Origin of the sequence: Pseudonocardia oceanicola (assembly GCF_047200735.1) — a bacterium.
Lineage (GTDB): Bacteria > Actinomycetota > Actinomycetes > Mycobacteriales > Pseudonocardiaceae > Pseudonocardia.
In genome coordinates, this window is sequence record NZ_JBJZON010000002.1 from 393,276 (window position 1) to 450,732 (window position 57,457).

Sequence of the window (57,457 nt, forward strand, 5' to 3'; positions counted from 1 at the left end):
TCCGGATCGAGTGCCTCGCGGGCGCCCTGTCGCGCGAGGAGCCGTGGGGCGTGTGGGGCGGCGAGATCTTCGAACGAGGAGTCGTCGTGCCGCGCAAGCGCCCGAGGGGCCGGCCCAGCAAGGCCGACCTCGCCCGTGACCAGGCGTGGGCCGAGGCCCACCAGAAGGCACAGGAGCGGGCCCGCCAGATGACCTGCGCGTCCGCCCGGACCTGCGCCTGATCGACCGAGACCCTGCCGACCGAGACCCTGCCGACCGAGACCCTGCCGACCAGAGCCACCCGACCGACGCCCGGTCCCCGTCCCCGGGGCGGCGTCGCACCGCGAAGGAGACGACTCCGATGACCGATCTCGTGATCCGCACCGACCGCCCGGCCCGCGGCGGGCGCCTGCGCCTCGACGCCCACGGCACCGCGCTGTTGGTGATGAACGAAGCCCTGGCCCGATCGCGACGGCGAGAAGCGGAGGAGGCCGCGCGCGAGCACCGGCTCGCGCGCCGGCTCACCGCGGGCCGGCGCTGGGACCGGTTGGCGGCCTACGCCGCCGGCCGGGCCGTGCGCGCCCGCGCCACCCTCGGCTGAGTCGCGTGAGGGCACCGCGGTGCGCGTCTCCGGGCCGGTCGCAGTCGCCGACCGGCCCGGCGACGGGTGACGCTTCGCCGCCCTCGCTCACCACGACGGCCGCCGCGCCACCCACCGCGGTCCCGTGACGCCCGTCCCGGGAGCTCCCTTCCGGGGCGGGCGTCGTCGCGTCCGGCGCCGACGGGAGGCGGGCCGCGTCAGCTCGCCGCGAACAGCTCGGGCTGCCAGCGCCCGACGATGCCCCGCAACGGGACCTCGGCCTCGAGCTGGCACAGCACGCCGAGGGTGCCGAGGGTGACCCGGTGCACCAGCAGGTACTGCGGTGGCAGGTTGAGCGCGCGCCCGGTGTCGAACTCCGGTCGTCGCAGGTCACCCACCCGCTCGGCCTGCTTCTGCAACCACGCCCGCGTGAACCGGAAGGTCTCCGTGTGCAGGGGCTCGGTGAAGGGCGCCAGGTAGGTCAGCGCCTCCTCCGCGGTGAGCTCCGTGCCCGGACGGACGAAGCCCTCGTCGCGCAGCAGCTGGAGCAGGTCCGCGGGCCGGTTCTCCAGGGCGTACTTCGTCATGACGGTCAGCGGTGGGGGCAGACCCTCGGGAAGCCGGGCGACCGCCCCGAAATCGACGACGAGCAGCCGGCCGTCGTCGAGGACGTGGAAGTTGCCGGGGTGCGGGTCGGAGTGCAGCAGATGCAGCCGGTAGGGCGCCGAGTAGTGGAACCCGGCCAGCCGCGCACCCGCGTGGTCCCGCTCCTCGGTCGTGCCCGAGCGGATCACGTCGGACAGCCGCCGCCCGCTGACCCACTCGCTCACCATCGCCCGCGGCGCCGACGCCACCACCTTGGGCACCCGGATCTCGGGGTCGCCGTCGTACTCGGCGGCGAAGGCCCGCTGGTTCTCGGCCTCGTCCCGGTAGTCGAGCTCCTCGACCATCCGTTCCTGCAGCTCGGCGATCAGCGGTTTCACGTCCATGCCCGGGGCCAGCGGCTGCAGCAGCCGGCTCATCCGGGAGAGCTGGCGCAGGTCGGAGCGCAGCGCCTCCTCCGCGCCCGGGTACTGGACCTTGACCGCGACCTCCCGCCCGTCGCGCCAGACACCGCGGTGCACCTGACCGATGCTCGCCGCCGCGGCGGGCTCCTCGTCGAAGTCCCGGAACCGCGACCGCCAGTTGCGGCCGAGCTGCTCGGCCAGCATCCGGTGCACGTCGGACGGCGGCATCGGCGGGGCCGCGCTCTGCAGCTTGGTCAGGGCCTCGCGATAGGGCCCCGCCAGCTCCTCGGGCACGGCGGCCTCGAAGATGCTCAGCGCCTGGCCGAACTTCATCGCGCCGCCCTTGAGCTCACCCAGGACCGCGAAGAGCTGCTCGGCGCTCTTGGCCATCATCTGCGCGGAGATCTGCTCCCGGTCGCCTCCCGCGAGCCGCCGGCCCCACCCGGCCGCGGCGCGGCCGGCGACACCGAGCGGCAGGCTGGCCAGCTTGACCGTGCGGGAGGCGGTCCGGCGGGGGATGTCGCTCACCTCATGATTGTCTCCCGTCGTGCGGCCGGCACGCACGTCGCGGTGCTCTCTCCGGCGGATCCGGGGGAGGGCTGCGTCACACCGACCCCCGGACCGGTCGCCGCGCCGGCGCCCGTACCCGAGGCCCGACGCCCACCCGTGCCCGCCGCCGGCACCATCCGCGGCCCCGCCCCGCACCGGCAGGCGGGGTGCGCCCGCCAGGGGCGCCGCCGCAGGCCCCCGCCGTGCACGTCGAGCTCGAGGGCGGCGCCGAGGGTCGGCGGCGGGCGCTCGCCGTCGAGCGCCAGCAGCGCCTGCGCGGCGCCGAGGGCGGCCGTGGCGGCGACGACCTCGGGTTCCGCGCCCCCGCTGCGCCCGGTCAGCTGCGCCGCGACCACCGGCCACGCCGGATCGAGGTCGCTCCGGGCGAGGTCGACGCACCGCAGGCACGGCGAGCGCCCGACCAGGACGAGCGGACCCACCACCCCGGCGCCCTCGCGGACCAGCACCGGAAGATGGTCGGTCCCGGCCGCGGCGAGCTCGGTGAGCACCTCCGGTTCGGGGACCACCGCGTCGGTGAGCACCACGAGGTCGGGTGTGCGGCCCGGCGGCAGGGTGCCGGTCGCGGTCCCGGCGCGGGCCTGCCGGACGGCCGCGGCGGCCGCGTCCGCACGGGGCCGGCCCACCGACTCCTCGCCGTACCCGCAGCCGACGTCGCCGCTCTCGACGTGCCCCCGGGCGACGACCTGCACCGCGCCGACCCCCGCCCGGGCGAGCGCCACCGCCACCCCGACCGCCAGCGGTCCGTCCCCCCGCACCTGCACCGCGCTCGTCGCGCGGCGCTCGGCACGCCGCTCGCTCGCGGCCGGGTCGACCAGGGCGCCCCGCTCGACGAGCCCCTGCAGCAGCGCCCGGGCGAACTCGACCCCGATCCCGCGGGCCGCCGCCTCGGCCACCCAGTCGAGGGCGACCGCCGGGGCCCGCAGCCGCTCGAGCAGGGGCAGTACTGCGGCCGGCAGGCCTCCCACCACGACGCTGCCCCGCGGAGCGAGCCCGATCTGGCGCGCTCGGGCCCCCCGGGCGAGCAGCGGCCGGTGCGGGGCGAGGACCAGCCGGCGGGGGACGGAGGCGAGAGCGCGGTTCACGGGATCGAGGATGACCCGCCGGCCGCGACGGCGCGAACGGCTGTCCACAGGCGGGCCGATCCGTGGACAACTGCGGGGCCGCGCGGTCCTCCGCTGCCGCCCGTCGGCGCGGGGCCTAGGGTGGAGGAATGGCGAGCCCCGCGGTCGTCGAGGTGAGACGGAGTCAACGGCGGCGCCGGATGGTCAGCGCGCGGCGCGAGGGGGACACGGTCATCGTGTTCATCCCGGGCTGGATGAGCGAGGCCGAGGAACGGCGCTGGGTGGACGAGATGGTCACCCGGCTCGAGAAGAGCGAGGCCAAACGCCGCTCACCCGGCCGGCACGGCGACGGGGCCCTGCTCGACCGCTGCCTCGAGCTGTCGAAGCGGTACCTGGGCGGGCGGGCCACGCCGGCGTCCGTGCGGTGGGTGCCGCCGATGCGCACCCGCTGGGCCTCGTGCACGCCGCAGGACCGCACCATCCGGATCAGCGAACGGCTGCGCGAGGCGCCCGGCTGGGTGGTCGACTACGTGCTGGTGCACGAGCTGGCGCACCTGCTCGCGCCGGGGCACGACGACCACTTCTGGTCGCTGGTGCGCCACTACCCGCGCACCGAGCGCGCCATCGGCTACCTGGAGGGGCTGTCCGCGGCCGCGGGCCTGGGCTTGGTCGGCACGGACGGCGAGGACCTGCCGGACGCGGAGGACGAGGGCGCCACGGACCCGGACGAGGCGGCCGCCAGCATCGGCTGACCGCGTGCATGATCACCGGATGCGGTGGGTCCCGGCCACCAGTGGCCGTCGGCCACCGCAACCGGTGATCACGATCTCCGGTGCGGCAGGATCAGGCCTTCGGGCCCGACCCGCCTTCGTCCCCCTTGCCGGACCCGTCGTCCGGACCGTCGGTGGCCTCGGGGGTGTCGGCGGCGCCGGGGGTCTCCGGCTCCTCCGGCTTCTCCTGCTCCGCGGCCTCCGCGGCCTCGGCGGCCTCCGCGGCGAACTGCTTCTCGAGCTCGGCGATCGGGTCGGCGGTGTCGCGGTGCTGCACGAAGCCGGCCGGGTCGTCGAGGTCGTCCGAGTCCGGCAGCAGGTCCGGGTGGGCCCACACCGCGTCCCGGCCCTCGATGCCGCGCTCCTCGCCGAGCAGCTTCCACAGCTCGGCGGCGGCCCGCAGCTTCCGCGGCCGCAGCTCGAGCCCGACGATGGAGGCGAAGGCCTGCTCCGCCGGACCGCCGGAGGCTCGGCGGCGGCGCAGCGTCTCGCGCATCGCGCCCGCGCCGGGCAGCCGCTCGCCGACGCCCTCGGCGACGACGGTGTCCACCCAGCCCTCGATCAGGGCGAGCAGCGTCTCGAGCCGGGCCAGCGCCGCCTTCTGCTCGGGGGTGGTCTGCGGCTCGAACATGCCGGACTGCATGGCCTCCTGGATCGACGCCGGGTTCGACGGGTCGATCTGGCGGGCCATGTCCTCGATGCGGGAGGTGTCGACGGTGATGCCGCGGGCGTAGTCCTCGACCGCGCCGAGCAGCCGCTCCCGTAGCCACGGCACGTGCGCGAACAGGCGGTGGTGTGCCGCCTCGCGCGCGGCGAGGAAGATCATGACCTCACTGGCCGGGCGGTCGAGACCCTCGGTGAACTTCTCGATCGCCTCGGGCAGCAGGGCCGCCGTGCGCTCGGGCCCGACCGGGAAGCCGACCTCGGTGCCCGTGAGCACCTCGGCCGCGAGCTGGCCGAGGCCGCTGCCGAGCTGGCTGCCGAAGGCGAGCCCGCCCATCTGCCCGATCATCGCGAGCATCGGGCCGGCGGCGCTGCGGATCTCCTCGGGCAGGCCCTCCACCCACGCCCCGGAGACGCGCTGGGCCACGGGGTCGCACAGCCGCTTCCAGGTGGGCATGCTCGCCTTCACCCAGTCCGTCGGCGTCCAGGCGACGGTCTCGGCGGCGCCGGCCGGGAACTCGGTGGCCGGGTCGAGCCACAGCTCCGCGAGCTTGAGGGCGTCGGCCACGGCGGTGCGCTGGGCCGCCGTGAGCGACGAGGTCGTCTGGGCGAGCTGCTGGGTGGCCATCTGCGCGGCCAGGTCGTAGTTGACGGGGCCCTCACCGCCGCCGGTCTGGCTCGCGCTGGACAGCATCTGCCCGAGCTGGCTGAGCATCTGGCCGAGCTGACCGACGTCGAACCCCCCGGGGCCGCCGCCGGGCATGCCGGGCATCCCGGGCATCCCGGGCATCCCCGGGATGCCGGGGAACTGGCGGCCGCCGGGCAGGTTGCCGAAGCCGAAGGGGTCCTTGGGGCCCTCGTTGCCGCCCTCGCCGCCCTCGTCCCGCCCGCGGTCGCGGTCCGGGTCACGGTCGGAAGGGCCGAAGCCGAACGGGACGTCACTCATACCGACCACGGTACGCGGCTCCGGGAGCCCGCGGCGTAGGTTCGCTCTCCGTGAGCCGCCGGACGTCGACGCTGGTCGCCGCCGTGCTCCTGGTGATCGTGGTGGTGGGCGTCGGAACCGTCGTCCGCGTGCCCTTCGTCGCGCTGGGGCCGGGACCGACCTTCGACACGCTGGGCACCGTGGACGGGACGCAGGTCGTCGCCGTCGACGGAGCGCCGACCTACCCCACCTCGGGGCACCTCAACATGACCACGGTCTCCGTCAGCGACGGCGTGACCGGCCTGCAGGCCCTCGGTTTCTGGCTGGCCCCGGACCGCCGCCTGGTGCCGCGCGACACCGTGTTCCCGCCCGGGCGGTCGACCGCGGAGGTCGACCGGGAGAACGCGGAGCAGTTCACCGCGTCGGAGACGAACGCCGAGCTCGCGGCGCTCTCCGAACTGCAGCTGCCGACCCGGGCCACGGTGGCCGACGTCCTGCCGGGATCGCCGGCCGAGGGCGTGCTGCAGCCCGGGGACACGATCGTGGCGGTGCGCGGGATCCCGGTCGCGACCCCGCAGGCGGTGGCCGACGCGCTCGACGGCACGCACCCGGGCGAACCCGTCGTCGTCACCTACCGCCGCGGCGACGCACAGCAGGAGGCCACCGTCACGCTCGGTTCCAGCCCCGACCGGGAGCAGGGCGTGCTCGGCGTGCGGCCCGGTGTCCAGCCGGCGACGGGGGAGATCACGATCAGCCTCGGCGACATCGGCGGGCCCTCGGCCGGCCTGATGTTCGCGCTCGCCGTCGTCGACAAGCTGACGCCCGGCGAGCTCAACGGCGGGCAGTTCGTCGCGGGCACGGGCACCATCACCGCGGACGGGACGGTCGGGCCGATCGGCGGCATCCCGTTCAAGATGCGGGCGGCGCGCGAGGCGGGCGCCGTCACCTTCCTCGTGCCGAGCGACAACTGTGCCGAGGCCGCACAGAACGCCCCGGACGGGCTGCGCCTGGTCCGGGTGACGACGCTCGACTCGGCCGTGGACGCGCTGGATGCGCTCGACCGCGGCGGCGAGGTCCCCTCCTGTACGGCCTGAGCCCTCGCCGAGCTGGGCGGATCCGCACCGTCAGGAGAACGCGGTACCGTCGCCACCAGCGGACGCGGAAGGGACGAACCGTACGAACGGTGCGTGCACGCGGGACACACGGGAACTCCACACGCCGTCCGTAGAGTTGACGCACCTGAACCGACCCTCGAGGAGTTGCCGTGGCCATGCGGCCCCCGGCGGGCACACCGTCGTTGTCCCGCCGTACGCGGATACTGCTGATCGCGGCCGCGGTCCTGGTGGTGGTGCTGCTGGGCGGGTCCCGGCTGATCGACCTCTACGTCGACTGGCTCTGGTACGGCGAGACGGGCTACCGCGGCGTGCTGGGCACGGTGATCGGCACGCGGGTCGTCCAGTTCGTGATCGGCGGGCTGCTGCTCGGCGGCGCGGTCTGGCTCACGCTGTGGCTCGCCTACCGCTTCCGCCCGGTCTTCGTGCCGGTCAACGGGCCGGAGGACCCGATCGCCCGGTACCGCACGGTGATCATCTCCCGGCTGCGGCTGTTCGGGATCGGCATCCCGGTGCTCGTCGGCATCATCGCCGGGCTGGCCGCCCAGGGCGAGTGGCAGACCACGCAGATGTTCCTGAACGGCACGCCGTTCGGGCAGACCGATCCCGAGTTCGGCAACGACATCGGCTTCTACGCCTTCACGCTGCCGTTCATCCGGATGCTGCTCAACTGGCTGTTCGTCACCGTCGCGATCAGCTTCGTGGTGGCCCTGATCGCGCACTACGTCTTCGGCGGGATCCGGCTGGCGGGCCGCTCGGGCCAGGTGTCCGCGGCCGCGCGCGCGCAACTGGCGATCCTCGCCGGCCTGTTCGTGCTGCTCAAGGCGGTCGCCTACTACCTCGACCGGTACGAGCTGCTCTACTCCGACCGCAACCAGAACTTCTTCGGCGCCACCTACACGGACCTCAACGCCGTGATGCCGGCGAAGATCATCCTGCTGGTCATCTCGATCATCTGCGCCGCGGCCTTCTTCGCGGCGGTGTTCCGGCGGAACCTGCAGCTGCCGGCGATCGCGGTGGTGCTGCTGGTGCTGTCGAGCGTGCTGGTCGGTGCCGCGTGGCCCGCGGTGCTGCAGCAGTTCGTCGTCGCGCCCAACGCGAACGAGCGTGAGGCACCCTCCATCGAGCGCAACATCGCCGCCACCCGGCAGGCCTTCGGGCTCACGGACGACAAGGTCACCATCGAGCCCTACTCGGGCACGTCCACCGCCACGTCGGCCCAGGTCCGGGCGGACACGGACACGATCCCGAACATCCGCCTGCTCGACCCGGCGAAGCTCAACAAGACCTTCACCCAGCTCCAGCAGCGGCGGAACTTCTACGGGTTCCCCGACAAGCTGGACATCGACCGGTACACGATCAACGGGCAGAAGCAGGACTACGTGGTCGCCGCCCGCGAGCTCGACTCGAGCGCGCTCGTCGGCAACCAGCAGGACTGGATCAACCGGCACCTCGTCTACACCCACGGCAACGGGTTCGTCGCGGCACCGGCCAACCAGGTCAACGCCGCGCTGGAGGACACCGGCGGCCAGGGCGGCCTGCCGAAGTTCACCGTCAGCGACACGACGACCGAGGGGCAGATCCCGGTCGCCGAGCCGCGGATCTACTACGGCGAGCTGATCACCGACTACTCGATCGTCGGCGCCGAGGAGGGTGCCGCGCCGCGGGAGTACGACACCGACACGGCGCAGTACACCTACCGGGGCAGGGGCGGCGTCGACCTCGGCAACCTGTTCAACCGGCTGGTCTTCTCGCTCTACTACGGCGAGCGGAACATCCTGTTCAACAGTTCCATCAACGACAACTCCAAGATCATGTACGACCGTGACCCGCGGGAGCGGGTCGAGAAGGTCGCGCCTTGGCTGACCGTCGACAACGACCCGTACCCGGCGGTGGTCGACGGCCGCATCCAGTGGATCGTCGACGGCTACACCACGCTGCGGAACTACCCGTACGCGGAGCAGGTGCCGCTGGGCGACACGACCCAGGACAGCCAGCTCGGTCTGCAGGGCCAGCGGCTGCCCAACGAGACCGTCAGCTACCTGCGCAACTCGGTCAAGGCGACCGTCGACGCCTACGACGGCACCGTCACGCTGTACGCCTTCGACGAGCAGGACCCGGTCCTCACGACGTGGATGAAGACGTTCCCGGGCACCGTCAAGCCGGCGGCGGACATCAGCGACGCGCTGCGCGAGCACTTCCGGTACCCGGAGGACCAGTTCAAGGTCCAGCGTGAGCTGCTGACGCGCTACCACGTCGACAACCCGGGTGAGTTCTTCTCCACGGTGTCGTTCTGGGACGTCCCGTCGGACCCGACGGTGCAGGGCAACACCGGCGCGTCGCAGGACGCGCAGCCGCCGTACTACCTGCTCACCGGGCTGCCCGGGGAGGACGGCGCGAGCTTCCAGCTCACCAGCGCGCTGGTGAGCCTGCGACGGCAGTTCATGGCGTCGTACATGTCGGCGAGCTCGGAACCGGAGGACTACGGCAAGATCACCGTGCTCCAGTTGCCGGCCGACACGCAGACGCTCGGCCCGCAGCAGGTCCAGGCGCAGTTCCTCGGTTCGCCGAACGTGTCGTCGGAGCTGAACCTGCTGAGACAGAACCAGACCACGATCGACTACGGGAACCTGCTGACGCTGCCCGTGGCCGGTGGGCTGTTGTACGTGGAGCCGGTGTACATCGAGCGGGCGGGGCAGGACTCCTCCTACCCGCAGCTCGCTCGCGTGCTCGTGAGCTTCGGCGGGCGGGTCGGCTACGACGCGAACCTGGCCACCGCGCTGGACCAGGTGTTCGGGGCGGGCGCCGGTGCCGGTGCCGCCGCCACGACACCGTCCCAGGGCTCGACCCCGCAGGCGCCGTCGACGGCGACGCCGGGTGCCGGGGCCAGCCCCGAGTTGGCGTCCGCGGCCAGCGAGATCTCCTCGGCCCTGGCGCAGCTCAAGGCCGCGCAGCAGTCCGGTGACTTCGCCGCCCAGGGCGAGGCGCTCTCGGCCCTCGACGCGGCCGTGCAGAAGTTCCAGGCGGCGCAGAGTGCGGCGCCGGCGGCCTCACCCACCCCGGCCCCGTCGCCGGGCGGCTGAGCCGCGTTCGTTCCGCAGGCGGGCGGTCCCGGTTCCCGGGGCCGCCCGTCGGCGTTCTCGGTGCTGCGGACCGTGGCGCCAGGTGTGAGCAGGCCCACCGGATCGGACGAACGACGCGCTGACCGGCGCAAACGCGGCACGGCTGCCGAGGGCTCGGCGTCGTCGCTGGTCAGGGCGCCGGACCCCGAACCGACCCCCCGTGCACGCGCCGTTGGCGGGCGTGTAATGTTCTGGGCACAACAGCAAGACAGCAGTGCGAAGCCCGGAAGGGCAGACCACAGCGACGCGGGGTGGAGCAGCTCGGTAGCTCGCTGGGCTCATAACCCAGAGGTCGCAGGTTCGAATCCTGCCCCCGCTACCACCGCGAAAGGCCCTCAGGACGGCGTCCTGGGGGCCTTTCGCATGGTGCTCTCGCCGGCCGGGCCCTCGACCCGGGAACCGCGGTCACTCCGCGATCGCGCGGCCCGTCGAGCGGGGTGGCACCGGCTCGCGACCCCGGCACAGGCGCCACCACAGCGACGGGGGCGGCCGGTCGAACGGCGGCACGAGGTGGACCTCCGCCCAGTCGTCGTCCGAGAAGTAGGGCGAGCGGCGTCGCCGCCACTCGTCGGCGAGCCCGCCCAGTACGTCGAGGGGCAGCGTCGATCCCCGTAGGAGGCGCTCGGTGGTGGTGAACCAGGGCAGCAGTTCGTGGCAGATCGGCTCCGGGGCGTCGGCGTAGGTGCACTCCAGCCGGAGCGCCGCGGCGTCGCACCCGATGCGGTACGCCAGCTCGGCCTGGTCGGCCTCCGGGTGCCGGGGCCGGTGAGCCGCGGTCCGCACGGTCCTCACGACGACCCCGCCCGGTGCGGGCGCGGGACGAGGGCCTCCACCTGCGGGCGCGCCCCCTCGTTGGCCCGCCGCACGAGGTCCTCGACCACCCCGTGGTCGGGCGAGAGGTGGCAGACGGGGTCGGTGCGGGCGGCGTCGCCGGTGAGCTGGAACGCCTGGCAGCGGCAGCCACCGAAATCGATCTCGCGCCGGTCGCAGCTCCGGCAGGGATCCGGCATCCAGTCGGTGCCGCGGAAGCGCCGGAAGAGCGGCGAGTCGGTCCAGATCCACTCCAGTGACTCCTCCCGCACGTTCACGCGGGGGAGCGGGAGCGTCTGCGCGGCGAGGCACGGCAGGGCGTCGCCGTGGGGAGCCACGGTCAGCTGCCGCGAGCCCCAACCGCCCATGCAGGGCTTCGGGTAGCGCTCGTAGTGGTCCGGCAGCACGTAGACGACGTCCATCCGGCCGGCGAGCCGCCTCGCCGTCGCGCGGACGACCTCCTCGGCCCGGTCGAGCTGCTCCGCGCTCGGCAGCAGCGCGGCGCGGTTGCGCAGCGCCCAGCCGTAGTACTGCGTGTTGGCCAGCTCGACGCGGTCGGCGCGCAGCTCCTCGGCCAGCCCGACGATGGCGGCGAGCGCGTCGATGTTCTGCCGGTGCAGGACGACGTTGACCGTCAGCGGCCAGCCCAGCTCCTTCACGATCCGGGCGGCGTCGATCTTGCGCGCGAACGACGGGGTGCCGGCGATGCGGTCCGACGCGCCGGGCTCGTCGGCCTGGATGCTGATCTGCACGTGGTCGAGGCCGGCGGCGTGCAGGTCCTCCGCGCGGCGCCGGGTCAGCCCGACGGCGCTCGTCACGAGGTTGGTGTAGAGGCCGAGCTCGGTCGCGCGCCGCACGAGCTCCACCAGGTCCCGCCGCAGGAGCGGCTCGCCCCCGGACAGATGGCACTGCAGCACACCCAGGTCCCGGGCCTCCTCGAGCACCCGCAGCCACTCGGCGGTGCCCAGCTCGTCCCGGTAGGCGGCGAGGTCGAGGGGGTTGGAGCAGTACGGACAGGCGAGCGGGCAGCGGTAGGTGAGCTCGGCCAGCAGGCCGAAGGGCCTATCCATCGCCGCCCCCTGCCGCGATCCCGGCGTCGGTGCCGGGGGCGATCTGCACGCACCGGCGGTCGACGAGGCCGGCCAGGAAGCGCTGCACGTCGGCCTCCGCCACGCGCTCGTACCGCCTCCGCAGGTCCGCGACGATCTCGGCCACGGTCCGCCGGCCGTCGCACAGGCCGAGGATGTCCGCCCCGGTGCCGTTGAGGACGACCACGGCCTCGGGGCGCAGCAGTACGTGCCGCTCCCGCGAGGGATCGAAGGTCAGCCGGACGTGCCGGGCCAGCCGGGGCCGTGCGGTGGGGGACACCGCGCCGCTCACCACTGCGGGTTCGGAGGAACTCATCGCCGCGTCACTCCGGGTGGGCCCGGTCGATCGCGTCCATCATGGCCCACAGCACGTCGCACTTGAAGGTCAGCGCGGCCACGGCCCGCTCCTGTTCCTCGGGGGTGCGGCAGTGGGTGGTGACCACCTCCAGGGCGTGCTCGGAGTCCCGGGGCGCCTGGTGCAGTCGGTTCCGGAAGTAGGTCAGGCCCTCCCGGTCGATCCACGGGTAGTACCGCTCGAACGCGGCGAGCCGCTCGGCCATCAGGTCCGGGGCGAAGAGCTCGGTCAGCGACGACGCCACGGCCTCCACCCAGGGCCGCGTGCGCGCGAACGTCACGTAGGCGTCGACGGCGAACCGCACGCCGGGGACCAGGTGCCGACGGTCCTGGAGTTCCTCGCGCGGCAGCCCCGCGGCCTCGCCCAGCCGCAGCCACGCCTCGATGCCACCCTCGTCGCCGGCCGTCCCGTCGTGGTCGACGATGCGGCGGATCCACCGCCGCCGGACCCCCAGGTCGGGACAGTTGGCGAGGATGGCCGCGTCCTTGCGGGGGATGTTCTCCTGGTAGTAGAAGCGGTTGGCCACCCAGCCACGGATCTGCCGGGGGCTCAGCAGGCCGGCGTTCATCCGCACGTGGAACGGGTGCCGGTCGTGGTACTGCCGTGACCGCGCCCGCAGCGCGTCGACGAACTCCTCCGTCCCCGCGCTCGTCCCGATCGTTCCGGCCGTCATGGCACCCCCTAGACCTCCACCTCGAGGCCGTCCGTGGCGATCTCCATCCCGCGCCGTTCGACCGCCCGGCGTTCCGGCGAGTCGTCCAGCAGCACGGGATTGGTGTTGTTCAGGTGGACGTAGACCGTGCGGCCGACGTCCAGGCCCGCGACCTGCTCGAGGCTCCCGCCGGGGCCGTCCATCGGCAGGTGGCCCATGTCGCGGGAGGTCTTCGACGCGAGGCCGAGCCGGGCCATCTCGTCGTCGGTCCAGCAGGTGCCGTCGAGGAGCAGGCAGGCGCACCCCTGCAGTTCCGAGCGGACCGCCGGGGTGAGTTCCTGCACCCCGGGCAGGTACACCGCGGCCCGACCGGTGCGGGTGTCCGTCAACCGGTACCCGACGACGCGGCCCTCCGACCGGCCGGCCCCGAAGCGCTGCTTCTTGCTCGTGGGGACGTCGAAGGCGCGGTAGGACAGCCCCGCACCCAGGTCCACCTCGGCGGTGGGGACGACCGGGTGCCAGTCGACCGCGCAGTAGCGCTCCAGGGTCCTGAGCAGCGCGGTCCCCTCGCACAGGGTCTCGCGCACCGCCTCCGTGGCGTGCAGCGCGAGCGGCCCGCCCTCGCGCAGCAGCAGGAGCCCGAGCGTGTGGTCGAGCTCGGCGTCGGTGAGCAGCACCGCCCGCACCGGCGTCGCCCGGCCCGCGCGCGGGTGCAGGGCCGGGAAGGCCTCGATCTGCAGCCGGACGTCCGGCGAGGCGTTGAGCAGGAACCAGCTGCGCCGGTCGGCGCTCACCGCGACCGAAGACTGGGTGCGCGGGGTGCAGGGCCGGGTCCCGTCACGGACCGCCCGGCAGCCCGGGCAGTCGCAGTTCCACTGGGGAAACCCGCCACCGGCGGCCGATCCGAGCACCCGCAGCCACATCCGCACAGCTCCCCCCGGAGCGGGGAGGGCGCCGGACCCGGGGCCCGGCGCACCTCCCACCTCCTCCTGCTTCAGTCCTCCCACCGGGCGACGTACATCGTCACCTCGGGGGCGACCCCGATCTCGTCGAACTCCGGTGGCTCCCACACGGCGAGCTGGGACTCCATGGACTCACCTCCCCTCTGCGCGAACTGCGGGGACCCGTCCGGCTCCGGTCAGGTCCGGACTACGGGTTCGGGACGGCGTCCTCCGGCAGGGCGAAGACCATGAGGGCGCTGCCGTGACCGGCGCCGAGCATGCCGGGCAGGAAGCCCTCGGCCCAGCCGCCCCAGCCGACCGGCACGACGACGTACTGCCGGCCGTCCACCATGTAGGTGCTCGGGCTGCTGTGGTGGCCGCTGCCGCACTGGAACTTCCACAGCTCGTCGCCGGTGCGGGCGTCGAGCGCGTAGAACTCCCCGGAGGGCGTTCCGGCGAAGACCAGGTCGCCGCCCGTGGCCAGGACCGACGCGCACATCGGGAGGTCGTTGCGCCAGCGCCACTTCTCCTCGCCGTTCGCGTCGAAGGCGCTGACGTAGCCGGTCATGTCCTCGATGTCGACCTGCACGCCCGCACCCCAGTAGGGGATGCTCTCCTTGAACTCGCGGCGACGCCGGGTGGCGGTGGCGCCGACGTCCTGGATCGGCACGTAGAACAGTTCGGTGCGGGGGCTGTAGGCCGCGTGCGTCCACTCCTTCGCACCCGCCGGGCCCGGGTAGAAGTGGACCGGTTCACCCTCCTTGTCGGGGTACCTCGCGGGCGTCACCTTGCCGTCGCGGGTGATGTTGCCCCAGTCGATCCGGTCCACGAAGGGGGTGATCTGCACGAGCTCGCCGTTGGTGCGGTCGACGACGAAGAAGTACCCGTTCTTGTCGAAGTGCCCGAGCAGCTTGCGCCCGTCCGAGTCGAACAGGATGCACTCGGCGATGCTGTCGTAGTCCCACACGTCGTGTGGCGTGCACTGGTAGTGCCACCGGATCTGCCCGCTGTCCGCGTCGATCGCGACGATGCTGTCCGTGAAGAGGTTGTCGCCCTCGCGGACCTCGCCGTCGAAGTCCGGTGCGGGGTTGCCGGTCCCCCAGTACAGCAGGTTCGTCTCGGGGTCGAAGGTGCCGGTCAGCCAGCAGTTCGCGCCGCCGCGCGCCCAGGCCTGCCCGTCCGACGGCCAGGTCTCGGAACCCGGTTCCCCGGGCTTCGGCACGGTGTAGCAGCGCCACACGTGCTCCCCGGTGTCGAGCTCGAAGGCGTCCAGGTGGCCCCGCACGCCGAACTCGCCGCCGGAGCTGCCCACGATGACCATGTTCTTGACGACCAGCGGGGCGCACGTCGCGCTCTCGCCGGCCCGCACGTCGCCGTAGGTCTTGTCCCAGACCTTCTTGCCGGTGGTGGCGTCGAGCGCGATCACGTGGGCGTTCGGGGTGACCGCGAAGACCTTCCCCTTGGCCACGGCGACCCCGCGGTTGACGTTGCCGCAGCACAGCGACACGTCGAACGGGGTCGCGTGCTTGTACCGCCAGATCTCGGTGCCCGTCTTCGCATCGAGGGCCCACACCCAGCCGTCCCAGCCGGAGACGAACATGACCCCGTCCACGACGAGCGGGCAGGCCTCGAAGGCGTAGGTGGACGCGCCGGCGATCATGCCGCTCGTCCCGGACTGGAACACCCAGGCGGGACCGATCCGCTTGACGTTCTCCGTGGTGATCTGGTCCAGCGGGCTGAACCGCTGGCCGTCGTAGGCGCCGTAGTAGGTGAGCCAGTTCTGCGGCTCGGACCGGGCCTCCAGGATGCGCTCGTAGGTGACGCCCTCGACGACCGGCGGCGCTGTGCCGTGCTTGCCGCTCAGTTCGCCCTGGTCGATGGCCTCGCCGGCGTCGACGTACTCGACGGTCATGGTCTGCTCCTTCCTACGGCCGGGGCTGCTCGGGCCGGTCCAGGCGGGCTTCGGGCGGGACGTCGCCGAGTACCACGATGGCGCCGGTCAGCCCCCGGCCCTCGTCGTTGCCGGTGGGCGAGCTGAACCAGTAGTAGCCGGGCCCGTCGAGATTGAGGGTGGCCCGCCCGCGTGAATGGTTCACCAACCAGATGAACTTCCGGTCGCCATTGCTGGGGAACAGTGCGCAGTGCGTGTTGAGGTCGTCGTTGAAGATTTCGATTTCGAGATCGCCGCCGTGCGGCATGACGATGACCGAGGGGTCCCAGCAGAGCTCGTCGGGATTGATCCGGAGCCGGGTGTGCATGGTGCCGTCCTCGCGCTCCTTGGCCTGCTCGACGTTGCCGGTCGCGATGACACGGCCGATGGGCCCCTTGTTCTGATGGTCCAACCCCAGCTTGTGCAGCAGTTCGGCCCGTTCCTGGGCGGTGCTGGTCGTCATCGGCCTCGCCTCCTGATCCGCGACTCACGCGTGTTGATCCGGCCGCACCCCCGGCCACCCGCGCCTCGGACCCGGCGGCCCGTGCCTCGTCCCGGGTACGACGACGAGCCCGGTGGTCACGGGCAGCGGTCGCTGTCGGTCGTCTCGAAAGCCGTTCGGAGAAGTGCACGACGAACGGTGGGGTACAGCGGCCGCCGACGTGGTCGGGCGCCGCCCCTATCCGTTCTCCGGAGGAGGAGAAGACTACGCTCGGCAAAAAGCGTGAGCAAGGTCACGGTCGATTCTTCGGGGCGGGTTCGCCGTTCGTTCGGCGGAAGCTACCGTTCCCCCGCGGTCCGGTGCCGCCGGGAGATCGTTCCGGTTGCCCGTGCTCAGATTCCCAGCGCCCGCCGCACGGCCGAGGCATTGCGCCGGGAAACCGGTACGCGATCGCTCGTCCGGTTGTCCAGGACGAGCGACAGCTCGCCCTTGCAGCCCCGGTCGACCTCCCGGACGCGCTCGAGGTTGACCAGGTAGCGGCGGTGCACCCGCAGGAACCCCGCGTCCGCCAGTTCGTCGTCGAGCCGGTCCAGGCCCGTCGAGGCGGCGCGCAGCCGCCCCTCGTCCGTCGACAGCCACACCTCGTTGCCGTCCGCCTCGGCGAGGTGGACCTCCGACGGGCGCAGGAGTACCAGCCGGTCCCCGCGCTGCGCGACGAGCCGGCGTGGGGTCCTCCGCGACCGGACGGGCGCCTCGGCCTCGGCGAGCGGTTCCCCGTCGGCGGTGCCGAAGGCGAGCAGGCTCCCGACCATCCGCCCCGAGACGAAGACCGGGTGGACGCTGACCGGTGTCGGCTCCTGCACCAGGTGGGTGAAGACTCGGGTGGAACCGACCCACTCCCGGTTGTGCTCCGCCTGCCGGTTGGCGTACCGGGCGATCCCGATCAGGTCGGGCAGCCCGGGGTTCCATCGCACCGTCGGGTCGATCGCCGGGGTGGCCGCCGGGACGCCCATGAGCACGCTCGCCGTCTCGTCGGCGATCACCACCTTGCCCGCGGTGTCCATCGCGGCGAGCGCCGCGCCGGGGCGGGAGCGGGCCTGGGTGTAGGCGGCGACCAGCGCGGTCCCGCTGTCGCGGGCGCGGCTGCGCAACGTGCGCCGGGTCGTGGCGACGGCGTGCGAGAGCCACCCGCCCGTGGACTCCGGGAGTGCGGTGCGCCAACAGGAGATGTTCAGGACCGCGATCGGGTCCCGGGTCACCACGTCCCGCACCGCGATGCCGGCGCACACCCAGTTGTGGAAGGCCTGGCACCAGTGTTCGGCGCCGCGGACCAGGACCGGCCCGTGGGCCTCCAGCGCCGTGCCCATGCCGTTCGTGCCCGCCGCGTACTCCGACCAGCAGTACCACGGGGCCAGGTTGGAGCCCGACGCCCTGGCCCGCGTGGTGTGGTCGCCCCAGGCGGCGAGGATCCGGCCGGTGGCGTCGGTGACGGTCACGATCCCGCTGAGGTTCTCGACGTCCTGGGCGACGGACGCGGCCAGGCCCCCCAGCTCGGCGAAGACGACGTCGTGCTCGAGGGTGTGGTCGATCTGCTCGACGGCGACCGGGGCGGCGCGCAGGAGCGGGTCCACGCGGTACTGCTCCCGGCAGCGCTGCCAGGACACCACCACCTCGGGGCGCACCCCGGGGACGCTGTCCTCGCCCTGCACGAACCGTTCCCACGCCGCGAACACCGTGTCCCGGTACGGGGTCGCGGCCGTGGGCCCGAGCCGATGTACGTCGTTCATGAGAGACCACTCGTCGTTGAGCGCTGCCAGGCGAGACCCACTGTAGGGACCGGCGGCCCCGCGTGGCAGCCGACGAAAGGGCCCCCGGGACGCGCGCGGCGTCCCGGGGGCCCTGCGGTGGTGGTGCCCGGGCCGGCCGGCCCGCGCAGTGGGGGTGGAGCGGGATCAGACCAGGTCGTACCGGTCCGCGTCCATGACCTTGGCCCAGGCGGCGACGAAGTCGCGGACGAACTTCTCCTTCGCGTCGTCGCTCGCATAGACCTCGGCGACCGCCCGCAGCTCCGAGTTCGAGCCGAACACCAGGTCGGCGCGGGTGCCGGTCCACCTGACGTCCCCGCCCGAGCGCGGGCGCGCCTCGAACAGGTCGTCGTCCCCGGCCACCGACGTCCACTCGACGTCCATGTCGAGCAGGTTGGTGAAGAAGTCGTTGGTCAGCGTGCCGACCTCGTCGGTCAGCACGCCGGCCTTCGAGCCGCCGGTGTTCGCGCCGAGCACCCGCAGGCCGCCGACCAGCACCGTCATCTCCGGCGCGGACAGGCCGAGCAGGTTCGCCCGGTCGACGAGCAGGTACTCGGCCGGCAGGCGCTGCCCCTTGCCGCGGTGGTTGCGGAAGCCGTCGTGGGTGGGCTCCAGGTGGGCGAAGGACTCGACGTCCGTCTGCTCCTGGGTCGCGTCCGTCCGGCCCGGGGTGAAGGGCACCTCGACCGGCGTGCCGGCGTCCTTCGCGGCCTTCTCCACCGCGGCGACCCCGCCGAGCACCACGAGGTCGGCGAAGGAGACGGTGCCGCCGAACGCGGACCGCACGCTCTCCAGCGCGCGGATGACCTGGGCGAGCTCCTCCGGGTCGTTGACCTCCCAGCCGCGCTGCGGCTCGAGGCGGATGCGGCCGCCGTTGGCGCCGCCCCGCTTGTCGCTGCTCCGGAACGAGGACGCGGCGGCCCAGGCCGCGGCGACCAGCTGCGGGACCGACAGCCCCGTCCCCAGGATCCGGGCCTTGAGGTCGGCCACGTCCGCGTCCGACAGGGTGTAGTCGCCGCGGGCCGGGATCGGGTCCTGCCAGAGCAGCTCCTCCTGCGGCACCAGCGGGCCGAGGTAGCGCTGGATCGGGCCCATGTCGCGGTGGGTCAGCTTGTACCAGGCGCGGGCGAAGGCGTCGGCGAACTCGTCGGGGTTCTCGTGGAACCGGCGCGAGATCGGCTCGTAGATCGGGTCGAACCGCAGCGAGAGGTCCGTGGTCAGCATGGTCGGCCTGCGGGCCGGCTCGTTCGTCTCCGGGTCCGGGATGACGTTCCCGGCGTCCTTCGCCACCCACTGCCAGGCACCGGCGGGGCTCTTCTCGAGCTCCCACACGTAGCCGAAGAGGTTGTCGAAGAACCCGTTGCTCCACTGCGTCGGGGTGGAGGTCCAGGTGACCTCGAGGCCGGAGGTGATGGTGTCGCGGCCCTTGCCCGTGCCGAAGCCCTGCTTCCAGCCCAGGCCCTGCTCCTCGATCGGGGCGCCCTCCGGCTCGGGGCCGACGTTGTCGTCCACGTCCGGGTTCGCGGCGCCGTGGGTCTTGCCGAAGGTGTGGCCACCGGCGATGAGGGCGACGGTCTCCTCGTCGTTCATCGCCATCCGGCCGAAGGTCTCGCGGATGTCGCGGGCCGCGGCGACCGGGTCCGGTTGGGCGTTCGGCCCCTCCGGGTTGACGTAGATCAGGCCCATCTGGACGGCGCCGAGCGGTCGCTCGAGCTCGCGGTCGCCGGTGTAGCGCTCGTCGCCGAGCCAGGTCCGCTCCGGTCCCCAGTAGACGTCCTCGTCCGGCTCCCAGACGTCCGCGCGGCCGCCGGCGAAGCCGAAGGTCGCAAGCCCCATGGTATCCAGGGCACGGTTGCCCGTGAAGATCATGAGGTCGGCCCAGGAGACCTTCCTGCCCCACTTCTTCTTGACCGGCCACAGCAGGCGGCGGGCCTTGTCCAGGTTGCCGTTGTCCGGCCAGCTGTTCAGCGGCGCGAACCGCTGCATGCCGGCGCCCGCGCCGCCGCGGCCGTCCTCGACCCGGTAGGTGCCGGCGCTGTGCCACGCCATGCGGATCATGAACGGGCCGTAGTGACCGAAGTCCGCCGGCCACCAGTCCTTCGAGTCGGTCAGGACGGCGTCGACGTCCCGGGCCAGCTCGTCCAGGTCGACCGTCGCGAACTCCGCGGCGTAGTCGAAGTCCGGACCCATCGGATCGGCGGCGGGCGCGTGCTTGCGGAGGATCTTCAGGTTGAGCTGCTGCGGCCACCAGTCGGTGTTGCCGGCGCCCTCGGTCGGGTGCCCGAGGCGACCGGCGTGCACCGGACAGCCGGCGGCCTCCTCCGTCTGCATCTGCTTCTCGACCGTGGTGTGGTCGTCGGACAGCGACACTGCGATCCTCCTGCGCTCGGGGGCGTGCGTGGTGGGCGTGCGGCGGGCCGGGACCCGGGGGCAGCGGGGCTGCAGGACCGGCACCACGTGGCGGTGGCGTCGCCGGCCCGGGCCCCCGCCCGGCACGCCGCGGAGTCTGGTGCAGTTTCTGGAACCGATCAAGAATGTGTCGCAGTCTGAGACCGCGCGACCCGTTCCGCGAGAGCTCCCAGGGCGGCGAAGCCGCGGGCCATGCCCTCGGTCATCACCTCCAGGTCGTCGACCGCGGCGTCGGCGTTCACCGAGACCGCCACCTCGCCCGTGTAGGACAGCGCCGCGACCGACAACGCCACCCCGGGACTCAGCGGTGCGATCGGGGCCGCGCTGAGCAGCCGGGCACCGGCCAGCCACAGCGGTGCCGAGGGCCCGCTCACGTCGGTGACGGCAAGGGTCACCCGCCGGCTGCCGACGCGCCGCGCCCGGCGCAGCACCCACCGCGCGAGGGGGAGGGGCAGGCGGAGGTCGGCGACGTCCTCGGCGCCGGCGCGCAGCCGGGCCTTGCCCGCGGAGGTGGCCCCGTGGATCAGCGCGAGCCGGCGTGCCGGGTCCGGCTCCCCGACGGGCAGGCCGACGACGAGCATCCGCCCCACCTGCCGGTCGGCCCGGCCGAGGGTGGCCGGGACCATCGCCCGCAGGACCAGCCCGGAGGGGTCCTCGCCCCGCGCGGTCAGCAGCTCGTGCAGACCTGCCGTGACGGCGGCGAGGACCAGGTCGTTCACCGTGGCTCCGAGCCCGTGTCCGCAGCGTCGCAGTTCCGGCAGGGATTCGCGGACGATCCGCAGCCTGCGGCCCGGCCCGACGTGCCGGGGCAGCGAGGTGACCGGCTCCGGCCCGGCGAAGTCCGCCGCGGCGGCCCGCACCTGCCGCAGGCCGTGCAGGCCGGTGGGCCGCGGTCCGGCCGAGCGCCGCCGGGCCCTCCGCAGGGCCGCGGCGGCCTCGCGCCGCCGCTCGTGCCGGAGCTGCCGGTGCGACGGGAGCGGCGGCGCCGCCGGTGGGGCGGCGGGGACCACCGTCTCGGGACGGGGGTCGAACAGGGTGCCGGCCAGCGCCACGCCGGCCGCTCCGTCGACGAGGACGTGTGACATCACCAGGAGCACCGCCGGCTGTCCCCCGGGGAGCCCGCCGACGATCTCGGCGCGCCACAAGGGCCGGTCCGGGTCCAGCGGCCGCGCCGCCCGGGTCGCCGCCCAGCTCGGCAGGTCGGTCCCGGCCGGCAGGCTCGTCACCCCGACATGGTCGAGCGGGGCGAACGCCGGGTCCTCGGCCCAGAAAGGCCGGCCCTCGCCGGGCCGGGTCCGCACGACCCGGCGCCGCAGCGTCGTGACCCTCCCGGCCCGCGCGGCCAGTTCCGTCCGGACCCGCTCCAGGTCGACCGGGCCATCGGCCCGCCGGAACGGCCCGGCCTCGAGGACGGCGAGCAGCCCGATCTGCATCGGGGCGTCGCCGCCGAACCACGTGTACATCAGCTCGTCGAGCCGGAGCCTCGTCACCACGGCCCGCAGCCTCGTGCACGCGACCGGCCCCGGACAGGGGCCAAGGCCACGGTGCGCGAGGGTCGAGCGGCGGGCAGGTCGGCCGGGGTCAGGAGCTCTCGTGGACGGTGATCGCCCCCGTGGGGCAGACGTCGGCGGCCTCGCGCACCGCGGGGTGCACGGCGGTGTCGGGCTCGGCCTCCAGCAACACGACGATCCCGTCGTCCTCGCGCTGGTCGAACACGTCCGGTGCGAGCATCACGCACTGCCCGGCGCCGCAGCAGCGGTCCCCGTCGACGCTCACCTTCATGCTCGTTCTCCTTCCGTGGGGGCGGACGCCGAGACCGGGGCGAGCCAGAGGCCGACGATCGCGTCGACCAGGCCCGTGGCGGTCGCGTCCCAGGTGGTCCGGGGGGTGGGGGCACCCTCGGCGAGGGCGCGCTCGCGCTCGGCGCACACGTGCACCATGAGCAACCGCGTCATGTCGCCGCGCTCGAGGCGGACCTCCGCGGGCAGGTCGGGCAGGCAGCGGTTGAGTCCCTCGACCGTCGCGACCAGCGCGGGGGAGCCCAGTGACTCCGCCGTGACGATCTCGCGGTAGCCGGGCTCGGTCGTGAGCTGCGCGTGGAACCGCGCGAACCAGGTGGGGGCGCCGAGGGCATCGAGGTACCCGGTCAGCGGCCGGACCAGGCAGTCGACCCAGGCCCGGACGTCCGGCGAGCCCTCGGTGGCGGCGAGGGCCTCGGCGCGCAGGCCCTCGACCCGGGAGGTGTGCCGGCGCACCACCGCGCGGACCAGGTCCTCCTTGGCCCCGAAGTGGTAGCCGACGACGGCCGTGTTGCCCTGCCCGGCCGCCTCGCCGATCTGCCGGTTCGACACCGCCGCCACGCCGCGCTCGGCGAACAACCGCTCGGCCGCGTCGAGGATCAGGGTCCGCGTGAGCTCGGCGCGGCCGGTCCGGGGCGAGGTCACCACCGCACCGGGAGCTCGCGGAGCCCGCCGACGGCCAGGCCCTCGACCCGCTGCAGCTCCTCGACCGGGACGGCGAGCTCCAGGCCGGGCAGCCGGCGGAGCAACACCTCGAGGGTGACCTGCAGCTCGGTGCGGGCCAGCGCCTGGCCGAGGCAGGAGTGGGGGCCGGAGCCGAAGCTCAGGTGCGGGTTGGGCGAGCGGGTCAGGTCCATCTCCTCCGCGCCGTCGAACGCGCCGGCGTCGCGGTTCGCGGCGCCCATGCTGCACATGACCGTGGTGCCGGCGGGCAGTGCGCCGCTCGCGAGCTCGGCGTCCTCGGCGATGTAGCGGGGCATGCCGATGCCCGGGTTGGCGTCGAAGCGCAGCGCCTCCTCGACGGCGGTGCGCACCAGCGACGGGTCGGCCAGCAGCTGCTCCCAGCGGCCGCGGTCCGCGAGCAGCATCGCGACCATCTTGCCGATCATGTTCGTGGTGGTCTCGTGCCCGGCGACGAGCAGGCCCTGCCCGGTGCCGACGAGCTGGGCGTCGGTGAGCAGGGTGCCGTCCGCCATGGGCTCGGTGGTCAGCTCGCTGAGCAGGTCGTCGCCGGGCCGCTCGCGCGTAACGCGGACGTGGGCCTGCATGTAGCCGAGGAACTCGGTCTGCGCCGCGACGATCTCCTCCCGGGTGTATCGGGTGAGGTTGAGCAGTGTGTCCGACCAGTAGGAGAACTTGTCGCGGTCGGAGTCCGGCACGCCGAGCATGGTGCAGATGACCCAGACCGGCAGCGGGAAGCCGAGCGCCGCCTTGAGGTCCGCCGGCTGCCCGTGGGCCTGCATGTCGTCGATCAGCGAGTCGGCCATGCCCTCGATGCGGGGCCGGAGGGCGGTCATCCGCCTGGCCGTGAACCAGCGCATGACGAGGCGCCGCCACTGCTGGTGCGGCGGGCCGGTCTGCGGCAGCACGCTCGCCATGTCGCTGTCGAACACGCCGCCCGACTCGGAGATCCGCGCGCCCTGCCCGCCGCCGACACGGGGGAAGCGGGGATCGGAGAGCACCTGCTTGACGTCGTCGTAACGGGTGAGCAGCTGCGCGTGGTCGCCGCTGGGCAGGGTCACCGTGGCGACCGGACAGCGCTCGCGCAGCGCGGCCCACTCCTTCGGCGGCTCGAGCGGGTCCGGTGCGGGCAGTGGGTAGTGCAGCTCGTCGGTGTCGGGAACGGTCACGGAGCGGTCCTTCCGGTGGTGGGCGGTCGGTGCGACCCAGCCTAAATCAACCGCTTGATTGAGTCACGACGTGGAAGGTCACGCGCGCGGCGGGAACTCCGGCGCCCTGCCGCACGCCGCGTCCCGGCGGCCGTCAGTCGAACAGGTCCGGATCGGTCCGGACGACGTCGTCCCACAGCGGCTGGAAGGCGAACCAGCCGGCGTAGTGCCCGCCGGTCTGCTCGCGCGTGAAGCGCGCGTTGGCCGGGTCGACGAGCGTCGGCGTGCCGGCGGCCTCGGCCAGCAGTTGCGCCTGGCAGTTCCGCTCCGTGCTGATGAACCACCACGCCGCCTCGGCGACCGTCCGCCCCACGGTGAAGATCCCGTGGTTGCGGTGGAAGCACATGCTGTTGTCGCCGAGACCCGCGGCGAGCAGCCGCGCCGCCTCCTCGTCGACGACGACCGCGCCCGCGCCCTCGGTGACCACCGAGTGGTTCTCGTACAGTGCGCAGGCGTCCTGGGTGATCGGGTCGAGCAGCCGGCCGAGCGAGGACCAGGCCTTGCCGTGGACCGAGTGCGCGTGGCAGGCGGCGACGACGTCGGGCCGGGCCCGGTGGATGGCCGAGTGGATCACGAAACCGGCGCGGTTCACCGGCTTGTTCCCGTACCGGACGACGCCGGTGTGGTCGACCAGGATCAGGTCCGAGACGCGGATGTGCCGGAAGGACATGCCGAAGGGGTTGACCCAGAACATGTCCGGGTGCTCGGGGTCGCGCACCGTGATGTGCCCGGCGACACCCTCGCCGAAGCCGAACCGGCCGAAGACCCGGAACGCGCCGGCGAGCTGCTGTGTCCGGTGGAGCCGCTCCTCCTCGACGGTCGCGAACTCGGGTGGCCGCGGCAGGGCGATGCCCTCCTGGGTGGGCTCGAAGGCGGGCATGTCCCCGGCAGTGCCGGATGCCGCGGGGTCGGGGGCGCCGATGGGTGCGGGCGTCGTCGGTGCGGCCATCCTCCGACGGTGCGCCTCGCCACACCGGCCGTCAACGGGTGGGTTACGGGCGTGGTGCCCGCCCGTCCGGGGCGACGTCGGAGAGCCGCGCACGACCTTCGCCACCGGCCGGTCGGCGGCGGTCTCGAGCTCGACGGCCGGATGGAAACGCGGCGGGCGCGCCGCGCGGTCCCGCCCCGGCAGCACCGGACGAGCGGGCACCCGGGCCGCCGCACCTCCGGTGGAACGTTCCCGGTGCGAAGATCACGGCATGGCACCCGCGCCGATCCAGGACGTCCCGATCGCGACCGAGCCGATCCGGCTCGGGCAGTTCCTCAAGCTCTCCGGGCTCGCCGAAGACGGCGTGCACGCCCGCGAGCTGGTCGAGGCCGGTGAGGTCATGGTCGACGGCCGGACGGAGACCCGCCGCGGCGCGCAGCTGTACCGCGGGCAGGTCGTCGCGGTGCACGGGCGGCGGGCGCGGCCGGTGGGGTGAGCGTGGTGCGGACGACGGCTACCAGGCCAGCGCCTGGTGCAGCCGCTCCTCCATGACCGGGGACAGCGAGTTCATGTACGTGGCCGACACGTGGTTGAAGTCCATGTACACGAGCACGTTCCCGATCTCCGCCGGGCACAGCGCCTCGAGGCACAGGTGGTCCGAGAAGTCGAGGAAGGTGACGTTCGGCGGCACGTCCGGGGCCAGCTCGTAGGGCGGGATCGGCCCGTAGACGTCGGCACGCGGCAGGCCGCACTCCGGCGCCCCGCGGCCGCGCTGCTGCAGGCAGTCCGGCGGGCTGAAGCCGGGCTCGAAGCGCGGGTTGTCCCGCACGGCGATCACCGGGATGCCGAGCTCGTCCAACCGCTGCCAGGCCGCGACGAAACCGGGCGGGGTGACCTCGGTGAGTCCGGCTCGGACGTCCCGGCTGGCGAGGGTGAACACGGCGTCGGGACGCAGGTCGGCGATCTCCTCCAGCACCGCGGCGTTCCAGTCGACGCAGTCCTGGCTGCCCGGGTCCACCTCGGACGCGGTCGAGAAGGGACAGGCCCCCTTCAGCATGTCGATCAGCTCCCAGTTGTTCCGCTGCGCGACCGGGGCGAGCGCGGCGGTGTACTGCTGGGAGTGCGAGTCGCCGACGACGACGATCCGCCTGTCCGGCGGCACCGCCGGTTCCGGCCGGGGCGAGGTGCAGGCCTCCGTGGAGGGGTGACGGGGCATCGGGCCGCAGGCCCAGCCGGTGAACTGGTAGAAGTCGTCCGGGGCCGCGACCATCGGTGGGACGAGCCCGACCGACGGGTCGACGTCGTCGACCGAGCCCGTGTGCAGCGCCATGGCGCCGGGGTGCTGGGGGTCGCCGACGAGCGCGGTCTCGCGTGCCCGGCTTGCGGCCTCGAACTGCCAGATCCCGCCGGCGAGCAGGACCAGCGCGAGCCCGGCGGCCGCACCCCGCCAGCGGGCGCGGTCCGTGAGCGGCGCGCGCCGGATCGGTTCCTCGACGAGGTGGTGCGTGAGCGCCGCGAGCACCAGCGACACGGCCACGACGGCCAGCCCGGCGCGCAACCCGACGGCCTCCTGGTCGCGCACGACCAGGTAGAGGATCAGCACGGGCCAGTGCCAGAGGTAGAGCGAGTAGCTCAGGTCGCCGAGGTACTTCGCCGGCCGGGACGCCAGGAGCCGGTCCGCCCCCACCCGGCTGCCGGTCATGCCGGCGATCAGCACCAGGCACGCGGCCCCGGTCGGCCACAGGGCCGCGACGCCGGGGAAGACGGCGTCGACCCGCAGCAGCGCGCCGCACGCGACCAGCCCGACGACGCCGAGCCAGCCGAGCCCGATCCGCCAGCGGCGCGGCAGGACGATCGTGTCGATCGTCAGCGCCAGCAGGCCGCCGAGGGCGAACTCCCACACCCGGGTCAGTGAGTGGAAGTAGGCGAGGGGCTGGTCGGTGATCGTGAGGGCGATCGAGAAGGTCAGCGAGGCGGCGAACAGCCCGCCGAGGGTGAGCAGCAGGTACGTGCGCAGCCGCTCCCGGGCCTGCCCGGCGGCCAGCGCCACCACCGCGATCAGCAGTGGCCAGACGACGTAGAACTGGACCTGGATGGACAGCGACCAGAAGTGCTGGACGATGCTCTGGGTGTTGTGCTGGGCCGCGTAGTCCACCGAGTCCGCGGCCAACCGCCAGTTCTCCACGAACACCGCCGAGGCGAAGAGCTCGTGCAGCGTCTGCTGCCAGCGGGCCTCCGGCAGCAGCAGGGCTCCGGCGACCGCGCAGGAGATCAGGACGGTGAACGCCGCCGGCAGCAGCCGCGCGGCCTGACGCGCCCACATCGGCCGGAAGCGGAGCCGGCCGCGGGAGGCGCCGCGGAACAGCTGTCCGGTGATCAGGAAACCGGAGATCACGAAGAAGACGTCGACGCCGCCGGAGACGCGTCCGAACCAGGCGTGGTAGGCGACGACGAGGAGGACCGCGAGCGCCCGCAGCCCCTGCAGCTCGGGGCGGAACCGGCGGGCTCGCTCCGTGGTCGGAGTGGCCGGGGTGGGCGGGGTGGTCGGGACCTGCGGGAGGGGCTCGGAGGCGGGATCGGCGGGCTCGGGCCGCATCGCTGTCATCCGGTCCCTCCGCTGCCGTCTCCTCCGGCCCACGCCGTGCACCCGTCCGGTCCCGACGGGTGGGCCCGTGCGGGCCCCGCGTCGGGGTGCGGGGCATGGGGAGGCGTGGCCGGTTCGTCACCTCTCGTGACGATACGGGTCGTTCGTACTCTAAGCCGCAGGGCCGGGCCACGCGCGGCGGCCCCGGCCGGGCCGTCCTGCTGCTGTCGTGCTCGTGGGGAGCCGGCTGCGGGCTCAGTATCCGATGTAGCCGCCCGAGCCGTTGCTGCGCCCGCCCGCCTCGAGCGTGTCGATGCCGTAGTTGGCGACCATGTAGCGGACGCCGGCGGTGATGTTCGCGATCGGGTCGGTGATCGGGCGGTCGGCCAGGCTCGGGTGGACGTAGGCCCGGAAGGTCGAGGGGATCACCTGCATCAGACCCTGCGATGGGCGGCCGGCGCGGGCGTTGGAGTCCCACAGGTTGATCGCCCGGGGATTGCCGCCGGACTCCGCCATGATGACCTTCTTGACCCCCGGTGCCAGGTCCTGCGGCAGGTCGCAGATCTCCAGGGCCTGGGCGATCCAACCGTCGAGCCCGCCGCGGGCGATGAGCGCGTCGAGCTCGGCGCGGGCCTTCGCCGCGGCGGCCTCCTCGGCCCGCTGCTCGGCGATCTCGTCCGCGATCCGGCCCGCCTTGTCCAGCAGGGCCAGGTCCGTGGCCGGCGCGGGCTCGGCGGGCTCCTCGGCGGGGTCGGTGCTGTCGAGGCCCGCCACCGAGTAGGCCACCGGGCTCAGGTGCGCCCCGGTGAGCGGGACGTCCGCGGGGTCGACCTGCAGGGCCTCGGCGTTGGCGGTCAGTTGCGTGGCCGCCGTGGAGGTCTCCACCGCGTCCGCGATCGCCGGGGCGCCGGTGGAGGTGACGGCTGCGAACGCGCCGGTGGAGAGGACGCCGAAGGCGGCACCGACGGCCGCGGTGGTCGACGCGACGGTGCGCCGGGGCGCGCCGCGACCGGGGGTGGTCGCATGCCGGGCGGCGTGTCTCGCGGGGACCCGGTGGGGAGCCGCGTCTCCGGTGACACGCCGGCCGCCTGGGGAGCGGTGGCCAGCCAAGGTGTTGAGCCTTTCGCCTTCTCGTCCTCGACCACGGCCCGTCCGAGCGGACCCGGGTCGGGGGTCCCGGGAGCCGGTCGGGGACTCCGGCTCCACTGTCCGCTCGTGATCGGACCGTGATGACTGGCGGCGACATTACGGATGGTGAACCCCCGGACACAACCCCTGGAACTGCCTGTCGCCGCTGTTCGGCAGCCGTTCGTCGCGCCGACGATCGGCAAGGTGTTCCGCGTCTCCTGCGGCGAACGGTCACTGCGTGCGACGGGAGGCCACCGCGGCGTAGAGTAGATCTGAAGTGAGGTTCAGCTCGGGAGGCGCCGTGCACGCGAAGGACCTGCTGACGATCGGGGAGGTCGTCGCGCGCAGCGGCTTCCCGCACTCGGCGCTCCGGTTCTACGAGCGCGAGGGGCTGGTGAGCGCCACCCGCACCGCGGGCGGTCAGCGGCGCTACGAACGGGGAGTGTTGCGCCGGCTCGCGTTCGTCCGGGCCGCCCGCGCGATCGGCATCGGGCTCGACGACGTCCGCGCGGCCCTCGACGAGCTCCCGGCGGACCACACGCCGACCAAGGCCGACTGGACGCGGCTGTCCAGGAGCTGGCGGGGCCGGCTCGACGAGCAGATCGACGCGCTGGTGGCCCTGCGGGACGGGCTCGACTCCTGCATCGGCTGCGGCTGTCTGTCCCTCGCCCGCTGCCGGCTGATGAACCCCGAGGACCGCGCGGCCGCCGCGGGCGACGGCGCCCGGATGCTCCCCGCCGCCCTCCGCCGCGGCCCTGCCGCCTGACCGGCCCGCGAGTCGGGAGTCCTGGCCCCGCACGCTGCGCGAGGTCCACCCGCTCGGTTCGTGGCGGGCACCTTACTGCCGCACCGGCCGCCCGGCGATGTGCGCGCGCAGGTCCTCGTCCGTGGCCTCCGCGCCGAGCTGGGCGATCGCGTGCACGCGTGAGCCCGGGTCGTCGTCGGGAAGCCGACCGCGCACGACGACCGGACGGCCGGGTGCACGTCGAGCGTCGCCCCACTGCGGGTACACGTCGACCCGTCCACTGCAGTCGCTCGGCCCCCTGCGTGACGATCCCTGGCGGTGACCACGAACGTCCACCGGTCCTCACGGGCCCGGGCGGCCCCTCGCGGGTTGCCCCCGGCAACGCGGTACGCCGGGTACGGGCGGTGCGGGGGGGCGCCTGGCGAGGACCGCCCGCGCTGTCGAGGTGGCTCATGTGGTGGGGACGGTGCCGGTCGCCACGTCCGCGATCGGCTCGCTTGCGGCGGGTCTGCGCGTGGACGGCGGGTCTCGGAGCACGACTGCTCCGACGATCGCGCCGATCCCGGCGATGATGCCCAGGGTGGCGAAGCCGATGGCGGGCGTCGTGAGCTCGCCGACCCAACCCACCAGGAAGGTGGCGAAGAAGGCGAACAGGGTTCCCGTCATGTTGATGATGCCCATGCCCACGGTGAGCACGGAAGCGGCGACCATCCAGCTGGGGAAGGCGTAGAAGATCGGCACTGCGCTCTGGCAGCCGGCCACGACCACGCAGAGCAGCGCCAGCTGCAGCGCCGCGTGTCCGGCGGCGAGGGGCCCCGCCAACAGCGCGAGGGACCCGATCGTGAGCGGGATGAGCATCAGGGCACGGAACCGACCGGTGCGATCCGCTGCCATCCCGAGCAGCGTTCCGACGATCGCGCCGACCAGGAACGGCAGGCCCGAGAGCAGACCGACGACGAGCGAGCTGTTCCCGGCGCTGAAGGTCCGCACCACCGTGGGCAGCCAGAGGGGGATGGCACTGCCGCCCCCGCCGATCATCCCGTAGATGAGCATCAGGGCGAGGATCCGGCGGTTGAGCAGTGCCCTGCGGAAGCTCACCTGCTGCGCGATCGGGTTGCGCGAGCGCTCGGCGGCGAGTTGCTGCTCGATCTGGACGCCGCGTTCGCGGCGGAGCCAGAAGACCCGGCTCGGGGAGTCGTTGTAGAAGAGCACCCAGAGCACGCCGAGGACCGCGGCGGGTACGCCCTGCCAGATCAGCACCCAGCGCCACGTCATGTACTCGAGCATGAAGCCGGTGACGGGTGCGGTGAGCACACTCGCGGCGAAGGAGAACACGAAGAACCGGGTGTTGGCACGACCTCGCTCACGCTCGAGGAACCAGCGGGCGAGGAGGACGTACATCAGGGGGTGGAAGGCCGATTCCCCGATGCCGACCACGAACCGGGCCGCGAGCAGCGTGCCCTCGGTGTTCGCCAGTCCGCCGAGGGCGGACGCCGCGCCCCAGATCACCAGGCACGCGCCGAGGAGCCAGCGGCCCCCGAACCGCTGGACCAGGAGCACCAGGGGTACCTGGAAGACGACCGAGCCGATGAACAGGATGCTGCTCACCAGCCCGACGTCGGACAGGGACAGGCCGAGATCCTTCGCGAGCGGGGCGAGCAGCAGGGAGATGTTGGTCCGGTCGAGGTTCAGCATGAACATCGCCAGGCCGAGCAGGGGGACGATCACGTACCACCGGCGGCGGGCCAGCTCGGGCAGTGCCGCGGTCGAGTCAGGGTGCATCGTTGCGCCTCGTGATTCGGGGTGGGTGGGGGTGGCGCGCGTAAGGTCAGGCGGCAGGGCGGTCGGCGAAGACCACACCGCCCGCGTGGTGGGTGCCGCCGATGGTCACCAGGGAGATGCGGGCGTTGTCGACCTGGCGGGCACCGGAACGCCGCATCACCTGCTGCGCGCCGTCGATCAGGTGCGGTGCGCCGTGCATCCGCCCGTTGCCGAGGTTGCCCCCGGAGGTGTTCAGCGGGATGTGGGGCTCGGCCACCCAGGGGAGCCCGGCCCCCTCCTCGCACAGACCCATCGAGTCGGCCCAGAAGGGGACGTTCGCCGAGTAGCCGTCGTAGAGGTTCGCGACGTCGACGTCCGCCGCGGTGACCCCCGCATTGCGGTAGAGGTGGCGGGCCATCCGCCGACCGGCGTCGAGCTGGGACTCCACGGTGTCCGGATAGCCCACCTGGGAGAAGAACTCCGGGGAGATCGCCGTGCCAAGGACGTACGCGGGCCGGTCGGTCAGGTCGCGTGCGCGTTCCCCCGAGGTCACGACGACGGCGGCCGCCCCCTGGATCGGGATGTCGCAGTCGTGCATGCCCAGCGGCTCGCTGATCGGGCGGGCGGTGAGGTACTCCTCCAGCGTCAGTGTCTCTGGCCGGTACTGACGCCAGTAGCTGTTCTCGTTCTTCAGCCCCTGCTCCCGGTTGCGGCAGACGAACGTGCCCAGCTGCTCCCGGGTGCCGCCGTAGCGGTTCATGTAGGCCCGCAGCTCCTGGGCGATCGTCGTCGGGCCGGTCGAGCCGTACGGCAGGGCCCACTGGTCCGGGCCCCCGGCGACGCCGATGTCGGCGCGTCCGTATCGGCCGTCCGGGTTGTGCAGCGCCCGGAACACCAGCGCGTGTCGGCAGGCACCCGCGGCCACCGCGTTCACGGCGTGCACGAAGGACTGGGTAAGGATGGCGCCACCCTGGTCGGAGTACGACGGGTCGAGCCGCAGCGCCCGGATCATGAAGTAGGTCCCGACCATGTGGATCCCCTCCACGTGCGGGACGCCCGCGGCCGGGTGAACCGGCGACGTGGAGATGCCGTCGATGTCCGACGGGTGCAGGCCGGCGTCGGCGATCGCGGCGCGGGCGGCGTCGACGGCCAGCTTGCCCAGCGGTTCCTCGGCCCGGCGGTAGACCTTCGAGTGCCCCACCCCGACGACGGCGACCGACGGCGCGCTCACCGGGTCACCTCGTCGGTTGCGTGGAACTGCGGGATCCGCACACCGGGCGCGATCTCCTCGAACTCCACCTCGACCGGCATGCCGATCCGCACCTCGTCGATCCCGGTTCCGGGCAGGTTCGTCGCCAGGGTGACGTGCGGAGCCGCGTCGAGCGCGACCGATGCCACGAGATAGGGGACGAGCGAGTCGAAGGCGGGCAGCCGCTGGTCGCGCACGACGACGAAGCTGTAGACCCGGCCCCGGCCGTCGACCGGCTCGAACGCGAGGTCGTCGCTCAGACAGTCGGGGCACACCCCGACGGGGGGATGGTGGTAGGCGGCGCAGCCCGAGCACCGCTGGAGCACGAGCCGCTCCTCGGCTGCGGCGGCCCAGAAGGGCCGGGTCAGCAGGTCGTCCGGATCGGGTACCGGTTTGAGACCGTGCGTCACCGGGGCGAGCGGGGTGACGGTCGATGCGGTTCCTGGATAGGCCACCTGGGGTCCTCTCGTGGCACGGCCCGCCCGCGGGGGCCTCACGGCGCCCCGCGGGGGAGACGAGCGGGTGCTCAGTCGGGCAGCGGAAGGTGGTAGAGGCGCGCGGCGGTCCCGCCGAAGACCTTCTCCTTCGTCTCCTGGCTCTCCCCCTCGAACACCTTCAGGGCCCGCTCGACCGGGCTCGGGTAGAGGCAGGTCGGGTGCGGGAAGTCGCTCTCGAACATGACGGTGTCCGCCCCGAGGTAGCGCACTGCCTCGACCAGCAGCGCGTCCTCGAACCAGAAGCAGGACCCGCACTGGCGCTGGAAGTACTCGAGCGGGGTCAACGACATCGGGCTCCCGCTGCTCGCCGGGTGGATCCCGAGGAAGTCGCTGTAGTGGTACTCCAGCGCCTGGAGGAAGAAGGGCACCCACCCGACGCCGCTCTCCACCGAGATGACCTTCAGGTCGGGGTGGCGCTCGAGGATCCCGCCGTAGATGAAGTTGGCGAGGATGCGGGCGTTGGACATGTAGAGGATCGCCGAGCCGATGGCGAGCTTCTCGTCCGCGTTGCGCGAGGGCCAGGGCGCGGTGCCGTGGTAGTTCTGCTGGGTCGCGCTCGCGCCGATGTGGAAGTTCAGTGGCAGGCCGTTCTCCACGAGCGCGTCGTACATCGGGGCCCAGAACGGCTCGGAGAGATCCGGCATGCCGTACTCCTGCGGGTCGGCGACCGTGTTGACGCCGACCAGGCCGATCTCCTTGACGCGGTGGATCTCCTTGATCATCAGCTCCCGGTCCCACCAGGGCATGATGGCCATCGGGAACAGGCGCTGTCCCGACTCGGCCTGCATCTCCGCCATGGCGTCGTTGTAGATCTGCACGACCGTGTGCCGGAGCTTCTCGTCGCCGATCTGGCCGATCTGCTGACCGCCGAAGCCGACGGTGTTCGGGTACACGAGGTGCGCCCAGATGCCCTGGTCGTCCATGAGCTTGAGGCGCGGCGCGATCTGCGACGCGGCATCGGCGATCTCGTCGACGTGCATGTTGAACAGGTAGTCGACGCCGTAGTGCTTCTCCATGTCCTTGTCGACGACGCAAACGGCGCCCGCCGGGCCGACCGGCTTGTCGTCGAACATCCACATGGCCTGGCCGTCGACCTTCTTGACTTGCGGCACGCGGTCGCGGATCGATGCCGGGGCGCGTGAGGTCCACAGGTCCCAGGGCTCGCTGAGGTGGGTGTCCGAGTCGACGACGAGGAGACCGTTCTTCCGATATGCGGGTGCTGCCATGGTTGACTCCTCAGTGGATCTGATCGGCCGGGTGGCCGATCGGTTCGGTGTGGTCGGGCTGCGTTGTGGTCGGGCGCGATCGTTGGTGACGCACAGTTCCGTGGATGCCTGCGGCAAGCAGCCGAAGCGCGAGCGAAACGGTGATCACGTGGCGTCGGGGTCCCGAGCGCGAGGTGAGGTAGCAACAGGCGCTCACCACCTCGTCGCCCTCGGCGTGCAGGTGGACCGCGAGCGGGATGTCGGGCCGCAGGTCGGCAATGTGGTCCAGTGAACCCGATGGGGGGCAGGGGATCGCGACGATCAGGGCCCACTGCTCGGAGTGTGGAGCGACGAGTTCCAGGCGGTACGAGTCCGGGCACGTGGTGACGCGGATGACCCGACTGGTGGTCCACTCGGCTGGTGGCACGGGTGCTCCTCGGTGAGCAGAGGACTTCAGGCGTGGTCTCGTCCGGGAGGTGGGATCGGTGTGGTCCGACCGACGCCGGCACTGACTCCCGTTAGAAACTAAGCGAGATTCGGGCAGTCGTCAAGGTCGGCCGTGGAGGCGGTGCGCACCGGGCGATAACCGCGACCGTCCGACGAAACGCTGCTTTCAGCAGCCTCGACGGTGATCGGCGAGGGCGTCGCCCCGGGGTCGCAGGCCGTTGACAGGTTGGCGAAAGGGTGCCGGGGTTCGGTCGATTCGAACTCCGTCTAGGCACTTTCAAGACCGAGACGATGCGCACCCACGAGGTGGCATCCGAGCCCGCAGGAGAGCGACGATGACGTCGTCCGGTTCCGTTTCTGTGGATGTCGCGGCATTGCTCCTGCGGCTCGTCGTCGGCGGGACCATGCTCGCCCACGGGTGGAACCACGTGTTCGGGGGCGGCGGGCTCGCCGGCACGGCACGCTGGTTCGAGACCATCGGGATGCGCCCGGGCAGGCTGAACGCCCTGGCCGCGAGCGTCACCGAGCTCGGCGCGGGCGCGCTGTTGGTCCTGGGCCTCGCCACGCCGGTCGCGGCGGCGGGGGTCGTCGGCACGATGCTCGTCGCCCTGGTGACGAACCACTTGCGGAACGGGTTCTTCGTGTTCCGGCCGGGCGAGGGCTACGAGTACGTCCTGATGATCATCGTGGTGGGCTGTGCGATCGGCGCGCTGGGAGGAGGAGCGCTGTCGGTCGACCAGCTCATTGGATGGCCGCTGACCGGCCTGGGCGGACTGGCGGTCGCCGCCGGCGCTGGCGGGCTCGGCGCCGCGCTGCTGCTCACGGCGGTGTGGCGGCCCGTGCGGCGCACTGAGGCAGTGCTCGACTGCGACTCGGCCTGACCGGGTCGTCGGGCTCAGCGAATCGGTACCGAGGGGAGACGAGAGGCGTGGACGCGACTTCGGGCGGCGGCTTCCTGGAGGGGTTGCGCGTCGTCGAGATCGCCGACGAGCTGGGTGAGTACTGCGGCAAGCTCCTGGCCGGGCTGGGCGCGGACGTGGTCAAGATCGAACCGCCCGGGGGAGAGCGCACCCGGCGCATCGGGCCGTTCCGCCATGACGAGCCAAACCCGAACCGCTCGCTGCACTTCTGGCACTACAACCACGGCAAGCGGTCGGTGGTCCTGGACCTGCACACGCCTGACGCTCGACACGCGTTCGCGCAGCTGCTCGACACCGCGGACGTCCTGCTGGACACCCGAGACCGGCGGGAGGCGGCGGCGATTGGGCTCGACGGTGAGCAGCTGCGGTCGACCCGACCCGCGCTGGTGCACGCGCACATCACCCCCTTCGGCGACGACGGCCCGTGGGCGGACTTCCGCGGCAGCGACCTGGTCCACCTTGCGCTCGGCGGGGTGGTGATGAACTGCGGGTACGACCCCGAACCGACAGGTGACTACGACACCCCGCCGGTCGCGCCGCAGATGTGGCAGGCGTACCACATCACCGGGGAGATCACCGCGATCCAGGTGATGGCGGCCCTGCAGCACCGGCTGCGTACGGGGCGGGGGCAGGTGGTGTCGGTCTCCGTGCACGACGCCGTCAGCAAGAACACCGAGACCGACCTTCCAGACTGGATCTTCTCCCGGCTGCCGCACGCCCGGCTCACCTGTAGACACTCGTTCGGCAGGCGTTCGGGCGCCCGCGACGCGGGCGTGGGCACCCCGGGGATCTCGCGGACCAAGGACGGCCGCTGGATGCTGCCGTACCGCACCTACCTTGCCGGGTTCGGGACCCCGCTCTCCTCGATCGTCGAGGTGTTGCGCCGCTACGGGATGGAGGCCGACCTGGCCGACGAGCGGTACTCCGACCCCGCAGTGCTGTCCGACGTCGAGACGATCCGGCACATCGACGCGGTGGTCGACAGATTTGTGGCCTCGTTCCGCTACGACAAGGACCTCTGGCGGGACGGGCAGCGGGCGGGGATGGCCTGGGCGCCGGTGCGTCGCCCCGAGGAGAACGTCGACGACCCGCACTGGGTCGCCCGGCGCACCTTCGCCGAGGTCGAACACCCCGAACTGGGCGAGCGGTACACCTACGTCGGTAGCAAGTGGGTCTGCGCCGAGGTGCCCTGGCGGGTGGGGCCGCGGCCCCCGCTGCTCGGCGAGCACACCGACGAGGTCCTCCAGGAACTCGACCGGGGTATCGGTGCCGCGGTGGACCGGGTTCGCCCGCTGCCGGGTGCGGACGCTGCCCGGCGGTCACGCCACGGCACCCCTTTCGCACTGTCCGGGGTCCGCGTGGTGGACCTGACCTGGTTCCTGGCCAGTGCGGGAGCCGGCCGATTCCTCGCCGCGCACGGGGCCGAGGTGATCAAGGTCGAGCACGCGTCCCGGCTCGACGGGATGCGGTTCGGGCTCGGCCCGGTGCCCGACGGCGGGCGAGCCGAGCGGGACCGCGCGACCGAGCCCCTCACCCCCACCCCGACGGACAGCGTCAACCGCAGCGGCTCGTTCATGGAGATCAATGCCGGCAAGCGGGGGATCAGCCTCAACCTGCGCACCGAGCGTGGGCGTGCGCTGCTCCGGGAGCTGATCCGCACGGCGGACATGGTCGTGGAAGGGTTCTCACCGGGGACGATGGATCGGATGGGCTTCGGGTACGACCGGCTGAAGGAGATCAACCCGCGGATCGTCTATGTGCAGCAGTCCGGGATGGGCCAGTTCGGCACGTACGGTCAGATGCGCAGTTTCGGCCCATCCGCTCAGGCCATGTCCGGGCTCAGCGACATGTCCGGTCTGCCGGAGCCGTACGCACCCGCCGGGATCGGCTACTCCTATCTCGATTGGTTCGGCGCCTACCAGATGGGCCTAGCGATGATGGCGGCGCTGTACCGGCAGCGACAGACGGGCCGGGGATGCTGGATCGACAGCTCGCAGGCCGAGATCGGCATCCAACTCACGGGGACCGCGGTCCTCGACCATTCGGTCAACGGCAGGTCGTGGCGGCGCACCGGCAACCGGTCCCCGCTCCTACCCGCCGCGCCGCACGGTGTCTACCCTGCTGCGGGGCAGGACCGGTGGATCGCGCTCGGCGCGTTCGACGAGGAGCAGTGGATCGGCCTCTGCCGGGTGCTCGGGCGGACGGAGTGGGCAGCGCATCCGGACCTGCTCACCCTCGCTCAGCGGCTGCGCCACCAGGACCGCCTCGACGAGGTGGTCGCCGAGGCCACGGCCAAGTGGGACGCGTTCGCGCTGATGGAGCAGCTGCAGGCGGAGGGTGTCCCTGCCGGGGTCTGCCAGACCGCCGAGGACCGGTGCGAGCGCGATCCCCAGCTGCGGCACCTCGGCTGGCTGGTCGAGCTCGACCAGACCGAGATCGGGCGGTGGCCGGTGAAGGAGCTGCCCGGGGTGTTGAGCGAGACCCCCTCGCACATCGGCGGCCTGCTCGACCGCAGCGGGCCGAACTACGGCGAGGACAACGACTACGTCTACGGCGAGATCCTCGGTCTCTCGCCCGAGGAACGAGCGGCACTGGTCGCTGAGGGCGTCATCTGATCCGTTGCACGCACGTACGTACGGGACCCGATCGGAGAGGTGGTTGTGGGAATGGCTGGTCGTGTGGAGGGCAAGGTCGCGTTCATCACAGGTGCGGCGCGGGGTCAGGGTCGGTCGCACGCGGTGCGGTTGGCCGAGGAGGGTGCGGACATCATCGCCGTCGACATCTGCGGTCCGGTGGAGACGCAGGACGGGTATCCGGCCTCGACCGAGGAGGACCTCGCCGAGACGGTCGCACTGGTCGAGAAGCTCGACCGGCGGATCGTCGCAGGCAAAGCGGACGTCCGCGACCAGGCAGGCCTCGACGCGGTGGTGCACAGGGGGGTCGAGGAGCTCGGTCGCCTCGACGTGGTCTGCGCGAACGCGGGGATCCTCACCATGGGCCCGTCCCACGAGCAGTCCGACGAGCAGTGGCGGACCATGATCGACGTCAACCTGACGGGGGTGTGGCACACGGCCAAGGCGGCGATCCCGTTCCTGATCGAGCAGGGGCAGGGAGGGTCGATCATCATGACCAGCTCCCTGGCGGGTCTCAAGGGCGCCGCTGGAGGGTCCTCCTACGTCGCCGCGAAGTTCGGGGTGACCGGGCTGGGGAAGTCCTTGGCACACGAGTTGGCGGAGCACCGGATCCGGGTGAACACGGTGCACCCGACGAACGTCGAGACGCACATGTTGGACAACATGATGGTGCGCAAGGCGTTTCGACCGGATCTGGAGGAGCCGACGTTCGAGGATGCGGAGGAGGTCTACTCCGTCCTCAACATCTGGCCGATGCCGTGGGTGCAGACGATCGACATCTCGAATGCGGTGTTGTGGTTGGCCTCGGACGAGAGTCGGTACGTGACCGGCATCGCTCTGCCGGTCGACCTGGGGGCGAGTGCGAAGTGAGCACCGCGGAACCCCACGATCCCCCCTACGGCACCGCCGTTGTCATCGGCGGCAGCATCGCCGGCTCGGCCGCGGCGTGCGCCCTGGCGGGCAGCTTCGAGAACGTGCTCGTGCTCGAGCGCGATGCCCTGCCGACGACGCCGTCGCCGCGCAAGGGCGTTCCCCACAGCCACCAGTTCCATGTGCTCACCGTGGGCGGCCGCACTGCCTTCGAGGAGCTGCTACCGGGCCTGACCGACGAGGCCGTGGCCGCCGGCGTCCCGCTGAGGGACACCGCCGCGGACGTGCGCTACGGCGCGAAGGTCGGCTGGTTCCCGCGCTACGACTCCGGGCTGCAGATGCTGATGCCCACTCGGCAGTTCCTCGAGTGGCTGATCCGCAAGCGGGTCGGGGCGCTGCCCGGCGTCGTCTTCCGCGACCGCACCGAGGTCGTCGGTCTGGTCGCACAGGACGACCGGATCACCGGCGTCCGGACGCGGGACGCAGCGGGCACGGAGGCCGTGGTCGAGGCCGACCTCGTGCTCGACGCGGGCGGACGCGCCTCCAAGGCCCCCGAATGGCTCGCCGAGCTCGGGTTCCCCGCCCCGCGGGAGTCCACGGTCAACGCCAAGTGGGGCTACACCACGACCTACTTCACCCCGAGACAGGGCTGGGACCCCGGGTACTCGGCGATCTACCTCGGCCCGACCGTCTCCGGCGAGGGGCTCGGAGCGACCCGCGGCGGGGCGATGTGGGAGCAGGAGGACGGCCGCTGGGTGCTGACGGCCCAGGGGTGCGCCGGGGACTACCCGCCCGGCGACGAGGCCGGGCTGCGGGAGTACCTGAGCAGCTTCGGCGCCCCGGAGTTCGTCGACGTGGTGGAGGACCTCGAGGTGGCCGGGCCGGTCGAGGCATGGCGCAACACGTCGAACCGGCTGCGGGACTTCGCCGCGCTGCAGGTCCGACCGGAGCGGTTCGTGGCGATGGGCGACTCGGTCGCAGCGTTCAACCCGATCTACGGTCAGGGCATGGCGGTCGCGGCGTTCAGCGGCCGCGAGCTCAAGGCCGAGATCGCCGACTTCACCCGCGAGCACCCCGACGGGGGGCTCGACGGCTTCGCCGCGCGGTTCCAGAAGCGGCTCACCGCGATCATCCAGAACTGCTGGGACTTCTCGACCGGGTCGGACCACGCCGTGCCCGGCGTCGAGGTCGACGGCGTGCCGGTCGAGCAGGACGTGGACGCGGAGGCCGCCGGGTACGCCGACCGGGTGCTGGCCCTGGCGACCGAGGATCGCAACGTCACACAGAAGTTCTTGGAGACCATGCACCTGGTCCGGACGTCGGAGTGGATGGCCGACGGCGACCTCCGCGCCAGGGTGCTCGAGGACTGGGACCGCCTGGGCGGGTTCGCCCGGACGGCGGACTGAGGAGAGCGAACGATGGAACTGACACCCTTCCGCGTCGAGACCGACCAGGCCGAGCTCGACGACCTCAAGCGGCGCATCGCCGCCACCCGCTGGCCCGACCAGATCCCCGGATCGGGATGGGACTACGGGACCGACGGCAACTACCTCCGCGAGCTCTGCGCGTACTGGGAGTCCACCTTCGACTGGCGGCGCGTCGAGGACGACATCAACCGCTGGCCCCAGTTCCTGACGACGATCGACGACCAGCGGATCCACTTCATCCACGCTCGCTCGAAGGAGGCGGGCGCCACGCCGCTGCTGCTGTGCCACGGGTGGCCGGGCAGCGTCCTGGAGTTCATGAAGATGATCGGGCCGCTGACCGACCCGGTCGCGCACGGCGGGACGGCCGCGGACGCGTTCCACGTCGTCTGCCCGTCGCTGCCCGGGTACGCCTGGAGCGGTCCCACCACCGAAGCCGGCTGGGACACCAAGCGCATCGCCGCCGCCTTCGCGGAGCTGATGACCGGCCTCGGCTACGACCGGTTCGGCGCCCAGGGCGGGGATTGGGGGTCGGCGGTCTCCGTCCGCCTCGCCCAGGACTTCCCCGAGCGAATGATCGGCATCCACATCAACATGGTCACGACGTCGGGCCCCCAGCCCGAGGACGGCGAGCTGACGGCCGAGGAGTCCGAGTTCGTCGCCGAGGCCCAGCGCTACAGCCCGGCGGAGGAAGGCTACATCGCGATCCAGAGCACCAAACCGCAGACGATCGCCTACGCGCTCAACGACTCGCCCGCGGGGCTGGCCGCCTGGATCGTCGAGAAGTTCCGCAAGTGGACCGACTGCGACGGTGACGTGGAGAAGGCGCTGACCCGCGACGAGATCCTCGCCGGGGTCACCGCCTACTGGCTCACTCAGACCGCCGGGTCCTCCGGTCGGCTGTACTACGAGGCGTTCAAGGCCATGACGATCCCGCCGCCGCCCACCCGGATCGAGCTACCGGTGGGCTGCGCGATCTTCCCGAAGGAGCTCTACCAGTCTTCGCGGCGGCAGGCGGAGCGGCACTACAACGTGCAGCGCTGGGCCAACCTGCCCCGCGGTGGTCACTTCGCCGCGCTCGAACAGCCCGAGCTGCTCACCGGCGAGATCAGGGCCTTCTTCGGGGCCCTGCGCACCGCCTCGACCTCATCGTGACCGAGCGGACGACGGAGCTGGAGGTCGTCGAGCGTCGGGCGGCGGCCGCGGACGTCGTCGAGCTCGTCCTCGCCCGCCCGGACGAAGGGCTGCTCCCGGCCTGGCGCCCGGGCGCGCACGTCGACCTGCTCCTGGCCGACGGTCTGGTCCGGCAGTACTCGCTTGCCGGCGATCCGGACGACCTCAGACACTGGCGACTCGGGGTCCTGCGCGAGCCGGCGGGTCGGGGCGGGTCGGAGTTCGTGCACACCCGGCTCGTCCCAGGCTCGCGGGTCGTCGCCCGCGGACCGCGGAACAACTTCGCCCTGGCCGACGCACAGCGCTACCTGTTCGTCGCGGGCGGCATCGGGATCACCCCGCTGCTTCCGATGATCCGCGCGGTCGCCGCGCGGGGTCGTCCGTGGCGGCTTCTGTACGGCGGGCGCAGCCGGGCGTCGATGGCGTTCGTCGAGGACGTCGCGGGGTACGGAGCCGCCGTGACGATCCGCCCGCAGGACGAGTTCGGGCTGCTGGACCTCGACGACTTCCTCGACCCCGCGGCGGGCACCGCCGTGTACTGCTGCGGACCGGAACCGCTGATCGCGGCGGTGGAGCAGCGCAGCCTCGCCTGGCCCGCGGACACACTCCACGTCGAGCGGTTCGCGGCCCGGGAGCGGGTGGAGGGTGCCGCGGACGGGACCGTCGAGGTCGAGCTCGCCCGCAGCGGCCTCGTCCTCGAGGTGCCGCCCGACCGGTCGATCCTCGAGGTGGTCACCTCAGCGGGCGTGGACGTGTTGTCCTCGTGCGAGGACGGGGTGTGCGGCACCTGCCAGACCGCTGTCCTGCAGGGCGAGCCGGACCACCGCGACTCGGTGCTGGCCGCCGGAGAGCGCTCGTCGGGTCGCACGATGGTGCTGTGCGTGTCCCGGGCACGCAGCAGGCGGCTGGTCCTCGATCTGTAGATGCGTCGACGGTCCCGCGGGACCGCACGGAAGGAGATCCCATGACGATCCAGGAAGCCGACATCAACCTGCTCCCCGACCCGGCCCCGTTGGTCGGCGGCGAGCGACTGACCTCTACCAGCGGCGGCGTGCACCAGCACGTGTACCCGGCCACGGGCAAGCCGACGGTCGAGGTCCCGATGGCGGGGCCCGCCGACGTCGACCGCGCGATCAGCACTGCGCGGGCCGCGACCGAGTCGTGGCGGCGAACCGGCCCCGACACTCGGCGCCGGCTGATGAACGACCTCGCGCGAGCACTGGTCGCGCGGGCGGACGAGCTGGCGGCACTGCAGATCGTGGAGAACGGGACGCCACAGACAGTAGCCGCGTCCTTCCCCCACATGATCGCGGACCACCTGGAGTACGCGGCCGGATGGTGCGACAAGATCGTCGGGGAGGTCAACCCAGTCTGGCCCGTGCCCGGTTTCGACTACTCGATCCTCGAGCCCTACGGCGTCGTCGCGATCATCATCCCCTGGAACAGCCCGCTCTACAGCATCGGCTCGATCATCGCACCCGCGTTGGCGGCGGGGAACTGCGTCGTGGTCAAGCCGCCGGAGCTCACCCCGTTCACCTCGTTGCGGTTCGCCGAGATCGCCCTCGAGGTGGGGTTCCCGCCCGGGGTGATCTCGATCCTCCCCGGTGGCGGGGAGGCGGGGTCGTCGCTCGTGGCCCATCCCGGCGTCGACAAGATCCACTTCACCGGGAGCGGTCCGACGGCCCAACGGATCATCCAGGCGGCCTCGGCGAACCTCACGCCGGTCGCACTCGAGCTGGGTGGGAAGTCCGCGAACGTGGTCTTCGCCGACGCCGACCTCGACGCCGCCGCGGAGCGGGCCGTCGGCTTCTCCCTGCAGCTGTCCGGTCAGGGCTGCATCAACGGCACCCGGGCGCTGGTCCAAGACGCCGTGTTCGACGAGGTCGTCGAGCTGTGCAGGCGCAAGGCCGAGGCGCTGAAGCCGGGCGACCCGCACTCCGCCGACACCGCGATCGGTCCCGTCATCACGAACACGGCCTGTGAGCGCATCATGGGCTTCATCGATCGCGCCGTCGCGGAACAGCAGGCCCGCCTCGTCACCGGCGGCACGCGGCTGTCGGGCGAGTTCGCGGACGGCTACTACATCGCGCCGACGGTGTTCGCGGACGTGCCCGCGGACTCCGAGATCGCCGTCCATGAGATCTTCGGCCCGGTCCTGTCGATCCTGCGGTTCACCGACGAGGAGGACGCGATCCGGATCGCGAACTCCACCAGATATGGCCTCGCGTCCTACGTCCAGACCGGCGACGTCGCGAGGGCACACCGGATGGCGTCGGCCCTCGACGCCGGAATGGTGTGGATCAACGGCAGCGGTGGGCTGCCGCCGTCGGTGCCCTTCGGCGGGATCAAGCAGAGCGGGCAGGGCAGGCTCGGCGGGAAGCAGGGCATCGCGGAGTTCAGCCGGACGAAGAACGTCTGGATCGGGATGTAACCCCGGCGGCGACGGGCCTCAGCGGTCCGCCGCCGCGCCACCGGGCAGGAACGGCGGCGACGTCACCACCAGTGCCTCGGCCGCAGACCGCGCCGAGGAGTTGCGGATCCAGTGCCGGCGCAGCGCGTCGAAGGTCACCGCGTCGCCGGTGTCGAGGGCGTGGACCTCGTGGTCGATGTGCAGCTCGAGCCTGCCGCGCAGCACGTAGATGAACTGCACTCCTTCGCGGCTCTGGGCGGCGCCCTCGCCGCTGTACCCGCGTGGGAACCGCCACAGGTGGGCGCACAACCGCCCGGAGAGGTCGGGGACGATGACCTCGTACTCGGTCCGGCCGTCCGGCAGTACCACCCGGAGCCGCTCCTCGGCCCGCACCAGCCGGGTGGTCGGCGGTCGGGCCTCGGCAAACAGCGTACTCACGTGCACGCCCAGGGCATGCGCGATCCGGCTCAGGACGCGGAACGACGGGTTGCCTGAACCGTTCTCGAGCCTGCTCAGCAGGCCCATGCTCACTCCGGCCCGGGTGCTCAGCTCGGCGAGGGTCATCTGGTCGCGCCGCAGGTCGTGCACGATCCGCCCGACTCCGCGCACCCGGTCCCCCTCGCCCGGCGCAGGGGGCGCCCCCTGTACCGGCGCGATCCGGGGTCGCCCGAGCGGCGTGGGCGGTGGCGGGACCTGTTCTTCGGGTGCGCTGCTCACTCCTCCTCCGCCGGGACGTAGACGTTCACCGCGCGCATCGGAAGATGGCCGTCGTTGTGATAGCCGATCACCGACGCCGTGTCGACCTGCAGGGTGTCGCCCTGCTGCACCTCGATGGTCTCGGTCCGGGTTCGGATGGTGTAGGTGCCCGCCAAGACGTGGATGACGGTCTCGCCGACGAACTCGTGCTCGGTCCCGAACCCCGCGCCGGGCGGCAGTGTCACCTCGGTGACCGTGAACGGTCCGCGCAGGTGGGGGGACAGCAGCTCAACGTCTCGGTCGGAGCCGAACACCCGGTGCGTCGAACGCGACTCGGCCCGCACGACCTCGGTGGCCTGCGGGGCCGGGGCCGCGACAATATCGGTGATCTCCACCTCGAGGGCCGCCGCGATCCGGGTGAGCACCTGGAGCGTGGGGTTGCCCCGCCCGTTCTCCAGCTGGCTGAGCAGACCGACGCTCACACCGGCCGCCTTGGCGAGCGCGTCAAGCGAGAGCCTGCCCCGGCGGGTGGCCCGGATGTTCTGGCCGATCGAGAAGAGGTCGTTCGTGAGCTCGTCGTCCATGGACGTCTGGCCCTGTGCCATGCGCGGAACACCTCCTCGTCCGCCGCCTGCCGGCCGCGATCGTACCCGGGGCGTCGAGCCTTCGGCGAGCCGCGACCGGCGGGGGGCCTCACGATGCCTTCCAGGACTCCTCGGTCACGCCCTCGTCGATCAGCGTCAGGTACTCCTCGGCGGTGAATCCGAGCAGGTCCCGGAAGACGTAGGCATTGTCCTCGGCGTAGTTGGGTCCCGAGCGGTCGACGGGCCCGCCCATATAGGCGGGCGTCTCGCTGAACTTGACCGGGTGTTCCTTGACCGGCCAGCGGCCCAGCTCACTCTGGCCGAGTTCGACCAGCCAGCCGAGGTGGGCCAGCTGTGGGTCGGTGTCGCAGCGGTCCTGGGCAGTCTGGCAGACACCGGCCGGAACGCCGACGGACTGGAGCGCGGACATCAGCGCGTAGCCGCCCCAGCCCGTTGTCTCGTCCGCGAGGTGGCGCTCGAGCTCGTCCTGTGCGGCGATGCGCCCTTCGAGGGTGGCGAACCGCGGGTCGGCGGCCCAGTGCGGGGCGCCGAGCACCTCGACCAGCCCCCGCCACTGCTCGTCGCCGAAGCAGGCGATGGCGATCCACCGGTCCTCGCCGCGGGTTGGGAAGACCCCGTGCGGAGCGGCTGGCTTGTACGGCGAGCGATTGCCGTACCGTGTCCAGCCCCGACCGTTCACCGAGTGATCGAGGACGGCCGTGCCGGTCAGGTAGGTCCCGGTCTCGACCTGCGAGGAGTCGATGTGACAGCCCAGACCGGTGGTGCGTTGACGGTAGAGCGCGGCCATCATCGCGGTTGCCATGTTGTAGGCGCCGAACCAGTCGAGGTAGGAGTAGCCGATGCCGGCGGGAGGGTAGGGCGCCGGCAGCCCGGACATCTCGGACAGCCCGGAGAAGGCCTGGGCGATCGGTCCGTAGCTGCGCATCTGCCCGTACGTGCCGAACTGGCCCATCCCGGACTGCTGCACATAGACGATCCGTGGGTTGATCTCCTTCAGCCGGTCGTACCCGAAGCCCATCCGGTCCATCGTGCCGGGGGTGAAGCCCTCGATCACCATGTCGGCGTCAGCCAGCAGCTTGGCGAGGATTTCCTTGCCCCGGTCGCTCTTCAGGTTCAGGCTCATCGCCCGCTTGCCCGAGTTGATCTCCATGAAGGAGCCGCACCGGTTCGGCGAGTCGGCGTCGGGGACGGGCAGGGGACCGGTCGCGGCGTCCCGCTCGGCGCGTCCGCCCGCGGGTGGACGGCCCACAGCCGCCCACCGCATCCCGTCCCATCGCGAGGAGTGCTCGACCTTGATCACCTCGGCCCCCATGGACGTGAGGTAGCGGCCCGCTCCGGCGCTGGCCAGCTGCCAGGTCAGATCGACGACCCGGACCCCGCTCAGCGCGAACGGCGTGCCCAGCGCACTCGGTGCGGCGAACGCGGGCCGCGGTACGGCGGCCGCATGGATCGGGCGGGGCACCCGGCGCGCCGCGTCGGCGAGGATCTCATCGGTGTGCTCGCCGACCAAGGGGGGCCGCGGACCGCGTGTCCAGGGCACCTCCGGCGCGAGCCATTTCGCCCCGACGTAGGTGTAGGTCTCGCCGAGCTCGGGATGGTGGACGTCGATGAACGTCTCCCGGGAGCGCCAGTGCGCGTCGGCGACGTTCTCCTCCGGCCTGCGCAGCGGCCCCCAGGGCAGGCCCTCCTCCTGCGCCTCCGCCCACAGCCCGCGCTCGTAGGTCAGCTTGCTGGACAAGGCGTCGACCACGCGGCCGATGTGCCGCTTCACCTGGGGGTCCTGGCGCAGGGCCGGATCGTCGTACCGGGCATCGGCGAGATCCTCGGCGCTGTCGTAGCGCTTGAGCAGGCGCAGCGAGCCCGCCCAGGCGTCGACGAAACCGGCTGCCCCCATGAGTCGCCAGGGCAGCAGGTAGCGGCCGTCCTTGGTGACGGCGAGCGCGGGATCACCGACCTGGGCGGCCGCGTGCTGGCAGGTCTGGCGCATCAGCGGCTGCCGGCTGTACACCCAGCTCGGGAGGTCGACCTCGGTGTTCTTGCTGACGACCTCGTGCACGGCGGTGGAGAGCCGCTGGCCGGCACCGTGGGACAGCCGGTGGATGAGGGCCGTCATGATCCCGATCGCCGCCAGCTCGCCTGCCATGTGGTAGGCCTGCCACATCTGCGGTGCGATCGGTGGTGTGTCGTAGACGCCGTACGGATCGGGGGAGTAGCCGCAGTTCATCATGACCCCGCCGAGGGCCAGGTGGACCAGGTCACTGCCGACATGGTCGGCCCATGGACCGTCGTCTCCGAACGGGCTGATCCGCGCGTGGATCAGGCCCGGGTTCGCTGCGACGAGGTCGTCCGGGTCGAGGCCCGCCGACCGGAGGTAGTCGCGGTGTCGGGTGTCGAGGAGGACGTCGGCGCCCGCGGCCAGGTCACGGAATCCGCGACGGCCCGCCTCGGTGGTTAGGTCCAGGACCACGGACCGTTTGCCGAGGTTGTAGTGCCAGAAGTGCAGCGACCGGTCCGGATGGGGCTCGTCGTGGTGGAACGGGCCGTGACGACGGGTGCCCTCGCCGCCTGGCGGCTCGATCTTGACGACCTCCGCGCCGAGTCCGGCGAGCAGACGGCCGCAGTACTCCCCAAGCTCGTCGGCGAGCTCGAGGACCCGGGTGCCCTGGAGGAAGGTGGAGGGGGGAGTGGGGGCGGCGGGTGTGGTCAACGGTGGCTCCGATTCCGTGTGAGGGTCGGGGGAGGTCCCGGCCCGCGGCGGGGTGACGAACCGATTCCGGATTCGGCTGCGAGGCGGGATCCGCCGGGCGCGCTAGGGTGTCCTAACCAGAGTTCGACTCGTCGCGGCGGTGCCGCGGGAGGGGAGTGGTGGTCCCGATGAGCACCCCGCGGGGGCGTAAGGGCGAGGAGACGCGCAGCCGCATTCTGGACGCGGCCGCGGCAGCCTTTCGCGCCAAGGGTTACAAGGAGAGCACGCTCGCGGACATCGCCGCGCTCGCCGGAACGAAGGTGGGCAGCCTCTACTACCATTTCGCCTCGCGCGAGGAGCTGGTCAGCGAGGTGCTCGCGGTGGCTCGACAGCGGATCCGGGACTTCCTCGAGGACCGTCGCCGGACGGTCGGGCAGGCCCCTCCCCGCGGCGGGCTCCGGGCGGAGATCGATGCCCACCTCGGGGTGGTGCTCGGCACGGAGGACGACTATGTCCCCGCCTACCTGCGGATCATCGACCAGGTGTCCGAGGAGACCAGGGCGGGAGCAATCACCGCCGCCCGCGAGTACGTCGCGCACCTCGGTACCGTCGTGCGGCGGGCCCGGGAGGACGGGGAGATCCGGGCGGACCTCGATCCGGTCGTCTCCCGGATGCTCCTGCTGGGGGCCGCGAATTCCACGGCGGACTGGTACCGCAAGCGGCGCGGCGGGATCGCGTTGGAGGATCTCCGGCACATCTTCGCCACGCTGTACTTCGAAGGTCTGACCGCAGACCGCCCGGTCGCTCGTGAGCGGGTCGGGCTGCCGACGGCGACCGCGATCCAGGCCCGCGCGACCGTCTCCCACCGGCCGCGCGAGGGCACCCGGGACCGCATCATCGACGCGGCCGCGGTGATCTTCATGCGGGACGGCTACGCCTCCGCGCGGCTCGCGGACGTGGCCGCGCTTGCCGGGATCCAGGTGGGCAGCCTCTATCACCACTTCGCCTCGCGTGAGGCCCTCGTGTCGGAGCTCCTGGAGGAGTCGGCCGAGCGGATCCACGCGTTCGTCTTCGCCGAGGTCGCCGCTCTGCCTCCCGGGGCCGACGCTGCCACCCAGCTGGCGACGATGATCACCGCGCAGGTGGTGTCCCTCCTTACCGGCCCGCACACCTCCGTCTACATGCGGATCTCGCGCCAGGCCCCGGCATCCTTGCGCGCCCGCAGCGAGGCCGCCCAGCGGCGGTACCTCGCGGACTGGGCGAAGGTCGTCCAGCGCGGGGCGGACGAGGGCACGCTGCGGGCGGACCTCGAGGGGGAGATCGTCTGCCGGCTGATCTTCGGCGCGATGAACGACATCGTCTCCTGGTACTCGGTAGACGGCCCGAGCGATCCCGCCCGCATCGCCCTGGTTCTCGCCGAGACCGTGCTGGAAGGCCTCGGCGAGCTGCAGGGGCGACGGCCTGTGCCGCCACGTTCGGCCGTCGAGGAGCGGCTGGCGCGGGTCGAAGCGCTGCTCGCCGACCTGACCGCCGCGGTTCATTCGCTGACCTCGGAGCAGGGGCGACCCCCGCGGAGCTGAGCCGTGTCTCATGGGCCGGCCTCCGCCTGGCTGGACCTCTCGAGGAGATCGAGGAGGTGGTGGTAGGTGCGACCGGTGGCCCGCGTCATCGCCAGCTCGCAGGTCCGGTTGGCCGAGGCATGGTCGGCGTGCGGGTCGAGGCCGGCGACTTCCTCGGCCTCGTGCCGGGTCGCCGCGGCCGTGAGCTCGGGCCGGAGTAGCCCGCGATCCCCGGCGAAGCCACAGCAGCCCCACGCCGCGGGGATCACGACGTCGTCGGCCAGCAGGCCGGCGATGCGGCGCATGGCGTCGATGCCGCCGCGCTTGGCGGACGAGCAGGTCGGGTGTAGGACGAGGGTGGCGGTTCGTCTCTCCACCCGGAGTCGGGGGAGCAGGTGGTCGGCGACGAAGTCGACAGCGTCCATTACCTGAACGTTCGCGGCGCCCGGGTGTTGCGAGATCGAGTCCGCGAGCAGGGAGGCGAGGCCGTCGGAACAAGAGGAGGAATCGCACACCACGGGCAGCTCACCCGCCCGCGTCGCCTCGATGATCGTCGGGACCACTCGGGCCGCCATCTCGGCCAGTCCGCTGGTGCGACCCTTTGACTTCCACGGCGTGCCGCAGCAGAACCCCGCATGGTGGTCGAGACCCGTGACAGGGGTCCCGGCGCGGTCGCAGAGCCTGCGCACCGCGTCCGCCGAGGCGCTGCCTCCCCCCGCCGCGCCAAAGATTGTGTTGAGACAGCTCGGGAACAGCACCGCCTCGGGCGAGGGGTGGCTCGGTGCGTGCGAGCGCCGACCGCCTCCGGGCAGGCCTCCGTCGTACAACGGAACGTTCTCCTGCCCGGCGATCGCGCGGCCTAGGCGGCTCGCCGAGCGTGGTACGGCGGCAGGCACCGCGCGGGCGAGCGTCAGTGCGCCGCTCAGCAGCGTCGTCGTCGAGCCCCAGTGCCGGGCGGCGGTGCGCCAGAGCGTCTCGCCGGTTCGCCCGGACGCCTCCCCACGCAGCCGGCGCACGAGGTCACCGGTGTCGATGCCGACAGGGCAGGGCAGCCGGCACATCCCGTCCGCCGCGCAGGTGTCGACGGCCGCGTACCCGTAGGCCGACTCGAGGTCCGCCTGCAGGGCGACGTCCCCGGTGCGGCGGGCTGCGGCGATGTCCCGGCGCAGCGCGATGCGCTGGCGGGGTGTCGTGGTCAGGTCGCGACTGGGACAGGTCGGCTCGCAGTATCCGCACTCGACGCAGCGGTCGACCTCATGCTCGACCGGCTCGGGGGCCTTGAGGTCGCGGAGGTGAACGGTCGGGTCCTCGGCGAGGACGACGCCGGGGTTGAGCAGGCCGGCGGGGTCGCACAGCCGCTTGAGCTCCCACATGACCTCAGTCAGCTCGTCGCCGTACTGCCGGCGGACGTAGGGCGCCATCATCCGGCCGGTCCCGTGCTCGGCCTTGAGGTTCCCGTCCTGCGCGAGCACGAGGTCGACCAGATCCTCGGTGAATGCGGCGTAGCGTCGTCGCGCACCGGCCTCGCCGAGCCGGTCGCACAGCATGAAGTGGAGGTTTCCGTCCTTGGCGTGTCCGAAGACCACGAAGTCCTGGTAGCCGTGCTCGGCCAGCAACGTGGAGAGCCCGGAGCAAGTCGCGCTCAGTCTCGGGACCGGCACCACGATGTCTTCGAGCAGGGCCGTCGTCCCGGCGGGCCGGGCGCCCGCGACGCTGGCGTAGAGCCCCTTGCGGATCTGCCACAGCGCATCGCGCTCGCCGGCGACCGAGGTGAACCCGACCGGCCGTGAAGGCCCGCGAGCCAGCAGCGTCCGGCTGCGGCTGACCTGCTGTTCGAGGCCCTCCTCGCTGTCGCTGCGGTGCTCCACGAGCAGCGCCACGTGCCGGTCGAGGACGAGGTCGCGCAGCGCCGACGGGATCGGGGACGCTTTCGACGCGACCGCCAGGGATCGGGTGTCCAGGAGCTCGATGGACGCGAGGCCCGCCGACGCGAGATCCGGGAGTGCCGCTGTGGCGGAGGACAGGTCGGGATAGACCGCCAGGGCCGTCGCGGCCCGGGGCCGGACGGGAACGGTGCGGAAGACGGCGGCCGCGACGAACGCCAGGGTCCCCTCGCTGCCGATGACGAGCCGGGTCAGCAGCTCGGCCGGCGTCGAGAAGTCGAGGAAGGCATTGAGCGAGTAGCCCATCGTGTTCTTCATCGAGAAGCGGCGTCGGATGTTGTCGACGGAACTCGGTTCGGTGCGGATCCGGTCGCGGAGGGCGATCAAGCCGGCGTGCAGCCGTGGCTCTCGGGCGAGGAGCAGCGCATCCGCGTCGGCCGCGCCCGTGTCGACGACCGTGCCGCTCGGGAGTACGAGAAGCAATGACTCGACCGTGCGGTAGGCGTTGAGCTCGATGCCGCAGGACATCCCGCTCGAGTTGTTGGCGACGACCCCGCCGATGGTGCACGCCACCTCGCTGGCGGGATCCGGCCCGAGCATCCGACCGTGGGCTGCCAGCCGTGCGTTGACCTGGCGCAGTGTCACCCCTGGCTCGACGCGAACCCGCGCGCCGCCGTCGAGCACCTCGACACCACGGAACTGGCGACGGACGTCGACCAGGATCTGGTCGGTGACCCCCTGCCCGGAGAGGCTCGTGCCTCCGGAGCGGAAGGTGAGGGGTCGGCGCAGGGCGGTGGCGACGCCGAACAGCTCGACCATGTCCGCCACCGAGGAGGGGACGGCGACGGCGCTCGGCACGAGGAGGAAGTGCGACGCGTCATGGGAGAGTGCATGGCGATCGAGGGCGTCGTCACTGATGAAGTCCGGCAGGCGGGTGGCATCGTCTGCGAGGTGGACCATGGGGCATCCCCGTTCTCTGCTCTGGAGCGGTCGTCCGGCGCGTCAGACGACCCCGTTCTCCTGCAGGCGGGTGATCGTGTCGGCGTCGTAGCCGAGGACGTCGCGGAGTACTGCGACCGTGTCCTGGCCGTAGTCGGGACCCGAGCGGTCGTGCGGGCCGCCCATGTAGGCGGGGGTCGCGCCGAGCAGGCCGGGGTGTTCCTTGACCGGCCAGCGGCCGATGGTGCGCTGCTCCAGCTCCACGGTCCAGCCGAGGTGGGCGAGCTGCGGATCGCGCTCGTAGCGGTCCTGCGCGGTCTGGCAGACCCCGGCCGGAACCCCGCGGGCCTGCAGCCGCGCCATCAGCTCGAACGGGTCGCGGTCCCGGGTGGCCCCCTCGACGAGGCGGTCGAGGCGCTCCTGGTCGGCCAGTCGCCCGGCGAGCGTCGCGTACCGCTCGTCCGCCGTCCAGGCCGGGGTCCCGAGTTCCTCGGCCAGCGCCCGCCACTGCACGTCGTCGAAGCAGGCGACGGCGATCCACCGGTCGTCGCCCGCGGTCCGGTAGGCGCCGTGCGGAGCCGCCTGCTTGTAGGGCGACCGGTTGCCGTATCGCGACCAGGTCCGGCCGTTGACGGTGTGGTCGAGCACCGCGGTGCCGGTGAGGAAGGCCCCGACCTCGGCCTGGGCACAGTCGACGTAGCAGCCCTGGCCGGTGGCGTCGCGGCGGTAGAGGGCCGCGAGGATCGCGTTGGCCATGTTGTAGGCGCCGAACCAGTCCAAGTAGGAGTAGCCGATCCCGGCGGGTGCGTACGGCTCCGGCAGGCCGGACATGTCGCTGAGGCCGATCAGTGCCTGGGCGGTGGGGCCGTAGGTCCGAGCACCGCCGTACGTGCCGCGCTGGCCCAGGCCGGATTGTTGGATGTAGACGATGCGCGGGTTGATCTCCCGGAGCCGGTCGTACCCGAAGCCCATCCGCTCCATCGTCCCCGGCGAGAAACCCTCGACGACGACGTCGGCATCCCGGAGCAGCTCGGTCAGGATGGCCTGGCCCTGCGGGTCCTTGAGGTTCAGCGACATCCCGCGCTTGCCGGAGTTGATCTCCATGAACGAGCCGCCGCGGTTGGGGTCGCTGGTCTGCGGGGTCGGCAGCGGGCCAGTGGCGGCGTCGCGAGCGGCGCGGCCGCCGTCGGGGGCGAGGCCGGTGCTGAAGCGCATGCCGTCCCACCGGGACTCGTGCTCCACCTTGATCACGTCCGCGCCGAACGCGGCGAGGAACCGGCCTGCGCCCGCACTGGCCAGCATCCAGCTGAGATCGACGACCCGCACACCCTGGAGGGCGAAGGGCTTGCCCCGGGCACTGGTGGTCACCGCACCCGTGGGGCGCATGGTGGGTGTCGGGATGCCGGGGCCCCGTCCCGCCCACTCCGCACGGACCTCGTCGGTGTGCTCGCCGACCAGCGGAGGTCGGGGCCCCACCCGCCACGGCACACCCGGGGCGAGCCACTTGGCGCCCACGTAGATGAAGGTCTCGCCCAGCTCGGGGTGGTGGACCTCGGCGAACGTCTCGCGGGCGAGCCAGTGCTCGTCGTCGAGGTTCTCCTCAGGCTTGCGGACCGGCGCCCACGGCATGCCCTCGGCCTGGGCCTCGCGCCAGAGGTCGGCGGCGAACGGCAGCCGCTCGACAAGGTCGTCGACGCAGTCCGCGATGTGCTGGGTCACCTCCGGCCTGCCCCGGAAGATCGGGTCGTCGTACTCGGGGGATTCCAGGTCCATCGCCATGCCGTACCGGGCGAGGATCCGCCGTGAGCCCTCCCAGGCGTTCACGAATCCCTTGAGCCCGGCGTAGGCGCGGTAGGGGAGCAGCCACCGACCGTCCTTGGTCCGGGCGAGCGACGAGACGGAGGTGAACGCGGCGCCCTCCGGAGTGGTGGAGTGCCGGCAGGTGATCCGGAAGTGCTCCTGGCGCAGGAAGACCCAATCCGGGGTGTCGGTCTCGGAGTTCTTGCTCACGGCGTCGTGCACAGCGACCGCGATGTGCTGGCCCTCGCCGGTGCGCCTGCGGTGGTTGAGCGCGGCCAGGATCGACATCACCGCCATCTCGCCGGTGATGTGGTAGGCGTGCCACATCTGCGGAGCGATCGGCGGCGTGTCGTACGTGCCGTCCGGCGCGGGGTCGTAGCCGCAGTTCATCATGACGCCACCGAGCGCGAGGTGGACCAGGTCGCTGCCCCGGTGGTCGGCCCACGGGCCGTCGTCACCGAAGGGACTGATGCGCAACGTGATGAGACCCGGGTGCCGCTCGATCAGATCGGCCGCGCCCACACCTCGCGACCGCAGGTAGTCGCGGTGGTAGGTGTCCAGCACGATGTCGGCGGAGGCGACCAGCTCGCGCAGTGCCCCCGCGCCCTCCTCGGTGTCGAGGTCCAGCTCGACCGACCGCTTACCGAGGTTGTAGTGCCAGAAGAACAGACTCCGTTCCGGATGCGGCTCGTCGCGCACGAACGGACCGATCCGGCGCGTCGCCTCCCCGCCCGGCGGCTCGACCTTCACCACATCCGCGCCGAGTCCGGCCAACACCTTGCCGCAGTACTCGCCGAGCTCGTCCGCGATCTCGACCACCCGGACGCCTGCCAAGAACGCGGTGGGATCGGGGTCCGAGCTCATGGGTGACCTCCTGGGTCGACGGGAATCAGTCCCTACTGTCAGGCTTGGTGAAGTTTGTTGTCAAGCAATGAAGTTCTGTCGATCTTCGGCGTTCTTGGACCACGCGATCTCTGATCAAACGAAAGAATCTTGCGTTCCGATGAGGATGTGAGTACCGTCACCACCATCTCGTGGGGCGCGCTCGAGTCTCGGGCCGTCCGCCCGCTCACATTCCTCAGCCTCGACACCCCACATGACTGCGGTGGTGCCGACGAAAGGTGCTCAGAGATGACCGACGCCCCGACCGGAACCGCCGTGGTGCTCGGCGCGAGCATCGGTGGCGCGGCGACCGCGGCCGCGCTTGCGCCGTACTTCGCCCGTGTCACCGTGCTCGACCGTGACGACCTGCCGGACTCCCCGCAGAAGCGCAAGGGGGTCCCGCACGGGTACCAGTTCCACACCCTGACAATTGGCGGCAGGCACGCCATGGAGGCGCTGTTCCCGGGCCTGCCCGACGATCTCCGCAAGCTCGGTGTGCCGGAGTCGTGCGCTACCGCCGACGTCCGCTACGCCTCGAAATGCGGCTACTTCCCGCGTTTCGAGTCCGAACTCATGATGCTGCAGCCCACCCGCAGGCTACTCGAGTGGTACTTACGGGACCGCTCGTCCCGTCTCGAGGGCGTCGATTTCGTGCCAAACACCACGGTGACCGGTCTGACCGCGGAGGACGGCGCCATCACCGGAGTTACTGCCGTCGACGCCACCGGCAACGAGGTCGCCTATGAGGCCGACCTGGTCGTCGACACCAGCGGGCGCGCGTCGAAGACCCCCGATTTCCTCGCCGCCCTGGGCTACCCGGCGCCGGTCGAGAAGACCGTCAACGCGCGCTGGGGCTACGCCACGACCTATGTCCGTCCCCCCGAGTCGTGGGACCCGGGCTTCAAGTCGATGTACATCGGTCCGACGGTGTCCGGTGAGGGGCCGACGGCCACTCGCGGCGGCGCGATGTGGTGCCAGGAGGACGGGCAGTGGGTGGTGACCGCGCAGGGCTGCGCGGGGGACTACCCTCCCGCTGACCCGGAGGGCTTCCGGGACTACATGGGCAGCTTCGGCTCACAGGCCTTCACCGAGGTACTCGACCGGTTCGAGATCATCTCACCGTTCGAGGCCTGGCGGAACACGACGAACCGTCTGCGGGACTACGCGGGCCTGCAGTCCCGGCCGGAGAATCTCATCGTCCTCGGCGACGCGAGCGCCGCCTTCAACCCGATCTACGGGCAGGGGATGGCCTCCGCCGCCATGGGCGCGCGGCTGCTGCGGGAGTACCTCGACGAGGGCGCAACCCTCGGCGCTGGCTTCGCCGAGGGGTTCCAGAAGCGGCTGGACGAGCAGGTCACTCAGCCCTGCTGGGCCTTCTCGACCGGGTCGGACTACGCCGTCCCGGGGGTCGAGGTCGACGGGGTCACCGTCGATGAGGCCGACCGTCCTGAATCCTCGTACACCGACCGCGTGCTGGCGCTGGCGACCGAGGACAAAGAGGTGACGATCAAGTTCTGGGAGACCGTGCACATTCTGCGTGGGCCGGAGTGGATGGCAGACGAGGACCTCCAGAATCGGGTGAAGGCGGACTGGGACCGCCTCGGCAATTTGAGCCGCAAGGACTGACGGGTCCGACAGTGAGGTAGGGGTGGCGCCCGACGGCGCAACCCCACGCATCGAGCGAAGGGAGTCGGCATGGCCGGTCGCGTGGAGGGCAAGGTCGCGTTCATCACAGGCGCGGCACGGGGTCAGGGTCGGTCGCACGCGGTGCGGCTGGCCGAGGAGGGTGCGGACATCATCGCCGTCGACATCTGCGGGCCGGTGGAGACGCAGGATGGCTATCCGGCGGCCACCGAGGACGATCTGGCCGAGACCGTCGAGCTGGTCGAGAAGCTCGATCGCAGGATCGTCGCGGCGAAGGGCGACGTTCGTGAGCAGGCGGCTCTGGACGAGGTGCTCGGCCGGGGCGTCGCGGAGTTCGGGCGCCTCGACGTCGTGTGCGCCAACGCGGGCATCCTCACCATGGGGCCCACCCACGAGCAGTCCGACCAACAGTGGGGCACGATGATCGACATCAACCTGACCGGGGTGTGGCACACGGCCAAGGCGGCGATCCCGTTCCTGATCGACCAGGGGCAGGGCGGGTCGATCATCATCACCAGCTCCCTGGTCGGTCTCAAGGGGGCCGCGGGCGCCTCGAGCTACGTGGCGGCGAAGTTCGGCACTGTGGGCTTGGCCAAGTCGCTGGCGCACGAGTTGGCCGAGCACCGCATCCGGGTCAACACGGTGCACCCGACGAACGTCGAGACGCACATGTTGGACAACATGATGGTGCGAAAGGCCTTCCGGCCAGATTTGGAGGCCCCGACGTTCGAGGAGGCGAAGGAGGTCTACAGCGTACCGAACATCTGGCCGATGCCGTGGGTGCAGACGATCGACATCTCGAATGCGGTGTTGTGGTTGGCCTCGGACGAGAGTCGGTACGTGACCGGCATCGCCCTGCCGGTCGACCTGGGGGCAAGTG

48 protein-coding genes and 1 tRNA gene (2 of these 49 only partly in view) are annotated in these 57,457 nt (G+C 72.1%); 18 read left to right on the forward strand and 31 right to left on the reverse strand.

The features are described 5' to 3' along the window. Both ACL02T_RS06105 and ACL02T_RS06110 read left to right on the forward strand, forming a co-directional pair. Positions 1–221, forward strand: the 3' portion of a protein-coding gene (locus ACL02T_RS06105) for a WhiB family transcriptional regulator (protein ID WP_412829668.1). Its footprint begins 208 nt before the window's first position; only the last 221 of its 429 coding nucleotides appear in the window; its start codon lies off the left edge, out of view; the stop codon is at positions 219–221. A 119-nt stretch (positions 222–340) separates the two neighbouring features. After that, entirely contained in the window at positions 341–580 is a 240-nt protein-coding gene (locus tag ACL02T_RS06110; RefSeq protein ID WP_412829669.1) for a hypothetical protein, read from the forward strand. 197 nt (positions 581–777) lie between these two features. Here the strand turns inward: ACL02T_RS06110 and ACL02T_RS06115 are convergent, their stop codons facing one another. Beyond that, a complete protein-coding gene (locus ACL02T_RS06115) occupies positions 778–2,094 on the reverse strand; it encodes an ABC1 kinase family protein (RefSeq protein ID WP_412829670.1) in 1,317 nt (438 codons plus the stop codon). Beyond that, a complete protein-coding gene (locus ACL02T_RS06120; protein ID WP_412829671.1) occupies positions 2,091–3,218 on the reverse strand; it encodes a hypothetical protein in 1,128 nt (375 codons plus the stop codon). The genes ACL02T_RS06115 and ACL02T_RS06120 overlap by 4 nt, the downstream gene beginning before the upstream one ends. A gap of 128 nt (positions 3,219–3,346) precedes the next feature. Between ACL02T_RS06120 and ACL02T_RS06125 the strand changes: the two genes are divergently transcribed. Continuing rightward, positions 3,347–3,949 carry a M48 metallopeptidase family protein gene (locus tag ACL02T_RS06125; protein ID WP_412829672.1) on the forward strand — a complete coding sequence of 201 codons (603 nt, stop codon included), beginning with the start codon at positions 3,347–3,349 and terminating at the stop codon, positions 3,947–3,949. Between the two features lie 91 nt (positions 3,950–4,040). On the opposite strand, the gene ACL02T_RS06130 is transcribed toward ACL02T_RS06125, so the two are convergent. After that, entirely contained in the window at positions 4,041–5,576 is a 1,536-nt protein-coding gene (locus ACL02T_RS06130) for a zinc-dependent metalloprotease (RefSeq protein WP_412829673.1), read from the reverse strand. 50 nt (positions 5,577–5,626) lie between these two features. Between ACL02T_RS06130 and ACL02T_RS06135 the strand changes: the two genes are divergently transcribed. The 3 genes from ACL02T_RS06135 to ACL02T_RS06145 all read left to right on the forward strand — a co-directional run bounded on the left by ACL02T_RS06135 (position 5,627) and on the right by ACL02T_RS06145 (position 10,111). Continuing rightward, positions 5,627–6,649 carry a YlbL family protein gene (locus tag ACL02T_RS06135; protein ID WP_412829674.1) on the forward strand — a complete coding sequence of 341 codons (1,023 nt, stop codon included), beginning with the start codon at positions 5,627–5,629 and terminating at the stop codon, positions 6,647–6,649. A gap of 176 nt (positions 6,650–6,825) precedes the next feature. After that, positions 6,826–9,750 carry a UPF0182 family protein gene (locus ACL02T_RS06140; RefSeq protein ID WP_412829772.1) on the forward strand — a complete coding sequence of 975 codons (2,925 nt, stop codon included), beginning with the start codon at positions 6,826–6,828 and terminating at the stop codon, positions 9,748–9,750. Between the two features lie 284 nt (positions 9,751–10,034). Continuing rightward, a tRNA-Met gene (locus tag ACL02T_RS06145) sits at positions 10,035–10,111 on the forward strand. 83 nt (positions 10,112–10,194) lie between these two features. Here the strand turns inward: ACL02T_RS06145 and ACL02T_RS06150 are convergent. From ACL02T_RS06150 to ACL02T_RS06220, 15 genes are all read right to left on the reverse strand, one after another. After that, a complete protein-coding gene (locus tag ACL02T_RS06150; protein WP_412829675.1) occupies positions 10,195–10,572 on the reverse strand; it encodes a hypothetical protein in 378 nt (125 codons plus the stop codon). A gap of 5 nt (positions 10,573–10,577) precedes the next feature. Continuing rightward, positions 10,578–11,669, reverse strand: a complete 1,092-nt coding sequence (gene pqqE, locus ACL02T_RS06155) for a pyrroloquinoline quinone biosynthesis protein PqqE (RefSeq protein ID WP_412829676.1) — start codon at positions 11,667–11,669, stop codon at positions 10,578–10,580. Beyond that, positions 11,662–12,003 (reverse strand): pyrroloquinoline quinone biosynthesis peptide chaperone PqqD, encoded by a 342-nt coding sequence (gene pqqD / locus ACL02T_RS06160; protein ID WP_412829677.1) that lies wholly within the window; start codon positions 12,001–12,003, stop codon positions 11,662–11,664. Before pqqD ends, pqqE begins: the two co-directional genes overlap by 8 nt. Before the next feature lie 7 nt (positions 12,004–12,010). Then, positions 12,011–12,715, reverse strand: coding sequence for a pyrroloquinoline-quinone synthase PqqC (gene pqqC / locus ACL02T_RS06165; RefSeq protein WP_412829678.1), 705 nt, complete (start codon positions 12,713–12,715; stop codon positions 12,011–12,013). Between the two features lie 8 nt (positions 12,716–12,723). After that, positions 12,724–13,617, reverse strand: a complete 894-nt coding sequence (gene pqqB / locus ACL02T_RS06170) for a pyrroloquinoline quinone biosynthesis protein PqqB (protein ID WP_412829679.1) — start codon at positions 13,615–13,617, stop codon at positions 12,724–12,726. Positions 13,618–13,688: 71 nt separating this feature from the next. Next, the gene (gene pqqA, locus ACL02T_RS06175; protein WP_345380851.1) at positions 13,689–13,784 is read right to left on the reverse strand and encodes a pyrroloquinoline quinone precursor peptide PqqA; all 96 of its coding nucleotides are present in this window, start codon (positions 13,782–13,784) and stop codon (positions 13,689–13,691) included. Between the two features lie 59 nt (positions 13,785–13,843). Continuing rightward, positions 13,844–15,547 carry a methanol/ethanol family PQQ-dependent dehydrogenase gene (locus tag ACL02T_RS06180; RefSeq protein ID WP_412829680.1) on the reverse strand — a complete coding sequence of 568 codons (1,704 nt, stop codon included), beginning with the start codon at positions 15,545–15,547 and terminating at the stop codon, positions 13,844–13,846. 13 nt (positions 15,548–15,560) lie between these two features. Then, positions 15,561–16,028, reverse strand: coding sequence for an MSMEG_3727 family PQQ-associated protein (locus ACL02T_RS06185; protein WP_412829681.1), 468 nt, complete (start codon positions 16,026–16,028; stop codon positions 15,561–15,563). 371 nt (positions 16,029–16,399) lie between these two features. Continuing rightward, positions 16,400–17,794 carry a DNA-binding protein gene (locus ACL02T_RS06190; protein ID WP_412829682.1) on the reverse strand — a complete coding sequence of 465 codons (1,395 nt, stop codon included), beginning with the start codon at positions 17,792–17,794 and terminating at the stop codon, positions 16,400–16,402. A gap of 165 nt (positions 17,795–17,959) precedes the next feature. Further along, positions 17,960–20,143, reverse strand: a complete 2,184-nt coding sequence (gene katG, locus ACL02T_RS06195; protein WP_412829773.1) for a catalase/peroxidase HPI — start codon at positions 20,141–20,143, stop codon at positions 17,960–17,962. Between the two features lie 197 nt (positions 20,144–20,340). After that, positions 20,341–21,714, reverse strand: coding sequence for a wax ester/triacylglycerol synthase domain-containing protein (locus ACL02T_RS06200; RefSeq protein WP_412829683.1), 1,374 nt, complete (start codon positions 21,712–21,714; stop codon positions 20,341–20,343). An 88-nt stretch (positions 21,715–21,802) separates the two neighbouring features. Beyond that, complete coding sequence (locus ACL02T_RS06205; protein WP_412829684.1) at positions 21,803–22,003, reverse strand: ferredoxin; 201 nt, start codon at positions 22,001–22,003, stop codon at positions 21,803–21,805. Beyond that, positions 22,000–22,665 carry a TetR/AcrR family transcriptional regulator gene (locus tag ACL02T_RS06210; RefSeq protein ID WP_412829685.1) on the reverse strand — a complete coding sequence of 222 codons (666 nt, stop codon included), beginning with the start codon at positions 22,663–22,665 and terminating at the stop codon, positions 22,000–22,002. Before ACL02T_RS06210 ends, ACL02T_RS06205 begins: the two co-directional genes overlap by 4 nt. Then, entirely contained in the window at positions 22,662–23,870 is a 1,209-nt protein-coding gene (locus tag ACL02T_RS06215) for a cytochrome P450 (RefSeq protein WP_412829686.1), read from the reverse strand. The genes ACL02T_RS06210 and ACL02T_RS06215 overlap by 4 nt, the downstream gene beginning before the upstream one ends. A 133-nt stretch (positions 23,871–24,003) precedes the next feature. Beyond that, on the reverse strand, positions 24,004–24,858 hold the full coding sequence (locus ACL02T_RS06220; protein WP_412829687.1) for a class II aldolase/adducin family protein: 855 nt from the start codon (positions 24,856–24,858) through the stop codon (positions 24,004–24,006). 250 nt (positions 24,859–25,108) lie between these two features. On the opposite strand from ACL02T_RS06220, the gene ACL02T_RS06225 reads away from it, so the two are divergent. Continuing rightward, positions 25,109–25,333, forward strand: a complete 225-nt coding sequence (locus ACL02T_RS06225; RefSeq protein WP_412829688.1) for an RNA-binding S4 domain-containing protein — start codon at positions 25,109–25,111, stop codon at positions 25,331–25,333. 18 nt (positions 25,334–25,351) lie between these two features. Here the strand turns inward: ACL02T_RS06225 and ACL02T_RS06230 are convergent, their stop codons facing one another. Then, positions 25,352–27,433 (reverse strand): acyltransferase family protein, encoded by a 2,082-nt coding sequence (locus ACL02T_RS06230; RefSeq protein ID WP_412829774.1) that lies wholly within the window; start codon positions 27,431–27,433, stop codon positions 25,352–25,354. A gap of 243 nt (positions 27,434–27,676) precedes the next feature. Then, positions 27,677–28,306 (reverse strand): transglycosylase SLT domain-containing protein, encoded by a 630-nt coding sequence (locus ACL02T_RS06235; RefSeq protein WP_412829689.1) that lies wholly within the window; start codon positions 28,304–28,306, stop codon positions 27,677–27,679. 544 nt (positions 28,307–28,850) lie between these two features. Here ACL02T_RS06235 and soxR point away from each other — a divergent pair. Further along, on the forward strand, positions 28,851–29,315 hold the full coding sequence (gene soxR / locus ACL02T_RS06240) for a redox-sensitive transcriptional activator SoxR (protein WP_412829690.1): 465 nt from the start codon (positions 28,851–28,853) through the stop codon (positions 29,313–29,315). Between the two features lie 72 nt (positions 29,316–29,387). Here the strand turns inward: soxR and ACL02T_RS06245 are convergent, their stop codons facing one another. The 6 genes from ACL02T_RS06245 to ACL02T_RS06270 form a co-directional block, all read right to left on the reverse strand. Next, complete coding sequence (locus ACL02T_RS06245) at positions 29,388–29,561, reverse strand: hypothetical protein (RefSeq protein ID WP_412829691.1); 174 nt, start codon at positions 29,559–29,561, stop codon at positions 29,388–29,390. 183 nt (positions 29,562–29,744) lie between these two features. Further along, positions 29,745–31,076, reverse strand: coding sequence for an MFS transporter (locus tag ACL02T_RS06250; protein ID WP_412829692.1), 1,332 nt, complete (start codon positions 31,074–31,076; stop codon positions 29,745–29,747). Between the two features lie 46 nt (positions 31,077–31,122). Next, positions 31,123–32,286, reverse strand: a complete 1,164-nt coding sequence (locus tag ACL02T_RS06255; protein ID WP_412829693.1) for a thiolase family protein — start codon at positions 32,284–32,286, stop codon at positions 31,123–31,125. After that, positions 32,283–32,759 (reverse strand): Zn-ribbon domain-containing OB-fold protein, encoded by a 477-nt coding sequence (locus ACL02T_RS06260; RefSeq protein ID WP_412829694.1) that lies wholly within the window; start codon positions 32,757–32,759, stop codon positions 32,283–32,285. The genes ACL02T_RS06255 and ACL02T_RS06260 overlap by 4 nt, the downstream gene beginning before the upstream one ends. A gap of 71 nt (positions 32,760–32,830) precedes the next feature. Further along, a complete protein-coding gene (locus ACL02T_RS06265; protein WP_412829695.1) occupies positions 32,831–34,027 on the reverse strand; it encodes an amidohydrolase family protein in 1,197 nt (398 codons plus the stop codon). A 10-nt stretch (positions 34,028–34,037) separates the two neighbouring features. After that, complete coding sequence (locus tag ACL02T_RS06270; protein WP_412829696.1) at positions 34,038–34,433, reverse strand: hypothetical protein; 396 nt, start codon at positions 34,431–34,433, stop codon at positions 34,038–34,040. Between the two features lie 355 nt (positions 34,434–34,788). On the opposite strand from ACL02T_RS06270, the gene ACL02T_RS06275 reads away from it, so the two are divergent. From ACL02T_RS06275 to ACL02T_RS06305, 7 genes are read left to right on the forward strand one after another with little or no spacing between them, the layout of a single operon-like run. After that, positions 34,789–35,334: a DoxX family protein gene (locus tag ACL02T_RS06275; RefSeq protein WP_412829697.1), complete on the forward strand. Its 546-nt coding sequence runs from the start codon at positions 34,789–34,791 to the stop codon at positions 35,332–35,334. Between the two features lie 47 nt (positions 35,335–35,381). Next, the gene (locus ACL02T_RS06280) at positions 35,382–37,988 is read left to right on the forward strand and encodes a CaiB/BaiF CoA transferase family protein (RefSeq protein ID WP_412829698.1); all 2,607 of its coding nucleotides are present in this window, start codon (positions 35,382–35,384) and stop codon (positions 37,986–37,988) included. A 51-nt stretch (positions 37,989–38,039) separates the two neighbouring features. Then, positions 38,040–38,876, forward strand: coding sequence for a mycofactocin-coupled SDR family oxidoreductase (locus ACL02T_RS06285; protein ID WP_412829699.1), 837 nt, complete (start codon positions 38,040–38,042; stop codon positions 38,874–38,876). Then, on the forward strand, positions 38,873–40,282 hold the full coding sequence (locus tag ACL02T_RS06290) for an NAD(P)/FAD-dependent oxidoreductase (protein WP_412829700.1): 1,410 nt from the start codon (positions 38,873–38,875) through the stop codon (positions 40,280–40,282). The genes ACL02T_RS06285 and ACL02T_RS06290 overlap by 4 nt, the downstream gene beginning before the upstream one ends. A 12-nt stretch (positions 40,283–40,294) precedes the next feature. Next, the gene (locus ACL02T_RS06295) at positions 40,295–41,455 is read left to right on the forward strand and encodes an epoxide hydrolase family protein (protein ID WP_412829701.1); all 1,161 of its coding nucleotides are present in this window, start codon (positions 40,295–40,297) and stop codon (positions 41,453–41,455) included. Next, positions 41,452–42,396, forward strand: a complete 945-nt coding sequence (locus ACL02T_RS06300) for a PDR/VanB family oxidoreductase (RefSeq protein ID WP_412829702.1) — start codon at positions 41,452–41,454, stop codon at positions 42,394–42,396. The genes ACL02T_RS06295 and ACL02T_RS06300 overlap by 4 nt, the downstream gene beginning before the upstream one ends. A gap of 41 nt (positions 42,397–42,437) precedes the next feature. Continuing rightward, complete coding sequence (locus ACL02T_RS06305) at positions 42,438–43,904, forward strand: aldehyde dehydrogenase family protein (protein ID WP_412829703.1); 1,467 nt, start codon at positions 42,438–42,440, stop codon at positions 43,902–43,904. An 18-nt stretch (positions 43,905–43,922) separates the two neighbouring features. Here the strand turns inward: ACL02T_RS06305 and ACL02T_RS06310 are convergent, their stop codons facing one another. The 3 genes from ACL02T_RS06310 to ACL02T_RS06320 all read right to left on the reverse strand — a co-directional run bounded on the left by ACL02T_RS06310 (position 43,923) and on the right by ACL02T_RS06320 (position 47,891). After that, positions 43,923–44,600, reverse strand: coding sequence for a helix-turn-helix domain-containing protein (locus tag ACL02T_RS06310; RefSeq protein WP_412829704.1), 678 nt, complete (start codon positions 44,598–44,600; stop codon positions 43,923–43,925). Beyond that, positions 44,597–45,184, reverse strand: a complete 588-nt coding sequence (locus ACL02T_RS06315; protein ID WP_412829705.1) for a helix-turn-helix domain-containing protein — start codon at positions 45,182–45,184, stop codon at positions 44,597–44,599. Before ACL02T_RS06315 ends, ACL02T_RS06310 begins: the two co-directional genes overlap by 4 nt. Before the next feature lie 88 nt (positions 45,185–45,272). Next, a complete protein-coding gene (locus tag ACL02T_RS06320) occupies positions 45,273–47,891 on the reverse strand; it encodes a CaiB/BaiF CoA transferase family protein (RefSeq protein WP_412829706.1) in 2,619 nt (872 codons plus the stop codon). A gap of 167 nt (positions 47,892–48,058) precedes the next feature. Between ACL02T_RS06320 and ACL02T_RS06325 the strand changes: the two genes are divergently transcribed. Further along, positions 48,059–49,450, forward strand: coding sequence for a TetR/AcrR family transcriptional regulator (locus ACL02T_RS06325; RefSeq protein ID WP_412829707.1), 1,392 nt, complete (start codon positions 48,059–48,061; stop codon positions 49,448–49,450). An 8-nt stretch (positions 49,451–49,458) separates the two neighbouring features. On the opposite strand, the gene ACL02T_RS06330 is transcribed toward ACL02T_RS06325, so the two are convergent. Together ACL02T_RS06330 and ACL02T_RS06335 are read right to left on the reverse strand one after the other, a co-directional pair. Then, on the reverse strand, positions 49,459–52,272 hold the full coding sequence (locus ACL02T_RS06330) for an FAD-binding and (Fe-S)-binding domain-containing protein (RefSeq protein WP_412829708.1): 2,814 nt from the start codon (positions 52,270–52,272) through the stop codon (positions 49,459–49,461). A 42-nt stretch (positions 52,273–52,314) separates the two neighbouring features. Further along, positions 52,315–54,915 (reverse strand): CaiB/BaiF CoA transferase family protein, encoded by a 2,601-nt coding sequence (locus tag ACL02T_RS06335; RefSeq protein ID WP_412829709.1) that lies wholly within the window; start codon positions 54,913–54,915, stop codon positions 52,315–52,317. Between the two features lie 267 nt (positions 54,916–55,182). Between ACL02T_RS06335 and ACL02T_RS06340 the strand changes: the two genes are divergently transcribed. Together ACL02T_RS06340 and ACL02T_RS06345 are read left to right on the forward strand one after the other, a co-directional pair. Further along, on the forward strand, positions 55,183–56,559 hold the full coding sequence (locus ACL02T_RS06340) for an NAD(P)/FAD-dependent oxidoreductase (protein WP_412829710.1): 1,377 nt from the start codon (positions 55,183–55,185) through the stop codon (positions 56,557–56,559). A gap of 69 nt (positions 56,560–56,628) precedes the next feature. Then, on the forward strand, positions 56,629–57,457 hold the 5' portion of the coding sequence (locus ACL02T_RS06345; protein WP_412829711.1) for a mycofactocin-coupled SDR family oxidoreductase. 8 nt of this gene lie beyond the right edge of the window; only the first 829 of its 837 coding nucleotides appear in the window; its start codon is at positions 56,629–56,631; its stop codon lies off the right edge, out of view.

Excerpts from the sequence above, each read along its gene's own strand:
- ACL02T_RS06110 (WP_412829669.1), top strand. The coding sequence starts at position 341 with ATGACCGATCTCGTGATCCGCACCGACCGCCCGGCCCGCGGCGGGCGC.
- ACL02T_RS06125 (WP_412829672.1), top strand. The coding sequence starts at position 3,347 with ATGGCGAGCCCCGCGGTCGTCGAGGTGAGACGGAGTCAACGGCGGCGC.
- ACL02T_RS06130 (WP_412829673.1), bottom strand. The coding sequence starts at position 5,576 with ATGAGTGACGTCCCGTTCGGCTTCGGCCCTTCCGACCGTGACCCGGAC.
- ACL02T_RS06140 (WP_412829772.1), top strand. The coding sequence starts at position 6,826 with ATGCGGCCCCCGGCGGGCACACCGTCGTTGTCCCGCCGTACGCGGATA.
- pqqE (WP_412829676.1), bottom strand. The coding sequence starts at position 11,669 with ATGGATAGGCCCTTCGGCCTGCTGGCCGAGCTCACCTACCGCTGCCCG.
- pqqD (WP_412829677.1), bottom strand. The coding sequence starts at position 12,003 with ATGAGTTCCTCCGAACCCGCAGTGGTGAGCGGCGCGGTGTCCCCCACC.
- pqqC (WP_412829678.1), bottom strand. The coding sequence starts at position 12,715 with ATGACGGCCGGAACGATCGGGACGAGCGCGGGGACGGAGGAGTTCGTC.
- pqqB (WP_412829679.1), bottom strand. The coding sequence starts at position 13,617 with ATGTGGCTGCGGGTGCTCGGATCGGCCGCCGGTGGCGGGTTTCCCCAG.
- pqqA (WP_345380851.1), bottom strand. The coding sequence starts at position 13,784 with ATGGAGTCCCAGCTCGCCGTGTGGGAGCCACCGGAGTTCGACGAGATC.
- ACL02T_RS06180 (WP_412829680.1), bottom strand. The coding sequence starts at position 15,547 with ATGACCGTCGAGTACGTCGACGCCGGCGAGGCCATCGACCAGGGCGAA.
- ACL02T_RS06185 (WP_412829681.1), bottom strand. The coding sequence starts at position 16,028 with ATGACGACCAGCACCGCCCAGGAACGGGCCGAACTGCTGCACAAGCTG.
- ACL02T_RS06190 (WP_412829682.1), bottom strand. The coding sequence starts at position 17,794 with ATGAACGACGTACATCGGCTCGGGCCCACGGCCGCGACCCCGTACCGG.
- katG (WP_412829773.1), bottom strand. The coding sequence starts at position 20,143 with ATGCAGACGGAGGAGGCCGCCGGCTGTCCGGTGCACGCCGGTCGCCTC.
- ACL02T_RS06205 (WP_412829684.1), bottom strand. The coding sequence starts at position 22,003 with ATGAAGGTGAGCGTCGACGGGGACCGCTGCTGCGGCGCCGGGCAGTGC.
- ACL02T_RS06220 (WP_412829687.1), bottom strand. The coding sequence starts at position 24,858 with ATGGCCGCACCGACGACGCCCGCACCCATCGGCGCCCCCGACCCCGCG.
- ACL02T_RS06225 (WP_412829688.1), top strand. The coding sequence starts at position 25,109 with ATGGCACCCGCGCCGATCCAGGACGTCCCGATCGCGACCGAGCCGATC.
- ACL02T_RS06230 (WP_412829774.1), bottom strand. The coding sequence starts at position 27,433 with ATGCGGCCCGAGCCCGCCGATCCCGCCTCCGAGCCCCTCCCGCAGGTC.
- ACL02T_RS06250 (WP_412829692.1), bottom strand. The coding sequence starts at position 31,076 with ATGCACCCTGACTCGACCGCGGCACTGCCCGAGCTGGCCCGCCGCCGG.
- ACL02T_RS06265 (WP_412829695.1), bottom strand. The coding sequence starts at position 34,027 with ATGGCAGCACCCGCATATCGGAAGAACGGTCTCCTCGTCGTCGACTCG.
- ACL02T_RS06275 (WP_412829697.1), top strand. The coding sequence starts at position 34,789 with ATGACGTCGTCCGGTTCCGTTTCTGTGGATGTCGCGGCATTGCTCCTG.
- ACL02T_RS06285 (WP_412829699.1), top strand. The coding sequence starts at position 38,040 with ATGGCTGGTCGTGTGGAGGGCAAGGTCGCGTTCATCACAGGTGCGGCG.
- ACL02T_RS06295 (WP_412829701.1), top strand. The coding sequence starts at position 40,295 with ATGGAACTGACACCCTTCCGCGTCGAGACCGACCAGGCCGAGCTCGAC.
- ACL02T_RS06305 (WP_412829703.1), top strand. The coding sequence starts at position 42,438 with ATGACGATCCAGGAAGCCGACATCAACCTGCTCCCCGACCCGGCCCCG.
- ACL02T_RS06315 (WP_412829705.1), bottom strand. The coding sequence starts at position 45,184 with ATGGCACAGGGCCAGACGTCCATGGACGACGAGCTCACGAACGACCTC.
- ACL02T_RS06325 (WP_412829707.1), top strand. The coding sequence starts at position 48,059 with ATGAGCACCCCGCGGGGGCGTAAGGGCGAGGAGACGCGCAGCCGCATT.
- ACL02T_RS06330 (WP_412829708.1), bottom strand. The coding sequence starts at position 52,272 with ATGGTCCACCTCGCAGACGATGCCACCCGCCTGCCGGACTTCATCAGT.
- ACL02T_RS06335 (WP_412829709.1), bottom strand. The coding sequence starts at position 54,915 with ATGAGCTCGGACCCCGATCCCACCGCGTTCTTGGCAGGCGTCCGGGTG.
- ACL02T_RS06340 (WP_412829710.1), top strand. The coding sequence starts at position 55,183 with ATGACCGACGCCCCGACCGGAACCGCCGTGGTGCTCGGCGCGAGCATC.